The organism is Paenibacillus sp. LK1 (assembly GCF_002750415.1).
GTDB lineage: Bacteria > Bacillota > Bacilli > Paenibacillales > Paenibacillaceae > Paenibacillus > Paenibacillus taichungensis.
This window is the reverse complement of record NZ_PEII01000008.1, coordinates 230,686-288,356: the sequence shown is the minus strand read 5'-3', so window position 1 is coordinate 288,356 and position 57,671 is coordinate 230,686. Positions and strand designations below refer to the sequence as shown.

The window sequence follows — 57,671 nt, the reverse complement described above, 5'->3', positions numbered from 1 at the left end:
AGCAGAGCCTCGGCCGCCGCAATCTCCTGCTCGGCGGCCTGATCCGTGCCAGCGGCTAGACGCGCGCGGGCACGCTTCGCAGATGGATCAGCATTCGCTGTATGCACCTGCGAATCCCTGTCTTGCAGATCAGCCCCCGTCTGAGGCTGATCTACAGTCTCGTTCTCCTTGTCAGTTCGGGAGAGCGATTCCGTTTGCTCTATACCAGACTGAAGCTCTGGACGCTTTGCTTTTCTCCTCCTTCTCCTCTTCTTGCGGTTGCCCGAAGACGAAGAGACAGTTGAAGAAGCAACGAATTCATCCGTTTCACCTTCCATCGAAGAAGATGACCCCACCGGCGGCTGTGACTCGCCGTGTCCTTCTGAAGCAGCAGCAACAGAAGGCGTACCAATTGCTGGATCGACGCTCCGTTCTGCTGTATGACTTGCAGGTGCAGAAGGTCGGGCAGTCCCAGCACCTTTATGACTCTTTACCGACTCATCCTCAGGCCGGAGTGAGTTGTTATTGTTATCCGCTTGTCCACCGAGCTGACGACAGTAGCGACAAGCGCCACGTCTGGCTCCAGGGCCAGCCCGCTTTCCGGTTCTTCGTCGGAATTCGGACAAAGGACGCTTTTGCCCGCAGTACATACATGTCTTGGTCAGTTGCGCTTCATGTTCCGTCATTTCCTGCCGGAAAGGGGCCGAGCCCATCTCCATGTTGTCACCTCGGTTCCGTATGAATCCGGTTTCTTTCTATTGTATCACATCTGCTCGCCAACACACTCATAGCCAGATGTCCCATAGTCTTTTGTCTTGTACTCCTGGGTCTGCCCCACGCATTCGTGAAGGATGTGTTCCACGTATTCCAATATATCTTGCATCGGTTTCCCGCATTGTTCACATGTTGTCATTGTTCTCACCTTAATCCTGTTCTTAAAGTTATCTGCTTATCAAATGATAAAATGTGTTCCGCCTTCTCATTACCCTTCGCGTGCAAAAAAGAAACATCCGTTCCCCATATATGAATTAAATCCGCAATCAAAAAACCGTTTCCTGCTCAACCCTAATGGTCGACCAAGAAACGGTTTATTATTCCTGTATTGGCATAAATATTTTAACGAACGTCGAGTTGTCCCGAGTTTTGTTGCGGTACCAGACGAGGCTTTGGTTTTGGCAAATTGCCGAAAATCACCCATGCAAATGGAACGAATCTTGCAGTGAGTCCAACCACAATCCAAGATGCGATCAACGCCACACCAAAACCTCCCGCGTACCAGAGGTGAATCAGCCAGGAAACCCCGGTTTGTGGTGGATAATTCCGATAGACCAAGAGGAAGAATGGATGTATCAGATAAATACCAAAGGACAATGCCCCAAGCCGATTGAGTGGCTTAACGATCAGCGATGGTCCTTTACGATAAAGCAGGTACGCAATCTGAATGAGCACCAGCGCACAGGCGAACGTATGCAGATTCCAGAAAAACTCGTACCACAGCGTGTTATACGTCGCAATCTTCAGGCGCAACAGATAATAAATATATACATGGCCGAGTCCGGCAAAAATCCATACCGCCCACAGCACAATCCATGAAACTACACGAGCCTTGGTTGCATTTTCCCGACTAATGACAAACCATTGTTTAATCTTCGGAAAATATACTCCGATAAAAGCACCCAGCATGAAGTAGGAAAAGTACGAAAATGCCCAACTTCCCTTGTTCGGCACCTGGAAGCCATATTTATTACTTACGATAAATGCCCACTGAATGAGCAACCCAATCGGTACCGACCATTTGACGACTGAGGGATATTTCTTAAGCAGCCACAATACCAACGGGAATAACAGATAAAATTGCATGTTGATAAATACAAAGTACAGATGCGTATACGCCTTGCCCGTGAACAGTTTCGTTATGAAACTTACTGCTGATTCACCGAACGGACGGCCCTGATAGTGGGTGAAGTGCAGGATTACAAAATACATTAATGAAAATAGGAAATAGGGCAGTAAAATGTAAACAAATCTTTTTTTGTAAAAGTTGCTGACCAGCTTCTTATCGAGCGGACGAGAATAATAATTATAGAACAGTACAAAACTGCTCATGAAAATAAACGTTGGTGTACCATATTTCATAAAAATATTAATAAAATTGTACAGCCAGTAATACCCTGAACCTGTCATGTCCACCGTCGCGTATGAAGTGGAATGCACACACAGCACACCGATGATAGCCATTGCCCGTACGAGATTCAGCTCTGGGATTCGCTCTCTTTTGATGGTTTCACTCATAATTAGCGTTTCTCCTTAATATGTTTCGTTGATATGTCTAAGATGACTTAATACGATAAGCACACTATCTATTAAAAAGCATAAAGCTTAATATGGGTAGTCCAAATTCTTAAAAGTTCCTAAATTTTCAACATGTTTCACAGTTTTTTCATGTCTATATATGTAAAAAAGACCGCTATGACGCGGCCTTTAAGCATGTTTCGTATCTGTCCAAAATATTGTTGGTTCACTGGGATGAAAATGGTAAACTTCAATGTTGACGACTGGCCAGAATTTGTTTATAGACCTCAATAGCCGATTGTCTTGAGACTTTCAGATCCACAATTGCACCCTGCCGAGGCTGATGAATCTCTTTGCTATGCAAATCCTTCAAGTCAGGCAGCCATTTGCGGATGTAATCCCCTTGGGGATCATACTTCTCTGACTGTGTCACCGGATTGTTCACCCGAAAGTATGGAGCTGCATTCTCGCCAAGTGATGCACACCACAGCCAGTTGCCCCGGTTTTGAATGTTGTCATAGTCACGAAGCTTGCGTCTGAAATACGCTTCACCCAGCGTGAACGGGCATCGCAGATTTTTGGTAAGGAACATCGCGGTCAGAATACGAAGCCGATTCGGCATATGTCCAGTCTCATTCAGTTCCGTCATGGCTGCATCGATAATCGGAATGCCCGTTTCGGCCTTACACCACTGTTCGAAGTGAACCTCACTGAGCGCCGACAGATCATAAACTTTTTCATATGTAAAATAATGACTCTCATATACGGCCCGATACAGATAGAAGTCGCGGAAGCACAATTGTCTGATCCATTCATCCGAATGCTCCGTGCGTTTTGCAGCATCGTACATCTTACGGATGGAAACAGCCCCCACAGCTACATAAGAACTGAGCCGACTCGATTCATAAGCTTCATATTCATCCCGATGGTCTCCGTAATCGGCAATTCTGTCAGATAAAAATCCATCCAACAATTGATGAGGTTCCTCCAAATCCGATACATCATATGACAACAATTGAGGTGGCACCTGGAAGGTCTCCGGCCATTCTATCTGCTGATCACTGACCTGCACATCCGCAACCGTAGTGGTTGAAGCTGGATTAGGATGCTCATTCATGAATTCCACCCAGCGTCGGTGGAAGGCAGCAAATACTTTGTAAGGCTCGGACTTACCCGTATAATCAGCGAACCCCTTCAGGTCCATCAGCAAATGATCCGTCAGCTGCGTAAACGTGACTTCTCGTGCCTCCGTTACCTTACGTATTCCACGATCACGCTCGATTGCATATGGCGTCATATCCCGATGAACTACAACTTCATCTATACGACTTTGCATCCGATCGAGGATATGTTCAATCACCTCAGCTGGTTTGCCATAAAGAACGTGCAGCTTGCGGCCTGACTCGCGGTACCGCTTACCAAGCTCAGCAGCATGCTGTAGAAAGTTCACTCCACTATGTTCCTCTTCGCGACCTTGCCGCAGCAGAAATGGATCATAGATGAGCACATGCAGACTCTCTGCATCCTGGTTCCGCAAATAATCAAATGCGACTAGATCATCTGTACGCAAATCTTTGCGATGTATGAATAACTTCATGCTTCATCCTCCTGCTGAACTTCTGCCTACTTTGCCGTTAAATCTTCATACAGCCTGATTGTCTCCTGCTCCGGTTGATGTCCCAGTTCTTCAAGCAGGGTCAGCGTAAATGAATGATATATTCTGAGTATGGCTTGTTGATCACCCATGGATGCACATACTCTCATCATTAATCGGCAGATCTCTTCGGCATACGGCTCCCGTTCCTGTAGTTCGTTCAATTGCTCCATCGCTTCCTTGCTCCGTCCATGCTTCGTGTCCCATTCGGCGATATCCATAACCAGTCCTACATATTTACTTCTCAGTTCTCTAGCTTTGGCTTGAGCCCAGCGATAATCATGTTCCTCCAGATAATCACCACGGTAGAGCGGGACGATATCCCGCAGTTGATCAACATTGTCTGACGTAACGGTATCATAGGCCATACCTTGCTCGAATTGCTCTACATCACTCACCAGATTACCCGATAACAAACGATAGCGGTTCATGTTGTACTCCAGTTTGCCCGTCATGTTCCATTCCTTCAGCAGTTTGCGTATCTGATAAACGGAAGTATGCAGATGCGTAAGCCCTTTCTCTTGCGAAACATCCGCCCACAGCTTATCGAGTAGAATCTCTTTGCTTACCCAATCCCCTCTATGGTGAAACATAAAAGCAAACAGTTCTTGCGATTTGGCTGTACGCCACTTGTGCTTCTGTGCTTCCTGATCCAGACTTCTGTAGATATCCAGATGTTTAAAAGTAAGCAATCCAGGCACACGGGTATCCAACTCCACAGCCTCAGATTCCTGAACCTCAGCAGTTGCAGCAACCTGAGGGGATGAGGCTATCATCCCTGCGGCAATGCGATCGATCGTTTTGCCAAGCCTCACTGAACTTACCGGCTTCAGCACATAATCCAACGCCTGAAGTTCGAAGGCTTCAACCGCATGATCCGCGTAAGCCGTTATAAATATAATGCGAATACTGCTGTCCAATTGCTGTATATATTCAGCCGCTTCCAGTCCATTCATTTCCGGCATGCCAATGTCCAGAAACACTACATCCACACGCTCTTTTGCCAGAAAATCCAGACCGGCACGGGCTGTTGAAAAACACTGCACGGGTGTAATCCGCCCATCCGATCGTAACAGGCGCTCCAGATGAAGCTGCGCCGGTTTCTCATCATCGATTACAATGGCTTTCATCGCTATTCCAGCCTCCTGCCGTGAATTATTCAATGGGAATACCGGTTATCTTGGCACCCGCTTAATAGTCTGTTAACCAAATCCGCCCAGCTCGGCCCATTATTTGGAACCATTTTTCTTCTCCACAGGTATGCGAAACCGTATTAGCGTTCCTTTCCCCGAATGACTCTGAATCTCCAGCCCTTGACCATATATAGACAACAAGCGTCGATTAATATTCTGTAGCCCTACACCTCCAGGACCTTCAGTTCGCCCTGAACTTACTTGAGCCAAACGCTCAGGAGGTATGCCTACTCCATCATCCTGTACCACAATGACGATGTGCTCATCTTCCCTGGTAATACCAAGGTTAACCGTGCCGCCTGCAGCACGCTCCATCACCCCGTGACGAATCGCATTCTCCACAAGTGGTTGAATACTGAGTGGTGGCAGGTAAAGACGCACATCTGGGTCGATATCATAATGGACCACCAAACGTTCCTCGAACCTAGCTTGTTCCAGATGTACGTAGGACTCCACTAACTCCAGTTCCTTCGCTAGCGGAACCAGTTGGTCGCGGTTCTGGAAATCGAAACTTCCCCGCAAGTAATGACTCAGTTCAATAAGCAAATCGGTCGCTTTATCCGGATTGACGGCGCATGTTGCTATAATGACGTTGAGCGCGTTATATAAAAAGTGCGGTTTGATCTGAGCTTGCAAAAAGGCCATTTCCGTACGAATAACTTCCTGTACCGAGGTACGCATCTCAATTAACGTCCTCACTCTTGCACGCAGTTCACCTGCATCCACAGGTTTGCTCAGAAAATCATTTGCTCCTGCCTGGAACCCCATTTTGATATCTTCAGGCAGCCCGCGAGCTGTCAGCATAAGAATAGGCAGCTCGGACAAGGAGCTGTTCTCACGCAGCTTGCGACACAGCTCAAGCCCGGACATTTGTGGCATCATCCAGTCTGTAATGACAAGATCAATGGAGGGGTGTTCTTCACGAAGCTTCAGTGCTGCTGCCCCGCTATCCGCTGCAATGACACGGTAACGTTCCGTTGATAGAAGATTGAACAATACCTGTCGATTCACAGGATCATCGTCCACAATCAGAATGGTATGCTCTGCTTCCAGACTATCATCCGTCTCATCCCAATGCACTGCTGCTGCCGTATCCTGCGCTCTTCTTTCTTGGGTAGATACATATTGAGCCGCAACAGGCTTCGAATTCACTTGCAGCAAAGGAAACTGCACAACAGGCAGGGTAAAATGAAAGGTCGAACCTTCACCTGGCTCCGATTCTACCCAGATGATCCCTCCCCCAAGCTCGACAAGTTTGCGAGTGATACTCAGTCCAAGACCAGTTCCTCCGTTAACCCTCTCACTTGTTCCGTTGCCCTGTTCGTAAGACTGAAATATGTCTTCCAGTTTATCTGGGGTAATACCAACACCTGTATCGGCGATAGATACCGTCACCATAGCTCCATCCACACGGGCATAGATCCGAATCTCACCTTGCTTCGTGTACTTATACGCATTGCCCAGCAGGTTGTACAGAATCTGCCTTAGGCGATCCTCGTCCGCTTCAACCAACGGCAACGCTAGAGGCCATTGTTGAATCAGCACAACCGGTTTATCTTCAAAGGTAAAACCAGAGACTTCAACCACCGTTCGGGCAACGGATTCAAGGTCCACAGCATTCCGTTTTAATTCAATTTCACCATTTTTGAGCTTGGAAAAATCCAAAATATCGTTTACCAGCAGTGAAAGCCGCTTTCCAGTTGAGGTGATCATGGACAGATTTTTAGCCTGCTTGGGTGTAACCGCTCCTGCCGCCCCTTCCAGCATCGATTGAGCAATATTAATAATGCCATGTAGGGGAGTTCTCAGTTCATGTGACGTATTGGCCATAAACTCATCCTTGAGAATATCAATGGCAAGCAAACGTTCAGACAACGCTTCAACTTCACGGAATGATTGTGCGAATCGGGTCGCTGTTAGAATCATCTGTGCAAAGACGAATAACAGAAGCTCGTACAGCGCAAGAAATGTCGTATCCACGGTGGTGAAAGCACCAACGGTGTGCAGCACAACCACCATAAATATACTCATCATGCTCATTAGGACAAAATGACCGTCGTTCGGTTGCTTTTTCAGCCAATGGAGCATAGCTCGCAGCGTGTAACCAATCACCACCAGTGAAATCAGCAGCATAGGCAGCTCCAACAATGAGAATAGAACAGGAGACAATGTAAGGCCTACCACGCATTGGACTATTACCAGAACCACACCCAAGCGAACAAACCATTGATGTACCGCTCCAGGAACAAGTGCATCCATGTAACGTAGCAAGTAATAATACGCAAGAGCCGCGCTGAGTAATTGCAGCCGCAGAATATCATTATTCGGTAAGAATGGTAACAGGGTTCCCAGCAACTTCTCTCCATGAGTTAATGCGTACATTGCACCGGACAGGCTGAATAACCCTAGATACCGAAGCTCTTTCTCACTGCGCCGCAGCCGGAATAACATCAGGAAGAAAGCCGCTGGCAAAATAAATCCGAATAGTGTCATCAGATCCTTGAGCCAATCCTGTTGTTGGCTCTTCAGGATACTGTGCTCGTCTCCAAACAAAATGGATGCGATAATGCCTCCAGACGAGTAGCTGTAATTGGATACCTGAATGATAATATCTGCAACGTCGCCTTCTATGGAAGTAAATCCTGTAAAAGGCAAATTGAGCTGAATGTCGGTATTTCGTGTTGTACCTGGCAGCCCTTTGCCGCCAATCTCTTTGCCATCTATAAATAAACGATGAGCCATACGGATATTTTGAGTGCGGATTCCGTAATCGTTCTTCTCTGCTCTAGGGGGAATTCGAACACGTAAATGATAGGTCCCATACCCGTGCGCCTCTCCAAGAATCCCATTCCACCGGGAGGGGACATGGATAGGTAGAGGTTTGGAAAGCGGCTTGCGTCCGGATACGTCCGCCTCAAAATCAACAGGCTTCAACAACTGACCCGGATAGAAATCCCAAGTACCATTCAGGGATGCAGCCCCATGCCTGTCGAAGTTCCAGCTGGTCAGGTCCATAACCCCATCCCTTGCATGAGGGTTGCCGCGCTCAATAATTAACGTTTGAATAATGGATCCCAGAGGAAAGGCAACAATACATATAAAGCTAATGGTGAGCATAATCCAGTGTTTTCTCATCTATGTAATCCTTCCGCCTCCATGGCGAGAGACGTCTAATTTTGTCGTTTTATACCTATAACTCCATGTTACACGTTTCTGTTGCTGACGGAAATAGTTCTTACATGATATTTTAACGCCAAAAAAGCCACAGGCTCAGCTACCGGAATGAAGACCGGAGTAAGACCCGTGACTTTTTGAATTTGTTGACTATCTTTTTTACTTCTCTCGTTTCCTTACGCTTGTCCAACGACCTGGGCCAGTTTCTGCACGATTCCAGCCCAGCCCTGCTCCATCCGTTCACGAACCATGGCATGAGCCTGTCCAAATTCAGTCAGTTTGTCCGCGTCCCAGCCACTGTGAATCAATGCAAAGTCAGTGTCTTGTCCTTGCTCCGTTAGTTCAAACGTAAGCGTCCAGTCCTTACCCCATTGGAATGACAGCTTATGTAGCGGCTGAACTTCCGTGACTTTGCACGGTGATTTACCAAAGGGTCCTGCTTCCAATATAAATTCATGCCCTTCCACCGGCTCCAGATTGCTTGGCATAAACCATGATTCCAAGCCCTTCGACGTCGATACAATCGCCCACACTTTCTCCACAGGTGCGTGAAGTAACAGTTGTTCCCGAATATCTGGCAATGCACTTGAAGATTCCATGATATCTCTCCTTCTAAATGGATATAACTCATTGTTCAAGATTAGATGATATGTGTCAAATATATTCTGCTAACAACAGGTACTCTGTTGACCGGCATTGAAAACAAATCTATAATTGGAACATATTACATAAAAGGTGCGTGATTTCTTATGATAGTCTGCTCTGAAAAATTCAATTCCAACCGTTGCCGGAAGGGATAAACATTTCGTAGCTAGTCCCTTCCACATTCTATTCTAATTATGTTGTGGAGGAAACGTTACATGTCTTTTAGTTATTATGGTCCGTTATGTACCGAGGTTTATAATGCCACCAAACCCGTTGGCCAATCCCTCGGAGGCGATATTGAATTTTACCGTGATTATCTGATGAACTGCAATGGACGCTTCCTGGAAGCAATGTCTGGTTCAGGTCGAATGCTGATTCCATTACTTGAGGCTGGTTTGAACGTAGACGGTCTTGATTATTCAACGGATATGCTCGATTCATGCCGGGCTCTTTGTACCGAGCGAGGATTGCCCCTGCCTGAATTGTTCGCTGCTGATCTGGAGACACTTGATCTTCCTTATCGGTATGAAGTCATTATCATCGCCGCAGGCTCCCTGCTGCTTATTCAAGATAGACAGGCTTCCATAAAGGCCCTGCGTAATCTGTATCAACATCTGGAACCTGGAGGCCGACTTGTGCTGGACCTCTTTCTACCCGATGTTACGAATACGACCTCACACTACTCAGGTACCTCGACTGTTCAATTACCGGATGGCGATACGATTACAATGGAGAGCAAAGACATCGAAGTCAATATGCTTCAGCAATACAAAGTAAGTTTAATTCGCTATGAAAAGTGGCGCCATGGCACCCTCATAGCCACAGAACTGCAACAGCTTGCATTACGTTGGTACGGCGTGGAGGAGCTGCGCATGATTCTGGAACAGATCGGTTTCGTTGAAGTTATTGTATATGCCGACTTCGACCCCTACCAGGAACCTTCGCGTTCTGATCAGAAATTTGTGTTTGAAGCGAAACGAGGACTACCCTCGGAAGTGGATTCACTTTCAGGTCAAAGCGCTAACGAATCAACCGCACCGGGTAAGATCCAAGATCGAGGAAGTCACGTGCATACGATTCGTTAATACGTAAACCTGTAAAATTTGCAGCTAATAACAGTTGCTCGGTTCATTAAATTGTAATGATGCTAAAAAGGGATGTCCTCCGTCATGTTCATGACTTATGAGACATCCCTTTTTAATTGAATTTATATAAGTGTTCTAATTAAAAATGTTCTAATTAAGATCAGTACCCGCGAGAATACGGCTGTGCGATAGCCGCTTTATCTTTGCTAACACCCAGTTCCAGAGCTGCATGAGTCGCCCAGTAAGGATCACGCAGCATACCTCTGCCAACCGCAACCAGATCTGCATCACCGTTGCCGATAACCGCTTGAGCCAGAGCTGAATCTTCAAGCATGCCTACCGCAATGACAGGAACGTTCAGTTCTTCACGGAAACGACGAGCAAACGGCACTTGGTAACCAGGGTAGTTACCCGGTTTACGTTGTCCGGAAGGTCCTTCACCGCCAGAGCTAATGTGGAACATATCCACGCCTGCTGCCTGATAGGCACGGGAAATTTCAATGGTATGATCAATGTCATACCCGCCATCAGCGTATTCCACTGCCGAAATCCGCATAATCAGCGGCATATCTTCCGGCATTTCTTTTTTCACTGCACGAATAATTTCGACTCCAAAACGGGAAAGATCCTGTCCATACTCATCCTCGCGATGGTTCATCAGTGGAGAATGGAATTGGTGAATGAGATAACCGTGTGCACCATGCAGCTCAATCGCATCGACTCCCGCAGCTACTGCACGGCGTACACCGTCCGCAAATTTCTGTACCATGGCTTGTGTTTCCTCTGTAGTTAAAGCGTGTGGTGTATTAAAGCTCTCTCCAGGGAAGGTAACCACTGATGGAGCTACAGGTCGAGCCGCATCCTCTGCTTTACGTCCAGCATGCGCGATCTGAATCGCCACCTTGGAGCCATAAGCGTGAATGCCATCCACCAGCTTGGTAAAGGCAGGAATGTGTTCATCTGACCAGATGCCCAGATCATTGTCAGTAATACGTCCGTCCGGATCAACATCCGTCATCTCGATCACGATCAACCCTGTACCCCCAACCGCACGGCTTACATAGTGTACCTGATGCCAATCGTTCGGAATGCCGTCTTTAGCAGTAACGGAATATTGGCACATCGGTGCCATAACGACACGGTTATTTAGTTGAAGTCCCTTGAATTGATAAGGGGAAAATAATTTCTCTGTCATTTCAATTCCATCTCCTATTCAATATGTTGATATATGTTGAGGCAATTCCTTGTTTTCCAGATCGGAAAACAGCTGCCCATGCTTGCCGCAGTTGTCCTGCTTCAAATCCTCAATAACTATTATGAACCTAACCTATAGAAATACAAGTACGTACTTTTTTGTGAGATAGTACCCTTTTTTATACCTAGTTGGCCTTTTTCTTCTGTGCATTCACCACAACTCGAAATGAACCCAAAACATGATATGATAGCCATACAGACATACAGGTTATACTATACCCACTTTATATAAGTTGTACCTAACGGTTACACGAAAACGGAGAGGGCAGGATAAACTGGAGAAGCGAAGCTAAAAGCTTTCTGAAAGAAAGCTGCATCGGAAGCACACACTCGCCTTTATCACCGGATTTTCCCTTTTAATAAGGGAATCAAAAAAATCTGGGGATAACAGCGATCAGAAGGGTATTCTGACCTCGTAGTGATAGTGTAAAATAAGCGGTCAACTTATATACTAACCGAGCCGAAGGAGCGATTACTGGTGAAAGATATTTTAATTCAAAGACTAACAACCTATGCTCAAATGGACACACAATCCGATGAAAATAGCGAGACCTGCCCTTCCACACCAGGCCAGCTGGTCTTGGGTAAATACCTAGTTGAAGAATGTACATCCATTGGATTGCAGGAAGTGACCATGGATGATAACGGCTACGTAATGGCGACATTGCCATCCAACACAGACAAGGATGTTCCAGTGATCGGTTTCCTGGCTCATCTGGATACAGCAACCGACTTCACAGGCAAAGATGTCAAACCACAGGTCATCGACAACTATGATGGACAGGACATTGTGCTGAATCAGGAATTGGATGTGGTGTTATCCACAACTGATTTCCCAGAACTGCGTGAATATAAAGGCCACACCCTGATTACAACAGATGGCACAACACTTCTTGGCGCGGACAATAAAGCCGGTATTACCGAGATCATGACAGCAATGGCCTACCTGATTGAACACCCGGAATTAAAACATGGAAAGATTCGTGTTGCTTTTACCCCGGATGAAGAGATTGGCCGTGGGCCGCATAAGTTCGATGTCCCTGCTTTTGGAGCCAAATATGCCTACACGGTGGACGGCGGACCACTTGGCGAGCTGGAATACGAAAGTTTCAACGCGGCTGCTGCCAAAATCACAGTACGGGGCACCAACGTGCACCCGGGCACAGCCAAAAACAAGATGGTCAATTCGGCTAAAATTGCGATGGAGTTGAACCGCCGATTGCCTGCGGAGGAAGCACCCGAATTCACAGAAGGTTATGAAGGATTCTATCATTTGTTATCTATCGAGGGAGACGTCGAACTGACTAAGATGAGTTACATCATCCGGGACTTCGACCGGGAGAAGTTTGAGGAACGTAAAGCGTATTTGTTGGATGTCGTGGGCGAATTGAAAAACAAATATGGCGAGAAAAGTATCTCCATTGAATTAAATGATCAATACTATAACATGCGTGAGAAAATCGAACCTGTGCGCCAGATCGTCGATATTGCACACGAAGCGATGACTCGCCTGGATATCGAACCTGTCATCCGCCCAATTCGGGGAGGAACAGATGGTTCCCAGCTCTCGTACATGGGTATGCCTACACCCAACATCTTCACTGGCGGAGAGAACTATCACGGCAAATTCGAATATGTATCGGTGGATAATATGGTGAAGGCCACACAGGTCATCGTGGAAATCGCTCAATTATTCGAACAGCGTGGAGATGTTTAAACCATATCTAAATTAATAGAACGACAAAGAAAAAAAGCCTTCACCTGACAGGTGGAGGCACTGGACACCCTCTGATCTGCAGAGGGTGTCTTTACATTTTTACCGTAAAACGATGTGAGGTACTGCCATCTAACCTACTTATTCGTACATATTACCTCCCGCAATTTCACGCAGCTGCTCCAGATTGCAGATGACAATGTTGCGCTGTTCTTTGCGGATGATTTCACGGTCGCGGAGGTCATGGATGACCCGGTTCAAGTGTCTATAGCTCGTGCCCAGCATATCGGCCAGCTCTGTTAGCTTGGAGGTCTGGATTTCTTCTGTGATCTGCTCCCCCTGCTCCATCGTGGACAACAAATAGCTTGCAAAACGGCTCTCTACAGGATAAAGCAGATTAAGACTCGATAGATTCGAGAAGGTATATAATTTGTGGGTCACATGACTGAGCATAAAATGGAGAAATTTCGGGTTTTCAGCATATGTATTCTTGAGATAGCGATAGCTTACACCGAGCAGCAGGCTCTTGTTGACGGATTCCACCGTGTTTTTGGCTTCCTTACCATTGACCAGCTCCAGATCACCTACCAGCGCAGGAGGCATACTGAAACGCAGCAACAAAGACTTGCCATTCGGAAGTGTTGTATAAATCTTGAGCTTACCTTGGACGAGAAAATATAATCGTTCGGGACGTTCACCTTTGGCACATATAATCTCGCCTTTGGAGGCTTCGAGCAACCTTAATTCAGCAAGTGCAGGCTCGTCGAGCACCTGATCCAGGCCATGCTCCCGCGCAAGCTGGCGCAGCAATCCAAAGTCCATGATTTCTCTCATCTCGGAACCCCCCCTGTGTAGATCTACATATGCATTGGACACATGTCCCATAAACGATATAGATCAGTACAAATATCTTGATATAAAAATAGTTACAACTAGAACTTATATCCAATACATTCATTTAAATGGGAAACACTTTAAATTCCAGCCTTCAAAATGACAATATTTTATGAAAAAAGAAGTACATGATAGCGCACTCTTATCCGATGAAAGATAAAGCAATAATCATAGTTACAACTGCTAATTTAGAATTCAAATAAAGAAAGGATGGTTCTACCTGTTATGAACGTTGTAGATGCTCTTTTGAAAGTAATGCCTTATATCCGTATGATTCTTAGAGAACCAGCCAGTCTAACGGTGTATGATCACGAGAAGGTACTGTATTCTGTCTCCACCGATAAGTTCAATCTTGGATTCAACGAAGGTGATCCTCTTTTGGATGGATATAAGAACTTCACCGCTCTCACGAACGGAAACGAAGCCTCTCTGACCCACCTGCCGGCAGAATACTACGGTATCGAGCTTGATATCCTTAATGTACCGATCTTTGATGATAATCATCAGGTCGTTGCTATTTTCTGCGTATCATATGATCAATCGAACCAGAATCAGCTTGAAGCTATTATACAAGAAAACCAAACGATTAATGGAAACCTGGTTGAAATGGTCCAGCACGTTGCCGCTCATGCGGAGGAATTGCAGGCCACCAGCGAACAGATTCTGGAGAATACACGCCTGGCGGTAAAGAATTCGTCTCAGATCAACAAGGTTGCCGGGTTCATTCGTGAAATCTCTGAACAGACCAACTTGCTTGGGCTCAATGCCGCTATCGAAGCTGCGCGTGTAGGTGAAGCCGGAGCAGGCTTTGGTGTGGTCGCAACGGAAGTGCGCAAACTTTCTGTCGATGCCAAACAGGCTACCAGCGATATTGATATTAGCTTGAAGGATGTACAACAGGTTATTAAACAGATGGAAGTCGAAGTATCTCAGATTGCAGCTTCTTCTCAGGAGCAAGCTACGCTCGTATCTTCGTTCACGGATGTCATCGAGAAGCTGAATGAAGCGGGAGAACGCATGAAAGCCCTGTCTGAGCAACTGATCAGTTACTCTGTGAATGATTAAGAAAATGTGCATCTCCCGATAGGATGGTTACCGACTCCACCAGTACTCTTTGAATAATAACTAATTTAGATGTAATAAACAGGACTTGGAATCCCCGTCCCCGTGACGGAAATTCTAAGTCCTGTTTCATTTGTCTTTTTATCGTGGTGTACGTGGAGTCCCTACTACCTCGGCCTCCGACTCCCAGCATTCCACTTCTCCCGGAATGTGAATACGGTCCCGAGTAAAGATCGGGTCACGTCCTTCGGCCTTTTGTTTCTTGTAATCTTTCAGCGCATCGAATGTCACCTTGGACAGCATCAGGATGGCGATCAGATTCACCACAACCATTAGTCCCATAAACAGGTCGGCCAGATCCCATACCAACTGTACCTTGGCAACGGCACCGAACAGCACCATCGCGATGACACATACACGGTATACCCACAGCCATACTTTATTGGATTTGATAAACTCAATATTGGTTTCCCCGTAGTAATAATTCCCGATGAGCGTACTAAAGGCAAACAGGAACACCATCACTGCCAAAAATCCGGATGCCCATGAACCAATATGCACACTTAATGCCGCTTGAGTTAATTCAATCCCGCCCAGATTGGAACCTTTGTACACCCCAGATAACAAAATAATCATGGCCGTGCTTGTACAAATAACCAAGGTATCGGTCAACACACCAAACGCCTGAATAAGCCCTTGTTTGACCGGATGTGTTGTATCCGCCGTAGCGGCAGCATTCGGTGCACTACCCATACCCGCCTCATTGGAGAACAAACCACGTTTGACACCATTCATCAGCGCGGCTCCAAGTGTACCACCCGCGACCTGTTCAATGCCGAAGGCATTTTTCACAATCAGCGCAATCATGGCCGGAAGTTGTGTGATGTTCGACAGAACAACAAATGCAGCCACACCAATGTACAGCACAGCAAGAACAACGACGATGTATTCAGACGCCTTGGCAATCCGTTTAACACCACCCATAATGATTCCTGCGAACACAACGGCCATAATGATGCCTACAGTCAACCGATCGATGCCGAAAGAATTTTTAAATGCGACTGTAATCGTGTTGGACTGCACAGCATTAAAGACCAAACCAAACGACAACGTAATGAGAATTGCGAACAATATCCCCATCCATCGTTTCCCGAGGCCACGCTCCATATAATAAGCCGGCCCTCCGCGGAATCCGCCTTTATCTTTGATTTTATAAATTTGAGCAAGCGTACTCTCCACAAAACTCGAAGCTGAACCAAAAATTGCGATAACCCACATCCAGAATACAGCCCCTGGTCCCCCCAGTGCGATTGCCAGTGCAATACCGGTAATATTCCCGGTTCCCACGCGGGCCGCCATACTGATACAGAATGCCTGAAACGGCGAAATTTTGCCGGGCTCCTTGCTCTTCGGCTCCTTGAGCACTTTCACCATATCCCCAATCATGCGGAATTGCATGAACCGGGTCTTGGTCGTAAAATACAAACCACATACGACCAACAAGATGATTAACAGCTTGGACCACAGAAAATCATTGAAAACTGCAATAATATCTTGTATTGTTTGCTCCATTGGCTATGCCCCTTTTCGTTGACGGTTCGTTAAAAAGCGTTCCCCAGCTGTATGACTGAGCGAAAAATTCTCATACTACTTCATAAAGGCATACAGTTCTATCGCTCCAGACGGACAGATCTCTGCTGCAGTACGATAGTTAAGAGATCGTTTGCACCATTCTGCACATCTCGGAATCCACATTTTCGGATGTTACCTATACTACAGGGTCATCTACGGAAACCGACAAATACCTACACGGAAACATTTAAATTTTTTATAAATAAGCAACGTTTATCCATTCACTGTTACTTTATCTGACATATCCGTCAGCATACACGGGTCTTCACATCGGGATATACAACCAAGTATGATAATAGGGGACATTAATAGCAGGGAAAGATCATTTATAGATGCAGAGAACGAAATATATAGGAGTGAACTTAATCAGAAAGGAGGACCACGGAAATGCGTTATTTTATTGTGGATGATGATCCTGGGGTTCGATCCATGCTAATGGATATTATTGAAGATGAGGGGCTCGGTGAGATTGTGGGAGAAGCCGAAGATGGGGCTCATATTCATGCTGAACTGTTGGAGCTGCATAAGGTGGATGTACTCCTGATTGATCTGCTCATGCCGCAGCGAGACGGGATTCAGACGATACGTGCGCTTGAAGGAAGGTTCGATGGCAAGATCGTGATGATCTCCCAGATTGAGTCGAAAAATATGATTGGGGAAGCCTATTCGCTTGGCATCGAATACTATATTACGAAGCCGATTAATCGACTGGAGATTCTGTCTGTTCTGCGACTGGTGGACGAGCGTCTGCGTATGCAGCAATCCATCGCAGATATTCAGCGTACGCTGCAAGGACTGTCCAGATTACAATCTTCTGAACGTGCTTCAACACCGGCCCCTGACAAAACGATCACGACAGCAGGACATTTCCTGTTATCCGAGATGGGCATGATCGGAGAAGCCGGCAGTAGAGATCTGCTGGACATGCTGGAATACCTGGAGCAGATTGAAACGGAGGAACATAAACTCTCTCCATACACGTTCCCGTCACTTAAGGATATCTTCCAGAATGTAGCCATACGCAAACTGGGTTCCGATGCCACATCAGCGGAAATAACGAAGGAGATCAAGGCATCCGAGCAGCGCGTTCGCCGGGCAATTTTCCAAACATTAAGCCATGTCGTATCGCTCGGACTCACGGATTACACACATCCGAAGTTCGAGAATTACGCGTCAAAGTTCTTTGACTTTACGGAGATTCGCAAGAAAATGCTGGAACTGCAAAACAATGTGGAGCCCTCCTTGTCCCAGACCCGCATTAACACCAAAAAGTTCGTTCAGGTACTGTATCTGGAAGCCAAGCGGCTGTTGCATTAAAGAGTAAAAAAAACATGCGCTCATGATCCAACTGGAACTGATACAGCATTCGTTCTTCCTGCTGCCTATTCCAGCTATTATCATGTGCGCATGATTGCAAAAAATAGCTCATCTATATCCATCAAGCCCTCGGCTTGCTTAAGTGCATTCGATTATACTCATTGATCAATTCATCCAGTACCATGGACTGCTGAAGCACATCGGGATGTCCAAATCTACCCTCGTTATGCTCTACCAACATATGAAGGTTATGTCTGGCTTTCTCTATTTGATTTTTCAATTCCAAACTCATAACCATCGCGTCTAATCCCTCCCTATTTCTGTGTTACATTTTAGGTTTTCCTGTCAATCTATAGTTGGATTAACATATGGCATAGTTCGCATGGATGTTTTGTATCCTTCTCCAATTTTTGAAAGTCTCTATAGCCATCTCTACAAGACGATCCGAAAATGGCTCTGCAACGCCTAATTGAAGGTTGGTTTACAATTTCACGAGCAAATTTTCCCCACTAACTTCATATTCAAACAGTTGTGTCATTATTGTGTATGTTAAAAAACCAAAAAAACACCTCTCGATCTACAGGCTTACCCAAGGGGTAACCCTATTCGATAAAGAGGTGCTTCTTCGTCAGTTCACTTTAAAGAATGAACATGTAATTTTCCGTTTTTCTCCACCTTGCTCCAAAAGGTAATAAAATCCCTTTTCATACGTAATTCATTCAGGTACAATAGGGCGATGTGTGTGTCCGGACCAGGCGGATACAAAATAAGAAGTATAGAGGGCGATTCAGTTCGAGCGGATCATCCTGATTTGATTATTTGGAGGCTCATCAACACCATGCAAACCGATTCACAGACTAAAGTCAAAATCATAAACGCCGATCCCAGCGCGATGGGGTTATTTGGGTTGGCCATCGTCACTCTGGTCGCTTCTTCCCAAAAGCTTGGCATTACAGACGGCCTTAGCTACGCCATTCCTTGGGCGATTTTCCTAGGTGCTTTTGCCCAGTTGTTCGCTTGTATTCAAGATTCCAAACGTAACAATACCTTTGGCACAACTGCCTTCGGCGCATATGCATTCTTCTGGTTCGCCATGGGTGCCAACTGGCTGATCAAAATGGGCGTGTTTGGCTCCACTCTTGCGGAGCAGGCAGATGGAAAGCAGCTCGGATTTGCTTTTGCCGGATACCTCGTGTTCACCCTGTTCATGACGCTGGGTGCCGTGGAAGCCAACAAAGTATTGCTCATCATTTTCATTCTCATTGACTTCCTGTTCCTTGGCCTGACCTTTGACGCTTTCGGCGTAGCTCCTCATATCTTCCATACCATCGCAGCTTATGCTGAAATGGGAATCGGAATCGTGTCGTTGTACGGCACAGGTGCTTCCGTACTGAACGCTCACTTCGGCTATACGTTCTTGCCTATCGGCAAGCCGTCTGGCATTTTCAGACCCAAGGCTTAATATACAGCATCAAACCGCCAGCGCGCCGGTCCGCGCCTGGCGGTTTTTTTGAATCATGCTTCACTTGAATAGGGATGTGACCGACACCTATACTAGAACTAACATATAGAGAGGATGGACGCGGCATATCTTGCAGCGTCCATCAGCCATACTGTCAGGAGGACTACAAAGAATGAGAGAGATATCTAAACCTACGGAATTAGATCAAGTGGAGAGAAAGTATGTGCGCGAAACACGTTGTTTCAAGACGGCAAGAGTATTTCCAACCGATGTAAATAACCATAATACCTTGTTTGGCGGCAAACTCATGTCCTATATCGATGACATTGCATCCATCGCCGCATCCAAGTTGTGCCGGGTAAATACCGTTACGGCTTCGACCGATTCGGTCGATTTCTTGTATCCGATTAATCCGACGGATTCGGTGACGTTGGAATCCTTCGCATCGTGGACGGGACGAAGTTCGATGGAGATTTTTGTGAAGGTGATCCGCGAGGATCTGAAGACGGGGGAGAAGAAGATTGCGGCGACCGCATTCCTTACCTTTGTCGCTTTGGATGAAAATAACCGTAAACTCATTGTTCCTCGCATCATTCCGGAGACGGAGGAAGAGAAGAAATTATACGAGACTGCTCCAGCCCGGGCGGCCATGCGGAAACAACGGCGGGCAGAAAGCAAGAACTTCGCCGACTTCCTCACCGTTAGTTATCCTTGGGAATAAGACAATCAGGCACGCTATTCAGTCCTGAAGCATGCGTTCATGAATGGTCCGGCCCTTCTGCCCTGGTTCAATCAGGAGACGGGTCGGTTTGATGTTAATTAACGCGGTCAACTGTTCTCCCATGTAGTGGGAAGAATACTTGAACCCAATCTCCGCCCAGTGCATAATCACACCAACGGTCGCAGATACCAGGTAACTTAGCATGATATCGTAATTAATGGTGTAGTCGCTGTCTTCGGTCACCAATACAAAATCCTCGGTTAAATATGTTCTGAACATATTGCAGAGTCTCGTTCCCATATCCCCATGCATCGTCATCAAGGCTCGAAAGATATCCTGATGCGCTTCGATATATTCAAATACAGGCATCGTTGATGGCAGCAATGCCGTCATATCCACTTCTTTTAACTCCGCGTAAGGTGATGCATAAGCTTGTCCCACGCCCTGCATGAAATCATCCAGAATGAATTGCAATAGCTCGGGTTTACCAGGAAAATGTAAATAGAACGTTCCCCGGTTATAATCTGCCCGCTCCGTAATGTCACGAATCGTGACGGCTTCAGCTCCCTTTTCCAATATCAAAGAAACTGCCGCAGCGATGATGGCATCCTGCGTTCTTCGTGCTCTCCGATCCTGAGGGTGTTCGATAATCAACATTTCCACCTCCTCTGTCCATTATTGTAACCTAAATGAACACCGCTTACATCTCTGTCCGATAGCTGACATATGCGCTGTCAATGATTATTGTCACATTTCTATGTATATCTTAACATTGAGATAGGAACGATAGACCACAGGTTGAACGTTCACTCACAGTTCACCTGATTTCAATTTATAAGGAGCGAATACATGATGAGTACATCATATACCCAAACAGCCGTTATTACAGGAGCCGCCGGAGGTATCGGTAAAGAGTTGGCACGTCGCCTTGCTGAACGCAAAATTAATCTGGTGCTGGTCGACCTGAACGAAGAAGCCATCCAGCAAACCATCGCGGATCTGAAACTCGACAAAGAGCATGTCATTGCGGTGAAAGCAAACGTATCTCAGGAAGCCGACGTGAAAAACTATGTGCAGCAAGCACTTGATACGTTTGGTCGTATCGATTATTTTGCCAACAATGCCGGCATTGAAGGTCCAACCGGACTGATCGAGGATCTGAGCGTTGAAGCGCTCGACCTCGTATATAACGTCAATGTGCGCGGTGTATTCCTTGGTTTGCAGAACGTCATCCCTGTCATGAAAAAACAAAAATCTGGTGCGATTCTGAATACCTCTTCCCTCGCAGGTCTGATGGGTGCTCCAGCCGTATCTCCATATATTATGTCCAAACATGCCGTGATTGGCCTCACCCGCACAGCAGCGAATGAACTCGCGCCTCATGGTATTCGGGTTAACGCGGTATTGCCAGGCACCATCAATACCCGTATGATGCGTCAAATCGAAGCAAACTCCGGTAATGTGGAAGATTATCAATCCGCTACCGTATCCGCAATTCCGATGGGCCGCTATGGTGAACCGGAAGAAGTCGCAGCCATCATGAACTTCCTGTTGTCCGAAGAAGCTTCGTATGTCACCGCTTCCCTCTATACTGTCGATGGCGGTATGATGGGTCAATAAGGAAAATAGGCCTAGCCCAACGGGCTGGTTGTTTAAAAGGTAATTCCCAAAGCACAATCCAAAATGACCTCAAATTCCACAGTAACGTGGAGGCTGAGGTCATTTTTCTTAATAGAATGATTTAAATTTAATCCACGTAGCCTGCGAGACCTTTTTCCATCAAGTAGTCCATTTCAGCATCCAGAATGCCTTCAACGGTCAGCTCGTCCAGCTTCACATCTTTGCGGCTCAGAATGTAGTCGGCCAGATCATCACCGTCGATATCTACGTCGCCTTTGGCATTTTCATGTGCTTTGTTAATATATGCCTGCTCGTGCTTCAAGACAAGAGCGATATTCGCTTCGCTTGCCTTTGTCTTCTCTGCAATATATGCCTTCATTTCCTGTTCATTAATTGAATTTGCTTCAGTCACGTTAAAGTCAGCTCCTTGATTCATACGTTCTGTTGTCATTGTAGCATAGGTTAACCCACAACAGTCATGCCTTATTCCTTACCCCTAGGATAAACGAACGTAAAATGTTGCACCTTCCCCTACCACACTGCGGGCGTAAATCTCACCTTTGTGCTGCTCCACGATCGACCTTGCAATCGCAAGACCCAATCCATGTCCACCATGTTTCCGAGCTCTGGAGGCATCCGTGCGGTAGAAACGATCGAAGATCCGGTCCAGATGTTCAGCCGCAATGCCCTCTCCCGTGTTGGAAACGGCCAGCACAACATCATTATTTTGTTTCTTCAACGATACGTTGACCGAGCCTTTGGCTCTGGAGTATTTCACAGCATTATCGAGCAAAATCAGAATGACTTGCTTAATCTGTTCGCTGTTGCCATGGACCATGAGCTGCGGTTCAATGCTGTAGTCCAGGGATATATTTTTCTCGAAAATCACAGCTTCCATCGTCAAAATGATCGTCTCCACCGCATCGCTCATATTGAATTTGGCATGAATCATCGAGGATCGCGAATCGTCAATTTGAGTCAGATATAACAGATCATTCGTCAGTCCCGACATGCGTTCCGTCTCCGACTTGATGTAATGCAGCCACTTGGCCTGATTCTCAATCGTATCCTCCCGGTTCGCGAGAAGCACATCCGTGTTGGTATTAATGATCGCCAGCGGCGTTTTCAACTCATGTGAAGCATCGGCTATGAATTGCTTTTGCTTCTCAAAGGCTTCCTTGACCGGGGTAATGGAACGATTGGCGAAATAACGGCTCAGGAAGAAGATGACGATCAGCATGATCAGACCTACGATGGCAAAAGTATAAATCAGATTCGTTAGGATGCCCTGTTGGGCCGTCACATCGATGAACACAATCATGTGCCCTGTGCTGCTCGGATCGATCACATAAGCCCAATCGGTTCCATTCAGCGTAAATTGTCCGGTTTTCCGATCCAAATCGTTAACCTTGTCCACCTTTTGCAAAGCTTCAGTATAGAAGGTGTCATCCATATCAAACCTGGAGTGTGCATCCGTGATTTTCCATTCACTGTCTGTCTTGACCATGAACGATACAGAACGACCTGGCGGTGAGTTCGGATCACTTCCCGGTGCTCCATTCGCAATGGAATCCGATGGTTGTGATCCTGTCACTGAATCCCTGTCATCACCACGCGGCATCTTGCTGGAGTTGTACGGACCATGATAGAAATCCGACACTTTGAACAGCTCCATGTTGGTTTCCCTCTGTACATTCTGGTACGTAATGATGTAGATCGTAGCAAAGGCTACCAGCATCATAATTGAGATGGATACCAGGTTCACGATCAGAAATCGATTTCTGAGTTTCTTGAACATCAGGACGTCACCTCAAGTACGTACCCCACACCCCGAATCGTATTGATGCGGACCGCGGAGTTCAGGAAGGTTAATTTTTTGCGTAAAAACGAGATGTACACCTCCACATTGTTATACTCCACTTCCGAATCGAAACCCCACAACTTCTCAATAATCTGCTCTTTGGAAGTGATGGCCTGTTTGCGAGTGATTAACAGTTCCAGCAGTTCATTTTCCTTCAGATTCAGCTTGATCTCCTTACCTTGAACACTTAGCTTCAGTTGCGTGGTGTTCAATTCGACGTCACCGAACTTCAGTCCATCCTCTGGAACGACTTCTCCCTTCCTTCTCAGGGCTGCCCGAATCCGTGCGAGCAATTCCTCCGTGGCAAAGGGCTTTGCTATATAATCATCTGCTCCATAATCCAGCCCGGTCACTTTGTCTGAAATTTCTCCTTTGGCTGTGAGCAGAATGACAGGCGTATGATTGCCTTCGCTGCGCAGTTTCTTCAGCACGGTAATCCCGTCCATTTCCGGCATCATGATGTCCAGCAGCAACAGATCATAGATTCCACTCAGCGCATAATCCAGACCCGATCTCCCGTCATGCACCATGTCTACAGAGTAATTGTGTTTTTTCAATATTTGCGATACGGCTTCTGCCAAATGAACCTCATCTTCCGCAATAAGTATTCTCATCGGTTCTTCATTCCTCTGCATGAATTGGTTTCGATATATGTCAATCTATTATACCAACGATTGTAGCAACCGAACCTTGAATCAATCTTAATTCCACTTTTTTCGCGAACTATTAAAGGAAGGTAAAAAAAGATCAACGGAATGTAAAATCATTTAAGATTCATTCAAGGTTGGGGCTCTAAGATACAGACATGGAAGCAATACACACGATGCAACAAAACATACAAAACATGGATGAAAGGACTGAACCCCCATGGCAATTGAAGTATTCAACCGATATGAGAGCAAGTATCTTCTCACCGATGAGCAGTACGAGAACTTCTACACCGACTTGCTGAAGTATATGGAGCTGGATGCCTATAACAAGAAACACGAGTTTTACTCCATTAGCAACCTGTACTTTGATACTCCGCAGGATTCCCTGATCCGCGCCAGTCTCTCCAAACCCAAATACAAGGAGAAGCTGAGACTGCGGGCATACGGAATTCCTGAAGAGAATGCGAAGGTATATCTGGAAATCAAAAAGAAAGTATTTGGCCTGGTGAACAAACGCCGAACCGCCCTGAAGCTGGATGAAGCCTACGAATTCGTACGGACAGGCAAAGCGCCTGATCTCGCCGATTATATGAACAAACAGGTTGTCGAAGAGATCAAGTATTTCCTCCGGCTGTACGATCTGGAACCAAAAGTATATCTGGCGTATGAACGCAAGGCGTTGTTCGACAAGAACAGCCGCGATCTCCGCATCACCTTTGATACCAACATCCGCAGTCGCAGATACGATCTGAAGCTGGAGCAAGGGGATTACGGTGAACCACTGGTGAAAGATGGACGCTGGCTGATGGAAGTCAAAGCCGAGAAAACCGTTCCGATGTGGCTCTCTCAACTGTTATCCGAACACGGCCTATATCGCACCGGATTCTCGAAATACGGCAATGAGTACAGACATCTGGCCAGAACAACCAACCTGAACTACCAGACGGAACGAGAATTGCTGCCGGGTACCGATTTCAACCCATCCATAGAACAAGAAAAAACAATCACAGAAAGAGAGCGTGTAGTATATGCTTGATTCCATTTTCAGCTCAGCTTTAACAGACACCACCCTAACTTTTAGTAATGCGATTCTAACGATCGGACTTGCCATCATCATGGGGGTCATCATCAGCCTGACGTACATGAAGACAAATCAAAGCACTTATTCCCAAAGCTTTACACTAACTATGGTCGTCTTGCCAGTCATCGTAGCCATCATCATTCTTCTGATCGGCAGCAATATTGCCCGTGCATTCAGCCTCGCCGGTGCCTTCTCCATCATCCGATTTAGAAGTGCGCCTGGTGACCCGAAAGACATTGCTTATGTTCTGTTCACCATGGCTTCCGGTCTTGCCTGCGGTGTAGGCGCATTCGGTTATGCTGTAATGTTCACCATTATCCTGTGTGTACTGATGTTTGTCCTGAGCCGCTTCAACTTCGGAGGGAAGAAAGCCCAGCAAAAAACGCTGAAAGTAACCATTCCGGAAAACTTGAGCTACGAAGAAGCACTGAACGAAGTGTTCCATAAATTCAACGTACCTTTTGATCTCAAAAAAATCAGAACGACCGAACTCGGCAGTCTGTACGAGCTTGTCTACAGTGTTACCATTCACGAAAGTGTAAGCCAAAAGGAATTCTTAGACGCGATTCGTACACGAAACGGAAATCTGGATATCTCGTTAACGATGAGTCCAACACCAGAATACTAAATTGAATCTGAAGGGAACGATATACTATGAAAAAGAAAATCATAACTGGCAGCAAACTGTGGTCCGTCGCGATGATTACTGCAATGGTTACGGCTTGCAGCGCCCCGGCAGCAACCAGCAGCACTGCAAACGCCGCAGTGTCAACGACAGGGACAACCAAAACCGTATCCGTCAGTGAGCAAACCTCAGTGAAATATGCCGATCTGGTCACGATGGATGCAGACGATACCAACGTTAGCTGGAGTGCAACAGATTCCACAACGATTAAGCTGAACGGTACGACCGCTTCCATCACAGGATCGGGTGCAAAAGCAGCAAACGGATCAGTAACCATCTCCGCAGCAGGTACCTATGTACTTAGTGGCAAGCTTACCGATGGACAGATTGTGGTCAATGTTGCTGATAAGGGCACCGTACATCTCGTATTAAACGGGGCAACAATCAATGATAACGACAGTGCAGCTATCTATATCCAGAAAGCGGGCAAAGCCATTATTACGTTGGAGGAAGGAACCGAGAATGCTGTCTCGGATGGCAAAACTTACGTATACGCCGACGCAACAACAGATGAGCCGGATGCAGCCATCTTCAGCAAGGCAGACCTGACGTTCAATGGTACAGGCAAGTTGACAGTTACGGGTAACTATAATGAAGGTATTACGAGCAAGGATGACCTGAAAATCGTCAGCGGCACAATTAACGTCAAATCCGCCGATGACGGCATCAAAGGTAAAGATATGGTGGCGATTCAAGCCGGCACCATTACCATTAATTCAGAAGGTGACGGCATCAAATCCACAAACGATACGGATACGACCAAAGGCTTCGTTGCCATTGCAGGAGGCACATTCAACATCCAGAGCGGCAGCGACGGCATTCAAGCGGAAACCGCATTGGTTACGGATGGCGGCACATTTGACATCGTAACCGGAGGCGGCAGTGCCAATGCACCAGAAAAAGTAGAAGAAGGACCATTTGGCGGCGGTGGCGGCGGATGGGGTGGCGGTACACCTCCAACCGATATGGGCACACCACCGGATGGGGAACCACCTGCTGATATGCCGAACAATAATGGAACGAACGCAGCACCATCCAGCTCTACAAATGCAACAGCACCTGCTGATTCCAATGCAGATGCAGACACAAGCACAACAGCTGCAGAAGAAGAAACAACGAGTGCCAAAGCACTTAAAGCAGGAGCAGATCTTACCGTTAATGGCGGTACGTATACGATCGATTCCATGGATGATTCCCTGCACAGCAACAACAATGTGACCGTCAATGACGGCAAGTTCAGCATTGAATCCGGTGATGACGGTATTCATGCAGATCAGGCGCTTACCATTAACGGCGGAACGATCACTATTGCCAAGAGCTATGAAGGACTTGAAGGTGCAATTATCACTATGAACGATGGGAATGTAGATGTGACTGCTTCAGATGATGGCGTGAATGCTTCTGGTGAAATAACTGCAACTGATGCAAATGCAACCACTACTGCAGATGACAGCACTCAAGCAGCCGATACCGATACAACTGCAGTCTCCAACACTTCTGTTACAGAGACGACTGGCACAACATCAACTACGGATCAGGCCAATCAAAGTACAGACGCGAATAGCAATACTCGCCCACAAGGCGGTGCTCCAGGTGGTATGCCGGGTGAATCCGCCAGCAACAGTGAGCTTCATATCAACGGCGGTTCCCTCACTGTCAATGCAGGCGGCGACGGACTGGATTCGAATGGCTCCATCTATATGACAGACGGTACGGTCATTGTGAACGGTCCTACAGACAGCGGCAACGGAGCACTGGATTATGACGGTAACTTCGAGATTAGCGGTGGATATCTGGTCTCAGCTGGCAGCTCCGGTATGGCTCAGGCAACATCTGAAGCATCGACTCAAAATACCATTGCCATGACGTTCCCTGAAACGCAAAAAGCAGGAGCACTGGTACACGTGGAAGACAGCGAAGGCAATAATATCCTGACCTTTGCTCCAGCGAAAGATTATCAAACGGTGGTAGTCAGCTCCCCGGATCTGAAAAAAGATGGCTCTTACGTGATCTATTCCGGCGGATCATCGACTGGTAAAGCTGTGGATGGGCTCTATACAGACGGAACGTATAGTGGCGGAACCAAAGTGGTTGCCTTCCAATCCACAAGCAATGTAACTTGGGTGAATGAATCTGGTGTTACAACTGCCAATACAGGTATGGGTGGTCCAGGCGGAGGCCGTGGCCAAGGTGGATTCGGAGGCGGTAGAAACAGAACGCAATCCGGTACATCGGGCACTACAGATACCGCCAAGTAAGCTAAGATTCAGGCTATAAAAAGCTAACGATTAAACTATTAAAAATAAGGGATGTCCCATACGTCATGAATATGACGAGGGACATCCCTTATTTTTGCTATTTTGTTCTATAGAAGCTGGTACACGCTATTCGCTCCCAATTGCCCAGGTGTGTGAAGGAATAACGTTGCTGATGTTCATTAAATGCTGCATCCCTTGATATCCATCTTTTAAGATGCTGTACATTCGTTAGCGCTCAAAACGTATATACATACACCTTGGTACGCAGCGTATCCCGGCATGTAATCGTCCGTAGCGGTACCTTGCCTGGCAGTGCAAAACAAACGCTAATCACCTTTGCTCCCGGCGGAAGCTCCCGATTGAATTTGTCGACGAGACGTTTCATTGCTCCAGGGAACAAATAACAGATGACGCAATCTGCGTGTTCATATGAACTGGTATAGATGTTGCCACGGATGAATCGCAGCCGCCCCTCCAGAGAGTGACGCTTTCCTTTCGCTCGCCGTAAGCGGACACTTAGAAAAGCAATGAATTGGGATGCCCATAAGGGAATGATTGAATTTTCGATCCCCGTAAGCCGTTTGCCTGGGCAATGCCTCACCACATCCAGTCCGAGCGTTCCCCACCCGGAACCTGCTTCAATAACATCGCCGTAACCGGGAATGCGGTTGACCTCCTGAATGACTGTCTGCCTGACGATGCTGGATGTAGGCATCGGTGAGATTCCATTTTTCCAACTGACCAGCACGATGGATACTACCGATATAAGTGTCACCACAGCAATGAGCCATGGTATAAATTGAAATATGAACATAACCTCAACCCTTTGGATTTTAATTAAGAGGCGGCATTTGCACCTTCATCATAACAAAAGAAGCTTCCCCAGGTCTAAAAAAACCTGACAGAAGCTTCCTGCTTGTTATTCTATTTTGGGTTAATCTCATTCCATCCCGCTGCTCATTTCACGCATTCAGTCCGGCACATGGGACTTCATGTATACACCCTTTTTGTACACCGACTTGATTGTAAAATGTACGCCCAGCTTGCGATTCGTCCGGTAGATGAGCGAGTTAATCTCGTCAATGCCCACCGGCTCACTCTCCAGCATGCTTCGCTCCGGCCACACTTGGCCGACAATCTGCTCCCGTGTCACAAAGTGATCCAACTGGCTGTACAATAGCTTGAACAGTTGGTACTCCTTCTTGGACAGTGGAATCTCCACTTCTCCAATCTGCACGGTTTGCAGGTGATCCTGTAACCGCACGCCTTCGCCCAGCAGGTCAGATAGCCGATATTCTCTCGTTTCTTCGAGATCCCCTTCTACACGAAGCTGAATCAAGCCGTTGACCAGCGTCAGGCTGTCTCCTTCGGCAAACGGATATTTCTCATAAGGAACGAGGCGTTGCCCGTTCAATTCCGTTCCATTTTTGCTATCCAGATCCTCAATCCACAGTTGCTGCTGCGCATCATAATGAATACGGCAATGCCGCTTCGATATCAACTGATTGTAGACAGACAGGTCCAATTCATCTCCACCCGTATAACGCCCCACTGTAATGGAACGCCCCTGGCTGACATAAGCGAATGAACCATCACTTTCCTGCCCTGGCGTACGAATGACGATTTTTGCCGTCTCCCGCATGTTATTCTCCCACCTTCAAATATCACTCTATCTCTATGAGCGCTTTCGTTCATAAATAATGATAAATTCATCAGATTTGTTCCATTGTTTGCATCCATCATAATTTATATAGTGTATACAGGCATCGTTATATGCTTTTCTCTACTATACCAGACGTTGTGCCTTTTTTCTCATAACCGTCGTATGCATGCCTTAGCCCAACCAACAAGAGAGGTCCCTCATCATGAACAAAAAAAACATTTTCATATATGTGCTGCTCGCCTTCACCCTGTCCATTACATTAACAGTGCTCTCCCGCATCAACGATGATCGCGGAGAATCATTGAAAGGCATAACCACAACCGAAACATCATGGTTGCAACTGAATACCCAGCGGTAAGTATACTCTATTATAACGTGATCAACAGAAAAAACGTTTCACGAATGTCATCTTATGCTGGGTCATACCATCCTGAATGAGGATCATATCTTAATCCATTCATCAGAATAAGGCCCCTGGACGCTACCAACCAGCGCTCAAGAGCCTCATTTTAATATAATTTTATGATATGGATACCGATCAGTGCATCCGATAATGAAATTATGTCAAAAGCGATGTTGCAACGGCATTCTCTGCACTTAACGCCGCTTTTTCCTGATACCAATTTTCCTCCACCCATACACAATGAGTGCTACAGGGCCGGAAATCCATAACAGTTGCCATAATATGATACTCAGGTCAAATCCCATGTTGCATCCCTCCCCCAAAGATTGTGAATGCTGCATCAACGATCCTAAAATTGGTTCTTTTCATCCCCCGGCAGATCGGATTCATCAGACTGTTTGGTCTCTCTAACCTGAATTTCCCCCATCCGGCTCGACACCTTCTGATACAGATAAGAAACGCCAAGCAGCAGTACGCCAAAGCTGAAATAGGCAATAATCTTGCTGCCCGATGTAAGCAATCCCACATCATAGAACACCATTTTCCCGGTGGAAAACAACGTCAGACCCAGACCGAGGCGCCGAATCATTACATATTTTCTGCGGAACCCATAGGCAATGTACAGGATCGCAAGCAGTAGATAGATTAGGCTGAATAACAGCCCTACATCTCCCCACTGGAATTGGATCGTCAGGAACACGGTGATGACACCCAGCAGATAGACCCCTGCGATAACCGGATACCATTCAATGCTTTTGAACTGCCCACGGATTGCCGTGATCAGCAGATCCCTTCCTGCAAAGAACACGCCCACATTAAAGATGATTAATACGAGTAAACCTACGACTTCAGCCGCTGTGTGCTGCTGAACATCCGGCTGAAGTGCCGGCATGGATAACGTTACTGCCAGTGCAATACAACAGCCCACCGCATGCAGGAAGACGATATAACCCTGCACGATCCGATCACGCAAAAGCCTCACTTTACCCAATCCATAGGCCATGGCAATGGTCAGCGCAGCGAACAACAGCCATTTGTAGAACAGGTATAACAGGAATGAGTCGTCGACTGCTTTCATATACAATTCATTCGATTCATACAGCACATATAACCACAGATTGGCGAGTGTGACGTACTTGAATGCATTCAAAAAGCCAAGCTCTGTCTGGCTATATTGATACTTCTCCCCGTATAGGGAGCCGTTGCGATCTAAGGCGTAATAGAGCGTAATAAGCAGTGCACCCAGCGTAATGCAGGAGTATTTTAGCATGAAATAGGATTGCTCCCCCATGATGAACAGCACCAGCACGTCATAGTACACAAAAGTGAACATGCACAGAAGCACGATTCCCCATCCGGCACGTTCCACCAACTTGAACCGCTTCAGATGTCCAAGCGTAACCAGCAGAACTCCTTCGATCAGCCAGCCCATAGACAGCCATTTCGCACCAAACTGGAACGGTATAATCAGAATGGCAAAGGTCAGGGAAGTCACGTAGAACAATAGAAGGGTCTGCTTTTCCTGAGGCATCCTCTGCTGGATAAAACGGGCGAGCCCGAAATAGACCAGAGCGAAAATCAGAGCAAGCAAGCCTTGTGCGTCATTCCACCCTGCGGCATCGAACAATACATACAACATCAGGCAGCTGATGCTCGTATTCATGGCCAGCAGTGCGAAGTCCCACCAGGTTAACTTCACGCGATGTTTGAAGGGATACGCCAGTGTAATGCCGAGATATAATGCAAATGTCACAATGGAATACACCATGCCGATCTTCTCACTTGGTGAGAGCCATAACAGGATGAGCATGGACGGTGTGTTGAACAGAAAACTGATATAATGCACAATCGGCCACCGTTTACCAAATGAAATCAAAACAATAATTCCGTTTAAGAGCAAAAGATAGATCATGGCAACATACACAGCCGAACCTTGAAGGCCGAAATAGGCCATGTAGGAGATTAATGGTAAATAACCTCCAACCAAACCAAGTGAGCAGATCGTCCTGGACTGATACCTCAACGATAGCAGCACGGATATGGCCGAAACTAACACCGACAAGGCAAGTCCCGTATATAATCCGATGATATGCAATAGAAAATAGCTGTAGAAAATGGAGCCAAACAGAACCGATATCCCGCCGCCCAGCAGCCCCATCGCGAACGTCTGTCTTTTACGCCGGAACAGCCATTCTCCCCCGGCAAGCATAAGCGCACCAAGCAGGAAGAACGCTACGCCTTTCACCTCATCGCTGAACCAGGTCTTGTAGGAGTACTGAAAGGCTGCACCAACGCCAAGAATGATCAGCAGGATGGCGACCTTGTTGATCCAGCTTAGGCCAATCTTCATCTCCATCCGGTTCTGGCGAATACGCCGCTGAATGGTCTCTTCGCTTAAGCCTTCTTCCGCCATATGTTCGTATCCTTGTTGCATCTGCCCGCGTAGCGCCTCTTCTCTCTCCCACAGGACCTGTCTGTGCAGCTCAATACGTTCCTGCACCTCAGTAGCCAGATGAGCAATTCTCTCCTTTATCTCATTGGCGTCACCCTGAAGTTCCTCTGAAGCCCTGTTAAATATGGCATTCAAATTCACTTTGGCGCGGTGCTCATGCGCCGCAAGCCGATCATTATGTACACTCGTCTTTCCCCGAAAATAGGTCTCCATCTTCTCCTGGGATACACGAATGAGATTCAATTTCTCATCCAGCATCTGTTCAGACAGAGCCATGCGAAGACGGGCATTCTCCTCTTCCATTTTCCGTGTGCGTACTTCAAGATGTTGCAGCTTCAGTTGGTGCGCTTCATATTGCGTTCTCAGTTGTTCGTTCTGCACGATCAGGTCATCGGATTGATACTCCTGAAGCAGTGCATTATATTCCTTTACCAGCTGCTTCTGCTGCTCCTGAACCTGGTGAAGCCGATCCTTGAACTCTTTCATGAGCTTCCTCCGTTGGGTGATGTTGATGTCGTTCCCTATATTTTACTATATGTATGCCATAAAATGGGGTTTAAGGAATAGAATCATTCAACCGTTCTCTGCGGATTGGAAGTCGTTACGGGATTTTTGCAAAATGCTTACATTACAAAAAGCCCGGGAAGCATCAGCTTCCTGGACTCTCGTTCATTGATATAGTCATTCTGTACATGTATACAACTTCTGGTCATCTTACTGAGCCTTGGATAATTGCTTACGCCGGATCTTTCGTATCCGCCGTCTCCGGCTCCATAATTTCGGTGGTATCCGGGTCTAACCAATTCGCGAGCAGGGTTCGCACATATTGCAGATCACTCTCTGACAAATCATAGTACCATGTGCCGCTGCGCGTTGCGCCTTCACCCTTCAGCATGTAATTGCTGATTGTTGGCGTGCTGTCTTTCATATATAGAGACTCGGCAAATTCCACGATGAAATCCGAGTTCATGTTGGTTGTAAAATTCGATCCAGCGATTTGGATAACGTCCGGGATCTTGGTCAGGTTTTTGACATCAAGCGCACGATTCATGAAAGCACTTAGAAAAAGACGGTGCCGCATCGTCCGATTGAAATCGGAATCTTCCCGGTAACGGACATAGCCCAGCGCTTCTTCGCCGCTGTAGATCGGTTTGTTCGCTTCAACAAACAGCTTCTCATGCGTTTTCAATTTGTTCTCAATATTTTTCTTAATCGGCAATTCAACACCGCCAACCGCATCAACAATATCCTTGAGTCCGTTAAAATTAATCGCGGCATAGAAATCGACTTTGTTTTCCAACAAATGCTCCACGGTATCCATCGCCATCTTGGCTTCACCATGTGCATAGGCTGAATTAATCTTCGACTTCACATCCCGGCCGATAATATCGGTGTAGGAGTCACGTGGAATCGACAGCAGCAACACTTTATTTTCTTCCGGACGCACAACAGAATAGATCATGGTATCCGAACGGCTTGGTTCGTTATCTCGTTGATCAATTCCTAACAACAACAGCGAGAATGGATCGGTATGTTCTACAACGGGTGCATCCTTATCGCCAACAGGCTTGAAGGATTCATCGAGCGTTTCCTTTACGGTTTCCGAAGCAAACAGGTTAAACGCAAACACAACGAGTTGCTTTTGATAGATAAATCCGAGTCCCCCCAGCACAATCAAAGTACTCAGGATGATAATCAAAGGTTTCTTCCATCTCTTCTTTGGTTTCTTCGGCTTCCGTCTGGTTAAATGTGCGGCACTGTTCTCCATCATATCTCCTTTAATAACGGTCTTAGAATCATTTAACTATATTAATAACACGTTTTCAATAGATTACGTTATAATCTGCTATACAAGAAATGACACAGAAGGAGCGATGAACGATGGAATATCGACTGTTGGGGAATAGTGGTCTGCGCGTTTCCTCACTTGGACTCGGTACCAATGCCTTTGGTAAACGGGCGGATGACCCAACTTCTATCCGCATTATTCATGCGGCACTGGATCAAGGAATCAATTTTATCGATACCGCCAACATCTACGCCGGAACGGAATCGGAGCGGATTATTGGACAAGCCCTGATGGGCAGACGTGAAAACGCTGTGCTTGCTACCAAAGCCGGACTTCCCCGGCATGAAGGTCCCAATGGACGCGGTTCATCCCGCTATCATTTGCAGCAAGAGCTTGAACATAGCCTGCGGCGTCTGCAAACGGACTATGTGGATCTCTATCAGATCCATACCTTTGATCCGCATACACCACTGGATGAGACGCTGCGCACATTGGACGATATGGTCACTTCCGGCAAAGTCCGATATATCGGAGCTTCCAACTATGCAGCCTGGGAACTGATGAAAGCTCTTGGTACCAGCGAACTAAAAGGATATTTACGCTATATCTCGACCCAAACCAGCTACTCTCTGGCTGATCGCACGCCTGAGCTTGAACTTGTACCGATGTGCCTTGATCAAGGCGTCGGTATTATCCCGTATTTTCCGCTCGCAGGTGGCATTCTGACAGGCAAATACAATGGTGAAGCTGGCGTGCCTTCCGGTTCCAGAGCGGATACTGATCCAGCCTTCAATCGTTTCTTGTTGGAACACAATATTAAATTAGGTGAGCAGATCAGTGAAAAGGCATCGGCGTATGGCTGCTCCCCAAGTGTCCTGTCGCTTGCATGGCTACTGGCCCGCCCTGCTGTTTCAACGGTTATCGTTGGGGCAACGAGTACCGAACAGCTGGAGCATAATCTGGCTAGCCTGGACATGAAACTGAGCGATGATATGATCTCCGAGCTCGATCAACTCAGCGACTCTTTCCGTCACGGTAAGCCATTCGCGACTTATCGGTTGGATTGAACCAACAGAAAAAACCTCCCGGCTAAAAAGCCCGGGAGGTACAACTTCACTACACATTGTAGTCTAATAAATCATAGAAAAAAATCTTTCTATGGTTTAAACATCTGTTTTATATCGAATAAATTCCTGCATGATTTCCATGTATTCGTCCTTACGATCACTTATATTATCAAAGAAAACCTTGTCCGCGGCTTCAACAAGATGAATACCTTCAAGCGCCAAGCGTGTTCCTTCCGGCGTTGTTGTAATAATATTCGCACGGGTATCGGTAAGATGACGCTTCCGAGTTATCAACTCTCTCTTTTCAAGAGCACGGAGAACTTGAGAAGTAACGTTAACATCCACATTGGCAAATTGCGCAAGCTGGACCTGAGTTACTCCCTTACCCTCTGTGTCGCGTTCATTGAGCCACACACAGGCATGCAATAATACAAATTGGGGTTGTGTTAATTCCAGAGGCTCGAGCACCCTGCGTATTTCCTTTTGCCACATCGTAGTAACCTGCCATAGCAAGTATCCTGGACTTTCCTGAGCATTTTTATACCGTGAGCTTTCCATCTCAATATACCTCCATCATTACACCTTGAGCTTCATCATTTCTTATAACGCTTGTCGGAACGTATGCGTTTCAACATTGTACATTTTCAGCAGAAAACATTAGCGCGAAGGAATAAATTGCTTGACCCATTGACCAAATCCATGCGGATTACGGCTCTGAATCAGGACTGTCCCTTCACCACGGAATCGGCATACTAATCCTTCTCCACTGGTCACGCTGGATAACCAACCTTGTGAAGCTTTCTCAATGCGATAATCCATATAATTGGGCCATGCAACCAAGTGGGCATTATCCACGATCACTTCTTCACCCGCAGCCAGATTGATCGCATGGATTGCACCATAGGATGATAGGAACACTGTTCCTCGCCCACTGATCTCTATAATAAAGAAACCCTCTCCTGAGAAGAGACCTTTCTTTAAGTTTTGCATTTTGGTATTCACCTGGATGCCTTCCGTTCCGGCCAGAAATCCATCTTTCTGTACGTAGAGCGAATAGGAACCATCCAGTTCAATGGCCTCCACATCCCCCATACTGGAAGGTGACAACAGAATTTCCGCAGATCCGCCTGCAGCCGTCAATTCCTGAAAAAAGAATTTCTCGCCGCTGATCATACGTCCAAATCCGGCAAACATACCGCCTTCGGCAGATCCCTTCAATTCAACGGTTGGTGTCATGGATACCATGGCCCCGCTTTCTGCCTTGAACCGTTCTCCCCGTTGCAATTGCACTTTAAGCATCGCAAATGCACCATCATATAGAATTTCATAGTTCATGGCTTCATCAGCTCCTTGTTGTCCGTGTTAAAATCATTTAACCCATTATCCTCCAACACAGAGAATTTATCTCCGTATTCCTTAATAATATGCTGATCTCCCCAGTTACATAGGGCATTCAGAATTGGTTCCAAACTTCGCCCATAATCACTCAGTTCATACTCCACCTTGGGAGGTACCTGATTATACACAATGCGGTTCACTATCCCGTCATCTTCAAGCTCCCTTAGCTGCTGCGTTAACATTTTCTGCGTAATTGCGGGCATAATACGCTTGAGATCACTAGTCCGCTTCTTTCCGTGTGTCAGATGGCAGAGGATGACGCATTTCCATTTGCCACCGATGACTTCAAGCGTTGCTTCAACTGAGATATTATATTTCTTTCTGATCATGCTGAATGTCCTCCCTGGAATTGTTATTCATAAAAGCAATTGCTATATAGGCACTAAAAAGTACGTAGGGTACTAAAAAGTACGTACTATTCATTTTATGTCGAATAACTCATAATAGCATTTGCCGGTACGTAAATCTACATTCTGGGGAGTTGAACAAAACATGCTACAAGATTCAAAACGCAGTACCTGGGCACTGCTGGCGCTGGCAATCAGTGCGTTTGCCATCGGCACCACTGAATTTATCAGCGTTGGTCTGCTGCCCCTTATTGCAGATGACCTGGGCATTTCCGTAACGACAGCGGGACTGACCGTTACTTTATATGCATTAGGCGTAACCTTCGGGGCACCGATTCTGACCTCATTGACGTCAACGGTGTCACGCAAGACGCTGCTGCTTGCCATTATGGTTGTTTTTATCGCTGGTAACTCCATGGCGGCGCTCTCGAGTGGAATTACCATGCTGCTCATTGCGCGAATTGTCTCCGCTCTGGCACACGGAGTATTCATGTCCATTGGTTCCACCATTGCGGCAGACCTGGTTCCTGCAAACCGCCGGGCGAGCGCTATTGCCATCATGTTCTCTGGTTTGACCATTGCTACAGTAACTGGCGTACCCCTGGGTACACTCATCGGTCAAAACTGGGGCTGGCGCGCAGCTTTCATTCTTATCGTTGTCGTAGGTGTTGTGGCCTTCATCGGCAACATGCTTCTCGTGCCATCCACGTTGCAACGTGGAACGCGAACTGCATTCCGCGAACAACTGAAGCTGGTGACAGGCGGACGGTTGCTGCTGGCTTTTGCCATTACAGCCGTGGGATATGGGGGAACGTTTGTGGTATTCACTTACCTGTCCCCACTATTGCATGATATCAGCGGGTATTCCGAGAAAACGGTCGCGGGAATTCTGCTGCTGTACGGGATCGCCATTGCTATCGGCAATATTATTGGAGGGAAAGCCGCCAACCGCAATCCACTCCGAGCACTCTTCTATATGTTTATCATTCAGACCGTCATTTTGGGCATACTGTATTTCACAGTTCCATTTAAGCTGGCAGCGTTAATCACCATACTCGGCATGGGTCTGCTTGCCTTCATGAATGTGCCAGGGCTTCAGATGTACGTCGTGACGCTCGCAGAACGTTATGCTCCACAAGCCAAAGACGTCGCCTCTGCCTTCAACATCGCAGCCTTTAACGCAGGTATCGCAATTGGTGCATATTTGGGTGGTGTAATCACAGATTCCATCGGTCTGATTCATACCACATGGGTTGGTGCAATTATGGTTCTGGCTGCTGTTCTTCTAACTGGTTGGGCAAGAGCGCTTGATCGTAAAGATCCCTATTCCCCATCAGAGACGTAAGACAGGTTCAGTCAGAGATCAGCGTAAACACGTATCTTTCCAGTGTTGAAGCTACAACTCGGAACCGGTTTCGCCTTTTATTTTAATCTAGTATAATACGTTAATTCGAATTTAATCTACTATGACTTAATGAAGGATACTAGGATTTATCGTTTACATCGTTACTACCATTTTGATTCATAATATGAGGAGGACTTCACATGACAGCACAACATTTACAATCTACAGTAGCTTTAAATAACGGCGTTCATATGCCTTGGTTCGGACTTGGTGTTTTTCAGGTAGAAGAAGGATCTGAATTAATCGAGGCTGTTAAACAAGCGATTGCTCACGGTTACCGCAGCATTGATACAGCCGCTATCTATGGCAATGAATCCGGTGTAGGACAAGCCATTGCTGAGGCATTGAAAGAGAATAATCTGAAACGTGAAGAACTGTTCGTTACGTCTAAAGTGTGGAATGCAGACCTCGGATATGAGGAAACTCTTTCTGCTTTTGATGTCACGCTGAACAAACTGGGACTGGAATATCTGGACCTGTATCTGATTCACTGGCCAAAAGAAGGCAAATATAAAGGCGCATGGAAAGCGATGGAGCAGCTGTACAAAGCAGGCCGCATTAAAGCCATTGGCGTCAGTAACTTCCAGATTCATCACCTTGAAGATCTGTTGCAGGATGCTGAAGTGAAGCCAGCCATTAATCAGGTGGAGTACCACCCTCGTCTGACTCAAGCTCCGCTCAAAGCGTTCTGTGAGAAAAACGGAATTCAATTGGAAGCTTGGTCCCCGCTGATGCAGGGTCAACTTCTGGACAACCCGGTCCTGACCGAGATTGCCACTGCGAAAGGTAAATCGGTAGCACAAATCATCCTGCGCTGGGACTTGCAGAACGGTGTTATTACTATTCCGAAGTCTACCAAGGAAAAACGTATCGTTGAGAACTCTTCCATCTTCGACTTTGAATTGTCCAATGATGAGATGGAGCGTATTAGCGCTCTGAACGAAGATGTTCGCGTTGGACCTGACCCGGACAACTTTGATTTCTAATTGAAGATTCTAATTATGTCAGTATAAAATTCCAGATAAAATAAGTAGGGCAAATCCATGTTGGAGCCTGCTTTGACATACCATAGCCAAAAACCACCGGATCAAGATCCGGTGGTTTTTGGTCTTCCCTTTTCTTATCAATTTCTGTTTAGCGCCGAGAAAAAATCCATGTGTCATATTCTCTTTCCATTAACTAAGCTCGCCAACACTGCACGCTTCAATTAAAAATGTTGTATTTCAATTTTTAACTATTGAAGCTGCCACAAGGCAGGAACGTTGGATGGTTCCCACCCCGCCAAGGAGGTGTGGGGCTGCAAACATTTATACGTCTTGCCGTTATATGTGACCAATTGTCCCGCAGTATAAGCTGTGTTGACCTGCCATGCGGATACACCAGGATTCGTCGTTTCGGCGGCTGTCTTCACACTTACCGCGTTGCTCGCTGCAGATACGTTGCCTGCCGCATCCTTTGCTTTTACTGTAAATGTATACGAGGTATCCGCCGCAAGCCCGCTAATCGTTGCGGTCGTACCGGTTACCGTTGTTGCCAGTGTCGTTCCGTTGTACACGTCATAACCCGTTACACCCACATTGTCAGTGGATGCCGACCAGCTCAGCGTTATGCTGGATGTCGTTTGCGCGGTGGACACAAGGTTCGTTGGTGCAGTTGGTGCTTGCGTATCGCCTCCCGGCTGAGCCGTTGTGCTTACGGTTACAGCATTACTGGCTGCAGACAGATTACCTGCCGCATCTTTTGCTTTTACCGTGAAGGTATATGAGGTACCCGCTGTAAGTCCACTAATTGTTGCTGTCGTTCCGGTGACGGATGTCGCAAGATTAGCGCCATTATAGACGTTATAACCGGTAACGCCTACATTATCCGTTGAAGCATTCCAGGCCAGCGTCACCGAGTTTGCTGTCACGCCTGTCGAACGGGCATTCCCGGGTACGCTTGGTGCTGTCGTATCTACTGGAGGCACTGTGCCTCCGGTAGGCAGATCGGCTTTCAGTTTGTTTTGAAGTGTTTTGTTACGGTCACCGCTGAGCTCCCAGAACATCGCTCCGCCGAGTCCTTTGCTCTTGATATAAGCCGTTTTATATCCAATGGACTCCGCATCGTCATAACTGATAAAGCGCTTGTTGGACGCATTATAGAGATATGGCACTTTGGCCGTGTCATTCCAGTAACGTGTATACCCGTTTTTGTTGATGTAATTGGCTTCCAGATCATAGAAGTCAAAGGAGCCTGCTTCCCATGTTCCAACGGAAGAACCACCCGTACACGTCTGATACTGGCCGTTGCCTGCTTGTGCGCACCCATCCCAGCCACGACCGTAGAATGGAACACCAAGCACGAGTTTAGCGGCCGGTACGCCTGCATCCAGATGCCCTTGTGCTCCGGCTGCCACATTAAATGCATTGGCATCTGGCACACCAGCAGCTGAAGCCGCAGGATCATAATTCAATGGCGCATTATGTGCGCTGATTTTTTGCCAAGCGCCGTTAAAATCGTATGTCATAATGTTAATCCAGTCGACGATGGCAGCAATTTTTGCAAGCTCCGTATTGGCAGCATAGGTTGCAGACGCACCGCTTGCAATCGTAAGCAGATACTTCTTGCCGTCCACAGCTCCCGCCGCATCCAGCTTTTCACGGATTTTGCTCAAGAGCAATGTGTAGTTTTGCTTATCTTCAGGACGTTTGCTGTTACCATCGAGTCCGCCTGATACCGGGTACTCCCAGTCCAGATCTACCCCATCAAAATTGTACTTCCGTAGGAAGTCTACGGCAGAGTTAGCAAAGACCTCTCGGGTTGCAGCAGTCGCGGCTACATCAGAGAAACGGTTGGACCACGTCCATCCTCCAACGGAGATAATAGTCTTCAGATTAGGATTGGTTTGTTTCAACTTGTTAAGCTGATTGATATTACCCGCAATAGGCTGATCCCAAGTATCCCCTGCAAATGTCTTACCCGTATCGATCCATGGATCGCCGAGCACGATTGTTCCGTTCGGTACATTGATCGTTTGGCTTTTTTCATTCTGACAGGTCCAGGTTACAGGATTGGGTCCCGAAGGGTCCGGATTTCCATGAATGCCGTTCCAGCAAATATCAGCAAATGCATAGTTGATATGTGTCACTTTGGTCGGATCGATGTCAGCTACATTATAGTTTCTCCCGTACGCAGCCCAGGACGGATAGTAACCAACAATTTTATAAGAATCTGCTGCTTCGGCCGTAGCAGGTTGGAGCGTAAAGGAAGGTACGATGACGGATAAGAGCAGGGACAGACCAAGGAAAAACTTTGCAGTCTTCTTAAAAGCAGTGTGTTTATTTAAATTTATCATTTAATACACAACCTCCTCTGTCTTTTGCGTGCTAAATCCATTCAGGAATGGACGATGTGCGTTCGAGAACTGGTTATTCGTATACGCGTCCCAGTTGATTGACCAGGTCATAATGCCTTTGAGACCGGCATAGCCCGCCGGCTGGCGCAAGGTATAGGAACCGCCGTATGATACTCCTTTGATCAGATAATTCAATGCCTTTTGCAGCTCAGCTGGCGCCGTATAGCCGCCTCCAGCCGCCTGCTGGGAAGCTGGTACGCCAATGGCGATCTGGTCCGGACGCAGAGGGCTAAAGAATGGACCCGAGCTTCCACCTACGTTAAACCCTTGAAGCAGCATTTCGGCCATGGCGACATGGAAATCGGCTGTCCCTTGAGCGTAAGAACGTCCATCCAGCCCCACCATCGAACCGGTGTTATAGTGCTGCACATGAAGCAGGGTCAGGTCATTGCGCAAGGCATGAATCACTGGAAGATACGCCCCCCAAGGACCACCATAGTTCAGATATCCGCCCTGTACGTAGGCCGTTTCCGGTGCAGCGGTCAGGACGAAATTGGCACCAAAGTGTGATTTAAGCGCTTTCACGCCGTTAATCAGGTTAACGATCTTCGGAGTCGTTGGACTGCGAAAGTCGGTATCGCCCGCATTTAAAGACAGGGAGCTTCCTTCAAGATCGATGTCGAGACCATTGAATCCGTAAGTCGAAATAATGGATTTTAGGGAATCCTCGAACTGTTGTCTCTTGGTCGCATCTGTGAGCTCAATTGTGCCATTGGCTCCTCCCATAGATATCAGTACCTTCTTCCCTTGACTTTGAAGGTACGCAATGTCCGACTTGAACTCTTCTACCGTAGCGTTATACGGAGTAAAAGCGAGCGTTCCGCTGCCGGGTGAAATCGGCTCGGCAAAGGAGACATTAATAACGTCATAGGCTGTTGACACGTTGCGCAGTTTAATGTTGGTAGAGCCATTATCGAAGTTGTGCCAGTAGCCGATCAGCCATTTGCTGCCGCTAGGCCCAGGATTCGAAGATCCGGTGGAAGTGGTAACGCTGAGAGAGGTGCTTGCTGCGGACAGATTGCCTGCCGCATCTTTTGCTTTGACTGTAAAAACATATGTGGTGCCGGCTGTCAGTCCTGTTACTACAGCCGTAGTCGTTGAAGTGTTCGCCGCGAGAGTACCGTTCCGGTACACTTCATATCCGGTTACACCTACATTGTCCGTGGATGCGTTCCAGGTAAGATTGACCGATGTCTCCGTGACGAAGGATGAGGTTAAACCTGCAGGAACGGAAGGTGGTGTCGTATCTGGAGTTGGAGTTCCTCCTCCCGTACCTTCCCCCACGTATTTCCACAATGCAGGAACATTTGAGGGCTCCCATCCGGTCAAAGCCGTATGGGGCTGAATACATTCATAATCTTTATTTAAATAGGTTACTAGATCTCCTTGTTTGTATGCGGTGCCTGCCTGCCACTGGGCAGCGGCGTCTGCTCTTGGTGCAAACCACGTAATAATCAGAAGAAATGCCAAAGCGAATGTAATGACCGGGCGGAATCGAACAGCTTGATTCAAGCAAAATCCCTCCTGTATTCAGATTATTTTCACCTTGCAAACAAAGCTTCACTGGTGCACTTACATGTGATCCGTAATCTTAGAGCTTATAAAGCCGTCTGACGATGAGTATCGTTTCACTCCCTTTCTTTATCAAAATGGACCTTCCCTCTCGTTTTCTTTTTTTGCAGACATCATCCAAATTTACAGGGAATTTACAGATCCTCACCCTGTATTTAATCAGTAAAATGCAATTGAGATAAGGGATAAATTATTTCTATGGGGGGCGAAAAATGTAATATACCGCGCAAAAAGGCCGTCTATCAGGTCATTAAGAGACTTGATAGACAGCCTTTTTTTTATTTTCATTTTATAAATTAACAGATGTATTCCTAAGTTTGTTATAACTTCGAGGAGGATAGTTCAAATGACAACATACCTTCGAAAGGTTGCCACCCATCCTCACCGGATAAAATAACAGGCACAGTATATTCGGCCGCTTCCTGATCACTGAGTATTTTCGCCCACGGAACTCTCCCCATCACACTTCCTGCACCAGGTCCGGCACTATGATATTCAACGTACACAACTGTTGCTTCCGCATCGGTCTTGTTCCAGTTATGCCAGCCCTCCTGCTTCACATGTGCCCCCATCCAGCAGTTCAGGAAGCAGACTTTGGCATGATTACGCCACGGTCTACCTAGATATACGGACTGAACGGGGGCGTTGCTGGTCAGGTCACAATCGATAAACACATAGCCATATCGTGCGCCCTCTGGTGTGGAAGCAGCCGTGATCCAACCATTCACTTCTCCCTCTGCAGCAGCATCGCTCAACCGATTCTTCGCAAAGATTTCACAGCCCTGGAACACTGCCGTAGCCGAGCCAAAAATAAAATCGATATCTCCCTCAATGTAACAATCTTCATAATATTGGCGCAGCTTCCGCCGCTCTGCCCCGTCACGCGGCCCCCCGAAGAAACTCCGGTCAATCGGCTGCTCGGGCAATGGTCCGGTAAAGATCGTGTCCTGGTGACCTATAAATCGGCAATGCCGGAAGGCTACCCGATCCCCATCCACATATACAGCCAACGCCTGACCCACCTCACGACCAGGCCCAGCCGAGTTGATGAAGGAAAGTCCTTCAGCGGTGAAATCATCTGCACCAATAAAGGCCGTGTACGAATGAAAGGTATGATACAACTCCCCGTTCGGGAACTTCTTGAGCGCATAATCATCATACGTGATGATAGTCTGATCGGCTCCCGCACCAACGAGGTGGACCATCGGCTTCTCGATATGCAGTTTCTCAATATAGGTGCCTGGCTTTATGCGAATCGTATACTTTTCAGTGCATTCTGCCGGAATCGCATCAATGGCAGCCTGAATAGTGGGAAAATCGCCGCTTCCGTCCGCAGCAACCAGGTAACCATTCCTGTACAGGTCCACATCTGATCCATGTGACAGAGGTTTGTTCATGGCAATCGCTCCATTTCCAGCGCGGCCAGCAGGAGTGGCGCCATGCCCATGAACGAGTCACTCACAATCTGCTCGCCGACATAATAACTGTATGAACCATCCCGATCCAGACTGAGCCCTGCCCCGTGACAGATCGCGTTCAGCTTCACGCCTTCCTCCGTTTCTTCCATCAAACGGGACGTCAGTCCATGCCATCCCTTCTCTGCGGCCTGCCTGAAATGCGGCTCAAGGTAACGCAAGCGAACGCCCTTCGCCATAGCATACACAAACATGCTTGAACCGGAAGCTTCCAGATAATTGCCCTTGCGGAATCCCTGATCCAGCACCTGGAACCAGAGTCCGCTCTCCTGCTCCTGTACACGTACCAATGCATTACACATGCGCTCGAAGATGCCAATGATTGTGCCCCGTTTCGGATGATGAATCGGAAAGTGCTCCAGACTATCCACGATCGCCATCGCATACCAGCCCATCGCCCGGCTCCAGAAGTGTGCGGAGCATCCGGTTACGGAGTCGGCCCAGATCTGCTCCTTCGATTCATCCCAGCCATGATAGAGCAGACCCGTGCGCGGATCACGCGTCTTGCTTTCGATTAGCAAAATCTGATGAGCCACTTCATCCCACAGATCAGGCCGGTCAAATATCTTGGCATATTGCGCCAGAAAAGGCGACGACATATACAATCCATCCAGCCACATCTGGAACGGATAGATTTTTTTGTGCCAGAATCCGCCCTCCGACGTTCGGGGCTGTCCTGCGAGCTGGGCGGCGAGCAGATGCGCAGCTTCAGCGTACCGCTGATCCCCTGTGGTATCCAGCAGTTCGAACAGGTTCTTGCCCTGATTGATCTGATCCAGGTTGTACTCTTCCAGGGAATACGTTCCGATGGAACCATCCTCATGAACATACAGATCCATATGTCTTTTCATAAAAGAAACATACTCGTCCTTGCCGTATTGCTTGCCAGTGCGTGACATCGCCATTAACGTCATCCCCTGAACATATGCCCAACGTTCCGAAAGAAACACATGATAGCCCTCTCCATCGCATTGCCGGTAAATCATCTCCGCTATTCGCTCCGACCAAGATAACTGCGTCTGTACCTGCATAAAAGAACCCTCCCTGGACCTTGAATGTTGTACTCAGCCTATCATTAATACTCAGACACCTGCTGCCGACAAATCGCCGTCGAGTTGCGATGATTCAGCTTCGGTTGGATAATCACCGGATAGTCCACCTGCTCATCACGGATCAACGATACGATCAATTCTGCTGCCTGTGCTGCCAGTTCATCCAGTGGTGGACCAATAGTTGTTAGCGCCACCTCGGCATACTGCATATCCGGCAGATCATCATAACCGATTAACGAGATATCATTTGGCACATTGTAGCCAGCTTCCAGCAAAGCCCGCAATGCACCTCGAGTTACCAGGTTGTTCAAGCCAATAAATGCCGTTGGTGAATCAGGTTCAAACGTATAATTCCGAATGGCAAAATACCCGTCCTCCCAAGAGGAATGTGCAGGCAGCACATGGCGTTGATCAAAATTAAGGCCTGTGCGCTGCAACGCTTCCCGATACCCTTCAAGCTTGATATTTTGGGAGTTTCCAATAAAACCAATTCGGCTATGGCCCAGTGATTTCAGATGCTCAACTGCTTTGTATATGCCCTCTTTCCGGTCAATCTTGATGTAAGGGGAATTCGGGGCTTCATCTGTACCAAGCACAAAACATGGCATGTTGAGTGTCGCGAACTTTTTCCAGAAGGCATCCCGATTGTCCAGAGCATAATCCCACAGGATACATCCATCCACGCGAAGCTGGCTGAAGACATCCAGCCCATCATCCGCGACGACCAAAATCATCTGGTATCCCCGCTTCTTCAGCTCCGCGTGCAGATTGCCCGAAATATTCGAGAACAGCGGATTGCTCAGTTCATCAAGAACAAAGCCGATAATGTTACTTCTGCCGGTGGAAAGCTGCTGTGCCATAATGTTTTTTCGATATTGATGCTTCTCCGCAACCGCGAGCACCTTCTGCCGCGTCGCCGGTTTGATGCGGGGATCACCGTTTAGCGCTTTGGATACCGTGCTGTAGCTCACTCCCGCCAGTTTGGCAATGTCCTTAATGGTTATCAAAATCAATCAACACCTCTCAACCCTTGGGAAGCTTATTGCTGTGCAGCCTTATACCGGTCATATTGCGCCTGTCTGCCGGCAATAACCTGCTCAATGTTCATTTTTTTCAAAGTCTCAATATAACTGTCAAACTGATCCAGACTAGCATCTCCGCTTATAAATTTGAAGTTCATCTCTTCCACATATGTCGTAATATCCGGCATGGACATGCTCTCTACACTCGCCTCATCTGGCAAAGCATATACAAATGGGAACGGTTCGTGGATGTAAGGCTCCAATTCCTTGTCGAGCTTGGCATGCCATTCGGCCACAACGGAATCCGCCGAATCGGTAGACTGAATGTTCGGTAGATTCACGGGACCAATGCCGAGTTTCTGGATATAGTCATTATCTTTGCCTTTGTCCGTGAATGTCTTCACGCCATTCTCTTCGGTGTACGTATCGTCCTTGATTCCCCACGTATAATACGTCTGCGCTTCTTCACTAACCGCATAATCCAGGAAACGGAAGGCGAGCTCCGGATTTTTGCTATCTTTGGAGATTCCAAAAATTCCACTCACAGGCGTACGTCCAATATAAAACTGGTCTCCATGCGGTCCTTTCAGTGGCAGAATGCCTTTAAAGATGGGCTCCACCGGATCGTAATCTTTGAACAACGGACTGTAGACCATCGACATGTACCAGCTAAAATTAAACGTGGCTCCGGTTACATCCTGCGAGATGCGAGAGGTCACCTGATCACTTGTGGTACTGGCATAGTCCACCCCGAGCAGTCCTTCTTTGTACAGCCCGTTCAGGTATGTGAGATATTCCTTGTAGGCAGGCTCATAATAGCTGAAATGTACCTTACCCTGGTCATCCGCATAGAACTGATTGGACAGATCAAGACCAAAAGCAGGACCAAATGCCATCGGCACAAACTTGGATTCCATGGACAACGGTATTTCATCCGCCTTGCCGTTACCGTTCGGGTCGTCTGTCTTGAATTTGCGCAGCATCGCTGTGAACTCATCCAGTGTCGCAGGTTCGTTCAATCCCAGCTTCTTCAGCCAGCGTTCATTCACCATAAACAAGGGCATGTAGTTTTTCGTAAGCGTTTGCTGCGGAACATAATACATTTTACCATCAGGCGTCGTTAAACTGGCTTTGACGGAGGGGGATTTGTCGTATATTTTTTTGAGATTCACACCATACTTCTCCACCAGGTCATTCAGCGGAATAAACAGACCACTGTTAATGTATTTCATGAGCTGATCCTGATCCGGCAGATAGACGATATCTGGCAATCCTGTTCCTGCCGCAAGCCTTGGATTCACTGCATCTGCATAATTCTGCGGCGGAATGAGATCCCAATCGACTGTTACCCCGGCATTACTCTCAATTTTCTTCACAATTCCCGCAGTTGAGAGATCCACATTGGTCGTCCATGCGTTGGTCCCGAGAATCGACAGCTTGGCATCTTTCTGGTCCGTTACCGGACCTGCCCCTGTGTAGTTGAACGCTGGCTCCGAGCTTGGTGAAGCACTGCCCTTATCTCCCCCTGCTCCTGTACTACTGCTGCATCCGGCGAGACTGATAGCAAGAATCACCGCGAGAACACTTTTTATTCCGGCCCCTCTGATTATCATCCGTTATTCCTCCTTATTATGAACAACCTTGGGTAATGCATGGTGACGATAAGGCTATCCTTTCACGGCTCCGAGGGTAATCCCTTTGACGAAGTACCGCTGGATAAAAGGGTAGATCGTAACGATTGGCAGAATGCTGACCACAATCGACACATACCGAACCTGAAGTGTGGACACCGCGAGCGCGCCCGTGGTCATTGTGCCGCCCATTTTTTGCATGACCTCCGGTGATGCCATGATCAGCACCCTGCGCAGGAACATTTGCAAAGGCTGCATATCCTGTTTGCCCAGATATAACAGGGCTGAGAAGAAGTTGTTCCAGTGGAATACGGCGTAATATAACGTCAGCACGGCAAGCGTTGGCTTGATAATGGGTATCGCCAGACGATACAGCATCGTCAGTTCATTGGCCCCGTCTATGCTTGCACTTTCGAAGATTTCATTCGGAATTCCCTCAAAGGCTGAGCGGCAGATCATGACATTAAACGTAATGACCAGCACAGGGAGCACCATTACCCAGCGGGTGTTATATAGCCCCAATGACGTAATCAGCATGTAAACCGGGATGAGTCCACCCGAGAAATACATGGTGAAGGCAATGAAAAAGTTTAGCTTTCTGCGCAGGAAAAATTGCTGCCTGGATAACGGAAATGCTGCGAGGCACGTAGCAACAATATTCAGGAGAGTACCTATAACGGTGTACCACAGGGTGTTATAGAAGGACACCCACAACTCCCGGTATTGGAGCACCATTTTGTACCCGGACAAAGTGAATCCTACCGGCCACAACGCAACCTTTTGTTTGTCGATCGCATCAACTGAGCTGAATGAAATGCTGATCACGTACAGAAAAGGATACAGCGTAACGACGACTGCCAATATGGTCAGCAGGTAGACAAATCCATAGAATAACCGGTCACTTCTTGATTTTTGCATACAGGTCTCCTTTGGGTCGGGATGTGGTCTTACCAGAGTGACATCTTGGTCAGACGCCGGGTCATCGTATTAGCCGCGAACACAAGCACAAAGGTGATAATAGAGTTGAACAGGCCGACGGCTGTCGCAAATCCGTAGTTCTGTCCTTCAATCCCCATCCGGTACACGTAGGTAGATAACACGTCTGCAGTCTCATAGGTAGCGCCGTTATAGAGCAGATATACTTTCTCGAAGCCTACACTCATAATGCCGCCAAGCGACAGGAGCAGCAGGATGACAATCGTTGGCTTGATGCTGGGAAGTGTCAGGTGCCATAGCTCTTGGAATTTGTTGACGCCGTCAATTTTGCCGGAATCGTACATTTCGGGGTCAATGCCCATAATGGCCGCAATGTAGATGATGGAGCTGAAGCCAAAGCTCTGCCAGATATCGGAGCTGGTGAATATCGTTCGGAACCATCCGGCATCCATCATGAAGTTCACTTTCTCCATACCGAGCTTGGCAATCAGGGTGTTCACGATCCCGTCCGTGGGTGACAGGAAGTTAATAATCATGCCCGCGACAACGACGGTCGAGATGAAATGCGGAAGGTAGGTGACGGTCTGGGCGAACCGCTTGAACGTCTGATTCTTGATTTCTACAATACAGACGGCGAACAGAATGGGGATGGAGAAGCCAAACAGGAGCGGCAGGAAGGCGAGCAAAAACGTATTGCGCAGCAGCCTCCAGAAGTAGATGGAATTCACAAACTGATCAAACCACCTTAGGCCCACCCATTCCCCGCTGAACATTCCCTGCCCAGGCATGAAATTGCGGAAGGCCAGCAGCATACCCGGCATGGGAACATACATGAAGATGACGTAATACAGAAAAATGGGTGAGAACATCAGCAGCAAATACTTATCCCGTTTGATCAGGCTGAACAGCGTGGACATGCGATTCTTCACCTTTTAGACTCCCCTTCGCATTAAAATTACAACGTTTGAATTTTTGGGCATAAACATACCACTTCATGCACAATTCAGTTCATTCCCTTAAACAAATAATTCATAAAACCCCTTTCCAAATAGAATATTACAACAAATAACAAACGCTTGAATACGTAGATATAAACACAATACCAAAATTACAACGTTGTAATTTTACACCAAATGTATACGCTTACAAAAACTATTTTTCCCATCTTAGCAAAGACCAACTGGTTTGGCAACAACAAAAATCAGTGTTTGCTTGCGAAGAGGTCTACATGCTGTTGCCGATCTGGGAGACATGTTAGCGGGCAAAAAATGCGCGAAAAAAGGGCAATGAACGTATTTCGTTCTGCCCGGTTCTTGTCCTGCCTAAGCCAGCTTTCTGGCGCAGCGCAGGATTGTTTTATTTTTGAAACGTTCACCCTTGGTTTCAACCTCTTCGGCTTCTACATCTGGTTTCGATACTCCATCGGTGTTACACCCGTCACGCGCTGAAACGCCCTGTAGAACTGACTGACATTGGAGAACCCCAGCCCAAAGCTGATGGTGGTCACAGAATCTGTTGTATGGCGCAGTCGTCGGGTGGCTTCCTCCACACGCAAATTCAACACGTACTGATACGGCGTTGAACCTGTCAGTGCCTTGAAGGAACGCATAAAATGATATCTGCTCTGGTGCGCAACCGCCGCCATCGATTCAACGTCCATTGGACTTGTATAGTCACTGTGTATATACTCCAGCACGCGCCGCAGATGGGGGTCGATGAACGCGCTGCCGTGGCTGCTTGTTTGCTGATACAGATTCTGAAGCTGCCCATAAACCAGACCGGTCCCCACGCTCCCCGCCACACCTATTCCTGCGGTTGCCAGCGTCAGGTTACTCCCATCCGGTTGACCAGTCAGCATCCGTCTAAGATATGTCTCTACTGCAAGCTCTGCTTCCTGTATCCGCAATGGTTCAGGCGCATCGTCCAGCAAAATGGCATTCCAGCCTCGAAACAGTCTGCTAATTTCAGCAGGATCGAAGGTTTGCGTAGTCCGAAATTCGGTCTGCACCCCTTGCCCCCCTGAATCCTCCAAGCCGCCAACTGGCGGATTACGAAACTTGATAACGATAACCGCGGAATCCGAACCAATCTCGAAAAAGTGCTCCATCCGGGGATGTGCAATAATCCCTAGTCCTGCTTGTAGTGGATAAGCATGTTGTTCCTGCACCAGATGACATTGTCCTCTTACAGGCAACGTAACCTGATACCAATCATCATGCACATGGGGTTCATTGGCGAATCCGCCAGAGGCCTTCCACAATTCCAATCCATTCAGCATCATATTTAATTCCATCGTTTCCTCACCTGCTGACATTATAGCAAATCGTGCTCACTTTCCAAGCACTTTTCACAAAGACAATATCTGTCCGTATCTTTTATCATGGTAAAAAATAATTCGAGGTGATCTCCCGTGGCACAAGCCGCTGTAAGCAAAATGCAAATCAATCACTCCGCCAATTGGGCGCTTGCCGGAGTCAGCTTCGCCCATCTGCTGAATGATGCGATGCAGACCGTTGTTCCGTCTGCTTTTCCGCTGTTCCAGCAGACCATGCAGCTCAGTTTCGCCCAGATGGGCTGGATTGCCTTCACATTGAATATTACCGCATCGGTTCTACAGCCGCTGGTCGGTTATATGTCTGATCGCAAGCCCATGCCAATCCTACTGCCCGCAGGCATGTTGTTCTCCCTGATCGGTGTTCTCGGCTTTGCCTTGTCTTCTGAGTTATGGATGCTGCTTGTCTCCGCAGCATTGATTGGGATAGGCTCATCCATCCTGCATCCTGAATCCTCACGCGTCGCCCATCTGGCGGCAGGTCGAGGACGTGGAATGGCACAGTCCATCTTCCAGGTCGGTGGCAATACAGGTCAGGCTCTCGCCCCGTTGCTGGTTGCCTTTATCCTGCTCCCGCATGGACAGCTTAGTTTTCTGTGGCTAATGGCTTTTGCCCTAATCGGGATCGTTATCCAGTCTTCCGTTAGCCGTTGGTATAGAGACAAATTGGCGGATAATCGCAGCCGTCAGCAACAGTCTGTACAGGCAAATGGCATTGTGCAGCCTACTGCCCAGCCCTTAAGTCGGGGATTTATCGCTTTTACAATGGGTATTCTCATCCTGCTGCTATTTTCCAAATTCGTGTATATTGCCGGTATGACCGGGTACTATGCCTTTTATTACGCGGATGCGTATAACCTACCTCTTTCGCAGGCACAGATTTGCCTGTTCGTTCTGCAATTTGCGGGTATGGTTGGAACCTTGCTCGGCGGCCCACTGGCTGACCGTTATGGACGTAAACCGATGATCTGGTTCTCCATCGCGGGTACTGCACCATTTTCACTGTTGCTGCCTTATGCGGGACCTGCTCTATCCATGGTATTATGCGGCATCATCGGTCTGATTCTAATGTCCGGCTTCAGTGTCATCATTGTCTACGCACAGGAATTGCTGCCGCGTCATATTGGGACGGTATCGGGATTGTTCTTCGGCCTGTCGTTCGGCATGGCGGGACTCGGTTCGGTTGTGCTCGGTTCCCTGATTGATGTGACCAGCATTTCATTCGTCATCAAGCTATGTTCTTTTTTGCCGCTGCTCGGGGTGTGTGCTGTATTCCTGCGCCGGGATCGGCCAAGAAACGCCTAATATGCATTGAAACGTCAGTCGTTTTGTGACTACAATAAGGTCAGGATAATCGAGACAGAGGCTAATTAGAAGGAAGGAATAACCCATGATCATTGATGTACAGCATGTTACTTGGAAAAGGGGACCAATCACCCTGCTGCACGATGTCAGCTGGCATGTAAACGAAGGCGAACATTGGGCATTGCTTGGCCTGAATGGTTCCGGTAAAACCACACTCCTGAACATGATCACCGGATATCTCTGGCCCACAGAAGGTACGATATCCGTGCTCGGACACCGTTACGGGGATGTAGATTTGCGTGAGCTGCGAAAGTCGATTGGCTGGGTCAGCTCCTCCCTTCAGGAGAAATTGTATGGCACCGACCGCACCCAGTATGTCGTGATCAGCGGCAAACACGCCACCATCGGACTGTACGATAAACTTTCAGACGAGGACCTGGATCAGGCACGAGAATTGATGCATACACTCGGCTGTCAGCATCTGTGGGATCGTGAATACCGTACCTGCTCTCAGGGGGAGAAGCAGAAGCTGCTCATTGCCCGAGCCCTGATGGCTAACCCGCGTGTACTCATCCTGGACGAGCCCTGTAATGGACTCGATCTGTTCTCCAGAGAGCGGCTACTTGAAAGTATCAGTGAGCTGACGCAGAAGCCGGATACCCCTTCGCTCATCTACGTGACTCATCATACGGAGGAAATATTGCCTGTGTTCAGTCACAGCCTGCTGCTCCGACGGGGCGAGATCGTGAATAGCGGATTAACCAGCGAGTTGATGAACAAAGACGTACTGAGTAACTTTTTTGAAGCACCTGTGGATGTGGACCGGCATGGAGAACGTGTCTATGTCAGAGCATCGGATAAATAATTTTCTATATCTATTCACAGTCAGAACAGTCGAAGCAGCCCAAAATCTTATCCACATGTGGACAGGTTTTTGGGCTGTTTGGCTATATTATGAATTATCCACAGTATTCTGTGTACTATTTCCGGGCAGAGAGGAATAAAAACAACGGAATCCGCTGTCTGCGCAGGTACGTCTCCTCGTTCACAAAATGCTGACGCTGAGGCGCCGATTCCCGCAGATGCTGTACTTGAAATCCTGCCTGCTGTAATGCCATATAGTAGGATTCGATGGAGCGATGCATTTTTTTCACCGTACCTCCAAGCCATTGCTGCTCCCGAAATCCCTCCACAAAATACTGATCGACAATCCAGTTGGTTCGGACCCCCGAAGGCTGCAGCGTCGACGTGATCACAGGATGTTCTACCGAAAATACGAATGTGCCATTCTCTTTTAACGTGTGGTATACCTTGCGGAATAGGCTGTCCACATCCTCAATATAATGAATCGCCAGTCTGGATATGACCAGATCATATGTATCTGCGGGATAGCTCCAATCTTCCATATACGCTTGCTCAATCTGGGCGTTCTGACCCTTTATCGATTCATGGGCAACCTGAATCATATTCAATGAACCTTCAATTCCTGTATAACTGCCACCACGGTGCTCGGGACCCAACAGTTCTGCTCCGAACCTCGCATCACCACAGCCGAGATCCAATATGCTCTTGCCCCCAACGTCTCCGACTAACTCCAGCATTACAGGCTTCTCCAACGTATCATTGGCATTCTCCTGCCACTGCCGGCGTTCCATATACTTCTCGAAATTGGCCCCATCGTCGTAAAAATCCGATCCCCGTTCGATCATTGCGCAACCCCTCCGTTACTGGAATGAAGCCAGCTCTCATATTCAGCCTGGAAGATTATACAGAATATCGGCATAGGTTTCTACAGCAAAAAGGCTGTTGCCCGAAATAATCCAGCAGACAGCCCTATGCATTAGTAAATTTTCGTTATACTGGCTCAGCCAAAGCGCTGCGTTTTGTACCATTTGCTCTCACGTTTCTTGATCTTGTCCATGACCAAAGAGTAAAAGGCTTTGATCGAGATGAGAATAAACAGCTGCGCATACGTAAAATAGGATACACAGGCGTATATGAAATTACGAGTATTGCTCTGTCCAATGTCTGCCGCGAGTGCAAGATTGATCTGCAATACATATATAAAGTACATAAACGCCCATCCAATGACGAGAAATACATACGCATCTCCGGCAAATTGGAACGGTGAACTCACTCCCGGTTTGAAGATCGCAATGATCTGGTAAACCAGATTAACGAGAAAGATAATATCCGATACAATGATGGCAAGCATAAACCAAAAGTAACTGACCGCATAATAGATAACCAACAACTTGTTACGCCAGCTGGACCGGTTGAACAGGTTATGGATATTATCCAAAACAACCTGATAGTTCCCTTTTGCCCATCGTTCACGCTGTTTCATATACACGCTGACCTTTTCTGGCTCTTGTTGATAGGCTTCTGCCTGGGGCGCAAGGGCAACGAATTGCCCTCGATTCAAAATCTCAAAGGATAAAGCCGTATCTTCTGTGATCGCGGTAACATCCCAGCCGCCAATCTCACGAATCAGATCCGTTTTAATAATATAATTAGTCCCCGGAATGGAACCGAGCTGGAATAATTCCCACAGCCCTGTGTGGTAGACTCGTTGAGATGTGATAATCTCCAGATTAATGCATTTGGAAAGGAAGTTCTGCCCCCGGTTCCTTGCTTTATTTCTGCCAAATACGACACCGTATTGCTCCGGGTTTTCCAACGACTTCTGTGTCAGAAACATCAGGGAATTTCGCTCAGGGGCAGCATCTGCATCAAAGATACAAATCCACTCACCCGTGGATATCTCCAAACCGTCATTTAACGCACCAGACTTGCCTCCCGTACCCTTACGCTCCATAACGGTCACATTCCGATGTATATAACTGGTTTGGCTGAGAAATGTCCGCAGCTTCTCCGCTGTATCGTCCGTGCAGTTATCCGCAATAACGATGACCTGAACCTTATCTTCAGGATAATTTAGACGCAGGATATGCTCCACGGTAGCTACAATAACCAATCCTTCATTATGTGCAGGTACCATGACGGTTACGGTTGGATAATGATCCATGTTTTTAGGAATCTGAATCCCTTTTTTGTCCTGTTTTTGAATAAAACGAACGGCTCCAGCCATAATGACTATCGATTCAAATACGGCAATCCATATACTAAATATGGATAGTAGTAATATAAAATCAGCCACTTACCTTCCTCCGATCGTACTTACGAATCACCTTGGATCGAAAGCGAAGAGTGGCAATCGTTAATACAATTGTAAAAACCGCGAACATACAGCTGACGGCGATACAAATCGGGATGAACCATGACATGTAGTCCACAGAGCATCTCTCCTTTCACGCTAGTTTTAGATATACTCTCCAATGAGATCTGTCTCCGTGTTCCGTTCCAGCGCGGCAATAACAGCATCAATATCCTCATACTTGCCGAACTGTTCCTTCTGGAATACCAATGCACCGGATCGAATAACCGTCTGTAGTTCATTTCCTCTTTTATCAATCATCTGCAGATCCATCATCGCTTTTTTGATCCGTCCTGTAAGCACTGGCAAGTCCCCCACATCGGTCATCGGGCAAATGATCACAAATCGTCCCCGATCCACATAAAACTTGTAATCCTCATATCGGATTTGCTTCTGGATCGTATTGGACAGCTCAAGCAGAAACTGTGCATATCTTACGGAACCAAGTGACTCCAGTACCAATGGCAAAAATTCAATCTTGAACATGGCCATGCTGAACCCATATTGCTCCGAATAACGTCTGGCAAGATTGCTTTGTTTAATGACCGTATCGGCAAGAGCATCCTTGTTGCCCAAGGATGTATCCGGATCAATCTGCGGATTACGTTCCTGCAGCTCCTGCAGACGTTCCATGACACGGGCACTGCGCACAAGACTTGCCTTAATAAAAGCAGCCACAGCCACATTAGCCGGGATTAATAGCCACCATGAGAACGTAAGCACATTCACATCTGCATAGGTAACAAGCCAGACAAAGTAAGAGACCAGATATACAAATCCGGCGACGACAGACACTCCGACAGGTATCGCAAAACCAAGAACCAGCGCACCGAGCGTTGCGATACTAAACACCACATCCAGTGTGGTATAACTCTGATTCATATAAATTTTAAGATAGACAACGAGTTGCTGGATCACGGCTAATCCGATCAAACTGGCATATCCCCATGCAATACGACGAATGGGTGCTTTATTCCT

49 protein-coding genes (2 of these 49 only partly in view) are annotated in these 57,671 nt (G+C 47.2%); 16 read left to right on the top strand and 33 right to left on the bottom strand.

Annotation, left to right across the window (positions count from 1 at the left end; translation table 11 throughout):
- The 6 genes from CS562_RS33740 to CS562_RS19310 all read right to left on the bottom strand — a co-directional run.
- Nucleotides 1-698 carry the 5' end (the start) of an HNH endonuclease gene (locus tag CS562_RS33740; RefSeq protein WP_306554519.1) on the bottom strand. 919 nt of this gene lie to the left of the window's left edge, so 698 of the gene's 1,617 nt are visible here — the first part of the coding sequence; the start codon lies at nt 696-698; its stop codon lies beyond the left edge, outside the window.
- A gap of 397 nt (nt 699-1,095) precedes the next feature.
- Nucleotides 1,096-2,271 carry an acyltransferase gene (locus tag CS562_RS19330; RefSeq protein ID WP_064641670.1) on the bottom strand — a complete coding sequence of 392 codons (1,176 nt, stop codon included), beginning with the start codon at nt 2,269-2,271 and terminating at the stop codon, nt 1,096-1,098.
- A gap of 250 nt (nt 2,272-2,521) precedes the next feature.
- Nucleotides 2,522-3,868 (bottom strand): cryptochrome/photolyase family protein, encoded by a 1,347-nt coding sequence (locus CS562_RS19325; RefSeq protein ID WP_099857950.1) that lies wholly within the window; start codon nt 3,866-3,868, stop codon nt 2,522-2,524.
- 26 nt (nt 3,869-3,894) lie between these two features.
- Nucleotides 3,895-5,055, bottom strand: coding sequence for a response regulator (locus CS562_RS19320; RefSeq protein WP_099857949.1), 1,161 nt, complete (start codon nt 5,053-5,055; stop codon nt 3,895-3,897).
- 99 nt (nt 5,056-5,154) lie between these two features.
- Nucleotides 5,155-8,253 (bottom strand): hybrid sensor histidine kinase/response regulator, encoded by a 3,099-nt coding sequence (locus tag CS562_RS19315; protein WP_099857948.1) that lies wholly within the window; start codon nt 8,251-8,253, stop codon nt 5,155-5,157.
- A gap of 215 nt (nt 8,254-8,468) precedes the next feature.
- Nucleotides 8,469-8,891: an SRPBCC family protein gene (locus CS562_RS19310; protein ID WP_076287352.1), complete on the bottom strand. Its 423-nt coding sequence runs from the start codon at nt 8,889-8,891 to the stop codon at nt 8,469-8,471.
- 261 nt (nt 8,892-9,152) lie between these two features.
- On the opposite strand from CS562_RS19310, the gene CS562_RS19305 reads away from it, so the two are divergent.
- A complete protein-coding gene (locus CS562_RS19305; protein ID WP_099857947.1) occupies nt 9,153-10,022 on the top strand; it encodes a class I SAM-dependent methyltransferase in 870 nt (289 codons plus the stop codon).
- Nucleotides 10,023-10,182: 160 nt separating this feature from the next.
- Here CS562_RS19305 and CS562_RS19300 read toward each other — a convergent pair whose 3' ends face one another.
- Entirely contained in the window at nt 10,183-11,217 is a 1,035-nt protein-coding gene (locus CS562_RS19300) for an NADH:flavin oxidoreductase/NADH oxidase (RefSeq protein WP_076287351.1), read from the bottom strand.
- Nucleotides 11,218-11,754: 537 nt separating this feature from the next.
- Between CS562_RS19300 and pepT the strand changes: the two genes are divergently transcribed.
- Nucleotides 11,755-12,993, top strand: a complete 1,239-nt coding sequence (pepT, locus tag CS562_RS19295) for a peptidase T (protein ID WP_099857946.1) — start codon at nt 11,755-11,757, stop codon at nt 12,991-12,993.
- A 138-nt stretch (nt 12,994-13,131) separates the two neighbouring features.
- Here the strand turns inward: pepT and CS562_RS19290 are convergent, their stop codons facing one another.
- The gene (locus CS562_RS19290; RefSeq protein WP_063567772.1) at nt 13,132-13,824 is read right to left on the bottom strand and encodes a Crp/Fnr family transcriptional regulator; all 693 of its coding nucleotides are present in this window, start codon (nt 13,822-13,824) and stop codon (nt 13,132-13,134) included.
- Between the two features lie 270 nt (nt 13,825-14,094).
- Here CS562_RS19290 and CS562_RS19285 point away from each other — a divergent pair, with 270 nt between their 5' ends.
- On the top strand, nt 14,095-14,949 hold the full coding sequence (locus CS562_RS19285) for a methyl-accepting chemotaxis protein (protein ID WP_076287349.1): 855 nt from the start codon (nt 14,095-14,097) through the stop codon (nt 14,947-14,949).
- Nucleotides 14,950-15,087: 138 nt separating this feature from the next.
- Here CS562_RS19285 and CS562_RS19280 read toward each other — a convergent pair whose 3' ends face one another.
- A complete protein-coding gene (locus tag CS562_RS19280) occupies nt 15,088-16,518 on the bottom strand; it encodes an alanine/glycine:cation symporter family protein (protein WP_076287348.1) in 1,431 nt (476 codons plus the stop codon).
- A gap of 447 nt (nt 16,519-16,965) precedes the next feature.
- Between CS562_RS19280 and CS562_RS19275 the strand changes: the two genes are divergently transcribed.
- Entirely contained in the window at nt 16,966-17,895 is a 930-nt protein-coding gene (locus CS562_RS19275; RefSeq protein ID WP_076287347.1) for a response regulator, read from the top strand.
- A 121-nt stretch (nt 17,896-18,016) separates the two neighbouring features.
- Here the strand turns inward: CS562_RS19275 and CS562_RS19270 are convergent, their stop codons facing one another.
- Nucleotides 18,017-18,193, bottom strand: coding sequence for an aspartyl-phosphate phosphatase Spo0E family protein (locus CS562_RS19270; protein ID WP_053782597.1), 177 nt, complete (start codon nt 18,191-18,193; stop codon nt 18,017-18,019).
- Between the two features lie 540 nt (nt 18,194-18,733).
- On the opposite strand from CS562_RS19270, the gene CS562_RS19265 reads away from it, so the two are divergent.
- Nucleotides 18,734-19,357, top strand: a complete 624-nt coding sequence (locus tag CS562_RS19265) for an acetate uptake transporter (protein WP_062322933.1) — start codon at nt 18,734-18,736, stop codon at nt 19,355-19,357.
- A gap of 208 nt (nt 19,358-19,565) precedes the next feature.
- Nucleotides 19,566-20,078: an acyl-CoA thioesterase gene (locus tag CS562_RS19260; RefSeq protein ID WP_063567782.1), complete on the top strand. Its 513-nt coding sequence runs from the start codon at nt 19,566-19,568 to the stop codon at nt 20,076-20,078.
- A gap of 18 nt (nt 20,079-20,096) precedes the next feature.
- Here CS562_RS19260 and CS562_RS19255 read toward each other — a convergent pair whose 3' ends face one another.
- Entirely contained in the window at nt 20,097-20,732 is a 636-nt protein-coding gene (locus tag CS562_RS19255) for a TetR/AcrR family transcriptional regulator (protein ID WP_175381920.1), read from the bottom strand.
- A 198-nt stretch (nt 20,733-20,930) separates the two neighbouring features.
- Between CS562_RS19255 and CS562_RS19250 the strand changes: the two genes are divergently transcribed.
- Complete coding sequence (locus tag CS562_RS19250; RefSeq protein ID WP_099857945.1) at nt 20,931-21,698, top strand: SDR family NAD(P)-dependent oxidoreductase; 768 nt, start codon at nt 20,931-20,933, stop codon at nt 21,696-21,698.
- A 127-nt stretch (nt 21,699-21,825) separates the two neighbouring features.
- Here the strand turns inward: CS562_RS19250 and CS562_RS19245 are convergent, their stop codons facing one another.
- Genes CS562_RS19245 through CS562_RS19235 form a run of 3 tightly spaced genes read right to left on the bottom strand, consistent with a single transcriptional unit; the run spans nt 21,826 to nt 24,173 of the window.
- Nucleotides 21,826-22,134, bottom strand: a complete 309-nt coding sequence (locus CS562_RS19245) for a hypothetical protein (RefSeq protein WP_076287698.1) — start codon at nt 22,132-22,134, stop codon at nt 21,826-21,828.
- Nucleotides 22,135-22,194: 60 nt separating this feature from the next.
- Nucleotides 22,195-23,496, bottom strand: coding sequence for a sensor histidine kinase (locus CS562_RS19240; RefSeq protein ID WP_099857944.1), 1,302 nt, complete (start codon nt 23,494-23,496; stop codon nt 22,195-22,197).
- Nucleotides 23,496-24,173, bottom strand: coding sequence for a response regulator transcription factor (locus tag CS562_RS19235; protein ID WP_076287342.1), 678 nt, complete (start codon nt 24,171-24,173; stop codon nt 23,496-23,498). The genes CS562_RS19240 and CS562_RS19235 overlap by 1 nt, the downstream gene beginning before the upstream one ends.
- A 253-nt stretch (nt 24,174-24,426) precedes the next feature.
- On the opposite strand from CS562_RS19235, the gene CS562_RS19230 reads away from it, so the two are divergent.
- Genes CS562_RS19230 through CS562_RS19220 form a run of 3 tightly spaced genes read left to right on the top strand, consistent with a single transcriptional unit; the run spans nt 24,427 to nt 28,233 of the window.
- Nucleotides 24,427-25,245 carry a polyphosphate polymerase domain-containing protein gene (locus CS562_RS19230; protein WP_076287341.1) on the top strand — a complete coding sequence of 273 codons (819 nt, stop codon included), beginning with the start codon at nt 24,427-24,429 and terminating at the stop codon, nt 25,243-25,245.
- A complete protein-coding gene (locus CS562_RS19225; protein WP_076287340.1) occupies nt 25,238-25,918 on the top strand; it encodes a DUF4956 domain-containing protein in 681 nt (226 codons plus the stop codon). Before CS562_RS19230 ends, CS562_RS19225 begins: the two co-directional genes overlap by 8 nt.
- 26 nt (nt 25,919-25,944) lie before the next feature.
- Nucleotides 25,945-28,233 (top strand): carbohydrate-binding domain-containing protein, encoded by a 2,289-nt coding sequence (locus CS562_RS19220; protein WP_099857943.1) that lies wholly within the window; start codon nt 25,945-25,947, stop codon nt 28,231-28,233.
- A 235-nt stretch (nt 28,234-28,468) separates the two neighbouring features.
- Here the strand turns inward: CS562_RS19220 and CS562_RS19215 are convergent, their stop codons facing one another.
- Both CS562_RS19215 and CS562_RS19210 read right to left on the bottom strand, forming a co-directional pair.
- A complete protein-coding gene (locus tag CS562_RS19215; RefSeq protein WP_076287338.1) occupies nt 28,469-29,047 on the bottom strand; it encodes a class I SAM-dependent methyltransferase in 579 nt (192 codons plus the stop codon).
- A gap of 156 nt (nt 29,048-29,203) precedes the next feature.
- Nucleotides 29,204-29,875 (bottom strand): FHA domain-containing protein, encoded by a 672-nt coding sequence (locus CS562_RS19210; RefSeq protein ID WP_099857942.1) that lies wholly within the window; start codon nt 29,873-29,875, stop codon nt 29,204-29,206.
- A 223-nt stretch (nt 29,876-30,098) separates the two neighbouring features.
- Here CS562_RS19210 and CS562_RS33015 point away from each other — a divergent pair, with 223 nt between their 5' ends.
- Complete coding sequence (locus CS562_RS33015; RefSeq protein WP_163755688.1) at nt 30,099-30,254, top strand: hypothetical protein; 156 nt, start codon at nt 30,099-30,101, stop codon at nt 30,252-30,254.
- A gap of 394 nt (nt 30,255-30,648) precedes the next feature.
- On the opposite strand, the gene CS562_RS19205 is transcribed toward CS562_RS33015, so the two are convergent.
- Both CS562_RS19205 and CS562_RS19200 read right to left on the bottom strand, forming a co-directional pair.
- Complete coding sequence (locus CS562_RS19205) at nt 30,649-33,237, bottom strand: DUF2339 domain-containing protein (RefSeq protein WP_099857941.1); 2,589 nt, start codon at nt 33,235-33,237, stop codon at nt 30,649-30,651.
- A 250-nt stretch (nt 33,238-33,487) separates the two neighbouring features.
- Nucleotides 33,488-34,519 (bottom strand): LCP family protein, encoded by a 1,032-nt coding sequence (locus tag CS562_RS19200; RefSeq protein ID WP_099857940.1) that lies wholly within the window; start codon nt 34,517-34,519, stop codon nt 33,488-33,490.
- A 113-nt stretch (nt 34,520-34,632) separates the two neighbouring features.
- Between CS562_RS19200 and CS562_RS19195 the strand changes: the two genes are divergently transcribed.
- Complete coding sequence (locus tag CS562_RS19195) at nt 34,633-35,607, top strand: aldo/keto reductase (RefSeq protein ID WP_099857939.1); 975 nt, start codon at nt 34,633-34,635, stop codon at nt 35,605-35,607.
- A gap of 96 nt (nt 35,608-35,703) precedes the next feature.
- On the opposite strand, the gene CS562_RS19190 is transcribed toward CS562_RS19195, so the two are convergent.
- The 3 genes from CS562_RS19190 to CS562_RS19180 form a co-directional block, all read right to left on the bottom strand.
- Nucleotides 35,704-36,165 carry a MarR family winged helix-turn-helix transcriptional regulator gene (locus tag CS562_RS19190; RefSeq protein ID WP_099857938.1) on the bottom strand — a complete coding sequence of 154 codons (462 nt, stop codon included), beginning with the start codon at nt 36,163-36,165 and terminating at the stop codon, nt 35,704-35,706.
- 99 nt (nt 36,166-36,264) lie between these two features.
- Entirely contained in the window at nt 36,265-36,942 is a 678-nt protein-coding gene (locus CS562_RS19185; protein WP_076287331.1) for a TIGR00266 family protein, read from the bottom strand.
- Nucleotides 36,939-37,334 carry a winged helix-turn-helix transcriptional regulator gene (locus CS562_RS19180; RefSeq protein ID WP_076287330.1) on the bottom strand — a complete coding sequence of 132 codons (396 nt, stop codon included), beginning with the start codon at nt 37,332-37,334 and terminating at the stop codon, nt 36,939-36,941. Before CS562_RS19180 ends, CS562_RS19185 begins: the two co-directional genes overlap by 4 nt.
- Before the next feature lie 163 nt (nt 37,335-37,497).
- Between CS562_RS19180 and CS562_RS19175 the strand changes: the two genes are divergently transcribed.
- Both CS562_RS19175 and CS562_RS19170 read left to right on the top strand, forming a co-directional pair.
- Nucleotides 37,498-38,697: an MFS transporter gene (locus CS562_RS19175; RefSeq protein WP_099857937.1), complete on the top strand. Its 1,200-nt coding sequence runs from the start codon at nt 37,498-37,500 to the stop codon at nt 38,695-38,697.
- Between the two features lie 200 nt (nt 38,698-38,897).
- Complete coding sequence (locus tag CS562_RS19170; RefSeq protein WP_099857936.1) at nt 38,898-39,743, top strand: aldo/keto reductase; 846 nt, start codon at nt 38,898-38,900, stop codon at nt 39,741-39,743.
- Nucleotides 39,744-39,991: 248 nt separating this feature from the next.
- On the opposite strand, the gene CS562_RS19165 is transcribed toward CS562_RS19170, so the two are convergent.
- The 9 genes from CS562_RS19165 to CS562_RS19125 form a co-directional block, all read right to left on the bottom strand.
- A complete protein-coding gene (locus tag CS562_RS19165) occupies nt 39,992-42,091 on the bottom strand; it encodes a glycosyl hydrolase family 18 protein (RefSeq protein ID WP_099857935.1) in 2,100 nt (699 codons plus the stop codon).
- Nucleotides 42,092-43,663 (bottom strand): chitinase, encoded by a 1,572-nt coding sequence (locus CS562_RS33735; RefSeq protein ID WP_099857934.1) that lies wholly within the window; start codon nt 43,661-43,663, stop codon nt 42,092-42,094. It abuts the gene before it with no gap.
- Nucleotides 43,664-44,043: 380 nt separating this feature from the next.
- Nucleotides 44,044-45,120, bottom strand: a complete 1,077-nt coding sequence (locus tag CS562_RS19155) for a pectinesterase family protein (protein ID WP_099857933.1) — start codon at nt 45,118-45,120, stop codon at nt 44,044-44,046.
- The gene (locus tag CS562_RS19150; protein WP_099857932.1) at nt 45,117-46,229 is read right to left on the bottom strand and encodes a glycoside hydrolase family 88/105 protein; all 1,113 of its coding nucleotides are present in this window, start codon (nt 46,227-46,229) and stop codon (nt 45,117-45,119) included. The genes CS562_RS19155 and CS562_RS19150 overlap by 4 nt, the downstream gene beginning before the upstream one ends.
- Before the next feature lie 44 nt (nt 46,230-46,273).
- Nucleotides 46,274-47,257 carry a LacI family DNA-binding transcriptional regulator gene (locus tag CS562_RS19145; protein ID WP_076287697.1) on the bottom strand — a complete coding sequence of 328 codons (984 nt, stop codon included), beginning with the start codon at nt 47,255-47,257 and terminating at the stop codon, nt 46,274-46,276.
- A 32-nt stretch (nt 47,258-47,289) separates the two neighbouring features.
- Nucleotides 47,290-48,885 carry an extracellular solute-binding protein gene (locus CS562_RS19140; protein ID WP_099857931.1) on the bottom strand — a complete coding sequence of 532 codons (1,596 nt, stop codon included), beginning with the start codon at nt 48,883-48,885 and terminating at the stop codon, nt 47,290-47,292.
- A 54-nt stretch (nt 48,886-48,939) separates the two neighbouring features.
- Nucleotides 48,940-49,821, bottom strand: coding sequence for a carbohydrate ABC transporter permease (locus tag CS562_RS19135; RefSeq protein WP_063565907.1), 882 nt, complete (start codon nt 49,819-49,821; stop codon nt 48,940-48,942).
- Nucleotides 49,822-49,850: 29 nt separating this feature from the next.
- Nucleotides 49,851-50,768: an ABC transporter permease gene (locus CS562_RS19130; RefSeq protein WP_063565906.1), complete on the bottom strand. Its 918-nt coding sequence runs from the start codon at nt 50,766-50,768 to the stop codon at nt 49,851-49,853.
- Nucleotides 50,769-51,238: 470 nt separating this feature from the next.
- Nucleotides 51,239-52,132: a helix-turn-helix domain-containing protein gene (locus CS562_RS19125; protein ID WP_175381937.1), complete on the bottom strand. Its 894-nt coding sequence runs from the start codon at nt 52,130-52,132 to the stop codon at nt 51,239-51,241.
- Between the two features lie 117 nt (nt 52,133-52,249).
- Between CS562_RS19125 and CS562_RS19120 the strand changes: the two genes are divergently transcribed.
- On the top strand, nt 52,250-53,476 hold the full coding sequence (locus CS562_RS19120; protein ID WP_099857929.1) for an MFS transporter: 1,227 nt from the start codon (nt 52,250-52,252) through the stop codon (nt 53,474-53,476).
- 85 nt (nt 53,477-53,561) lie between these two features.
- Entirely contained in the window at nt 53,562-54,341 is a 780-nt protein-coding gene (locus tag CS562_RS19115; protein ID WP_099857928.1) for an ABC transporter ATP-binding protein, read from the top strand.
- 115 nt (nt 54,342-54,456) lie between these two features.
- On the opposite strand, the gene CS562_RS19110 is transcribed toward CS562_RS19115, so the two are convergent.
- From CS562_RS19110 to CS562_RS19100, 3 genes are all read right to left on the bottom strand, one after another.
- On the bottom strand, nt 54,457-55,185 hold the full coding sequence (locus CS562_RS19110; RefSeq protein ID WP_099857927.1) for a class I SAM-dependent DNA methyltransferase: 729 nt from the start codon (nt 55,183-55,185) through the stop codon (nt 54,457-54,459).
- Between the two features lie 155 nt (nt 55,186-55,340).
- Nucleotides 55,341-56,636, bottom strand: coding sequence for a glycosyltransferase family 2 protein (locus CS562_RS19105; RefSeq protein ID WP_099857926.1), 1,296 nt, complete (start codon nt 56,634-56,636; stop codon nt 55,341-55,343).
- 162 nt (nt 56,637-56,798) lie between these two features.
- Nucleotides 56,799-57,671, bottom strand: partial view of a diguanylate cyclase domain-containing protein gene (locus tag CS562_RS19100; RefSeq protein ID WP_099857925.1) — the 3' portion only. 3 nt of this gene lie beyond the right edge of the window; the window shows 873 of its 876 coding nt (coding positions 4-876); the start codon falls outside the window, past its right edge; the stop codon is at nt 56,799-56,801.

Bases quoted from the DNA above. Each gene is read 5' to 3' on its own strand.
- CS562_RS19330 (WP_064641670.1), bottom strand. From the start codon at position 2,271: ATGAGTGAAACCATCAAAAGAGAGCGAATCCCAGAGCTGAATCTCGTA.
- CS562_RS19325 (WP_099857950.1), bottom strand. From the start codon at position 3,868: ATGAAGTTATTCATACATCGCAAAGATTTGCGTACAGATGATCTAGTC.
- CS562_RS19320 (WP_099857949.1), bottom strand. From the start codon at position 5,055: ATGAAAGCCATTGTAATCGATGATGAGAAACCGGCGCAGCTTCATCTG.
- CS562_RS19315 (WP_099857948.1), bottom strand. From the start codon at position 8,253: ATGAGAAAACACTGGATTATGCTCACCATTAGCTTTATATGTATTGTT.
- CS562_RS19310 (WP_076287352.1), bottom strand. From the start codon at position 8,891: ATGGAATCTTCAAGTGCATTGCCAGATATTCGGGAACAACTGTTACTT.
- CS562_RS19305 (WP_099857947.1), top strand. From the start codon at position 9,153: ATGTCTTTTAGTTATTATGGTCCGTTATGTACCGAGGTTTATAATGCC.
- CS562_RS19300 (WP_076287351.1), bottom strand. From the start codon at position 11,217: ATGACAGAGAAATTATTTTCCCCTTATCAATTCAAGGGACTTCAACTA.
- CS562_RS19290 (WP_063567772.1), bottom strand. From the start codon at position 13,824: ATGAGAGAAATCATGGACTTTGGATTGCTGCGCCAGCTTGCGCGGGAG.
- CS562_RS19285 (WP_076287349.1), top strand. From the start codon at position 14,095: ATGGTTCTACCTGTTATGAACGTTGTAGATGCTCTTTTGAAAGTAATG.
- CS562_RS19280 (WP_076287348.1), bottom strand. From the start codon at position 16,518: ATGGAGCAAACAATACAAGATATTATTGCAGTTTTCAATGATTTTCTG.
- CS562_RS19275 (WP_076287347.1), top strand. From the start codon at position 16,966: ATGCGTTATTTTATTGTGGATGATGATCCTGGGGTTCGATCCATGCTA.
- CS562_RS19270 (WP_053782597.1), bottom strand. From the start codon at position 18,193: ATGGTTATGAGTTTGGAATTGAAAAATCAAATAGAGAAAGCCAGACAT.
- CS562_RS19265 (WP_062322933.1), top strand. From the start codon at position 18,734: ATGCAAACCGATTCACAGACTAAAGTCAAAATCATAAACGCCGATCCC.
- CS562_RS19250 (WP_099857945.1), top strand. From the start codon at position 20,931: ATGAGTACATCATATACCCAAACAGCCGTTATTACAGGAGCCGCCGGA.
- CS562_RS19245 (WP_076287698.1), bottom strand. From the start codon at position 22,134: ATGAATCAAGGAGCTGACTTTAACGTGACTGAAGCAAATTCAATTAAT.
- CS562_RS19240 (WP_099857944.1), bottom strand. From the start codon at position 23,496: ATGTTCAAGAAACTCAGAAATCGATTTCTGATCGTGAACCTGGTATCC.
- CS562_RS19235 (WP_076287342.1), bottom strand. From the start codon at position 24,173: ATGAGAATACTTATTGCGGAAGATGAGGTTCATTTGGCAGAAGCCGTA.
- CS562_RS19230 (WP_076287341.1), top strand. From the start codon at position 24,427: ATGGCAATTGAAGTATTCAACCGATATGAGAGCAAGTATCTTCTCACC.
- CS562_RS19225 (WP_076287340.1), top strand. From the start codon at position 25,238: ATGCTTGATTCCATTTTCAGCTCAGCTTTAACAGACACCACCCTAACT.
- CS562_RS19220 (WP_099857943.1), top strand. From the start codon at position 25,945: ATGAAAAAGAAAATCATAACTGGCAGCAAACTGTGGTCCGTCGCGATG.
- CS562_RS19215 (WP_076287338.1), bottom strand. From the start codon at position 29,047: ATGTTCATATTTCAATTTATACCATGGCTCATTGCTGTGGTGACACTT.
- CS562_RS19210 (WP_099857942.1), bottom strand. From the start codon at position 29,875: ATGCGGGAGACGGCAAAAATCGTCATTCGTACGCCAGGGCAGGAAAGT.
- CS562_RS33015 (WP_163755688.1), top strand. From the start codon at position 30,099: ATGAACAAAAAAAACATTTTCATATATGTGCTGCTCGCCTTCACCCTG.
- CS562_RS19205 (WP_099857941.1), bottom strand. From the start codon at position 33,237: ATGAAAGAGTTCAAGGATCGGCTTCACCAGGTTCAGGAGCAGCAGAAG.
- CS562_RS19200 (WP_099857940.1), bottom strand. From the start codon at position 34,519: ATGGAGAACAGTGCCGCACATTTAACCAGACGGAAGCCGAAGAAACCA.
- CS562_RS19195 (WP_099857939.1), top strand. From the start codon at position 34,633: ATGGAATATCGACTGTTGGGGAATAGTGGTCTGCGCGTTTCCTCACTT.
- CS562_RS19190 (WP_099857938.1), bottom strand. From the start codon at position 36,165: ATGGAAAGCTCACGGTATAAAAATGCTCAGGAAAGTCCAGGATACTTG.
- CS562_RS19185 (WP_076287331.1), bottom strand. From the start codon at position 36,942: ATGAACTATGAAATTCTATATGATGGTGCATTTGCGATGCTTAAAGTG.
- CS562_RS19180 (WP_076287330.1), bottom strand. From the start codon at position 37,334: ATGATCAGAAAGAAATATAATATCTCAGTTGAAGCAACGCTTGAAGTC.
- CS562_RS19175 (WP_099857937.1), top strand. From the start codon at position 37,498: ATGCTACAAGATTCAAAACGCAGTACCTGGGCACTGCTGGCGCTGGCA.
- CS562_RS19170 (WP_099857936.1), top strand. From the start codon at position 38,898: ATGACAGCACAACATTTACAATCTACAGTAGCTTTAAATAACGGCGTT.
- CS562_RS19165 (WP_099857935.1), bottom strand. From the start codon at position 42,091: ATGATAAATTTAAATAAACACACTGCTTTTAAGAAGACTGCAAAGTTT.
- CS562_RS19155 (WP_099857933.1), bottom strand. From the start codon at position 45,120: ATGAACAAACCTCTGTCACATGGATCAGATGTGGACCTGTACAGGAAT.
- CS562_RS19150 (WP_099857932.1), bottom strand. From the start codon at position 46,229: ATGCAGGTACAGACGCAGTTATCTTGGTCGGAGCGAATAGCGGAGATG.
- CS562_RS19140 (WP_099857931.1), bottom strand. From the start codon at position 48,885: ATGATAATCAGAGGGGCCGGAATAAAAAGTGTTCTCGCGGTGATTCTT.
- CS562_RS19135 (WP_063565907.1), bottom strand. From the start codon at position 49,821: ATGCAAAAATCAAGAAGTGACCGGTTATTCTATGGATTTGTCTACCTG.
- CS562_RS19125 (WP_175381937.1), bottom strand. From the start codon at position 52,132: ATGGAATTAAATATGATGCTGAATGGATTGGAATTGTGGAAGGCCTCT.
- CS562_RS19115 (WP_099857928.1), top strand. From the start codon at position 53,562: ATGATCATTGATGTACAGCATGTTACTTGGAAAAGGGGACCAATCACC.
- CS562_RS19110 (WP_099857927.1), bottom strand. From the start codon at position 55,185: ATGATCGAACGGGGATCGGATTTTTACGACGATGGGGCCAATTTCGAG.